Source organism: Azospirillum argentinense, from assembly GCF_000632475.1.
GTDB classification, from domain to species: Bacteria; Pseudomonadota; Alphaproteobacteria; order Azospirillales; family Azospirillaceae; genus Azospirillum; species Azospirillum baldaniorum.
In genome coordinates, this window is sequence record NZ_CP007794.1 from 924,698 (window position 1) to 979,105 (window position 54,408).

Consider the following 54,408-nt stretch of genomic DNA (forward strand, 5'->3'; position numbering starts at 1 on the left):
GGCGGCCATGTCCGCCAATCCCCCGAAGGGGTCGTAGACGCAGCCGTCCAGCGTGCAGCTCAGGGCGTTCATGGTCAGGTCGCGCCGGGCGGCGTCCTCCCGCCAGTCGTCGGTGAATTCGACGCGGGCGTGACGCCCGAAGGTCTCGACGTCTCGACGCAGCGTGGTGATCTCGTAATGGGCCTTCCCCACCACGGCGGTGATGGTGCCGTGCTCGATCCCGGTGGGAATGGCGCCGATGCCTGCGGCCTTCAGCAGCGCCATCACCCGTTCCGGCGGGGCGTGGGTGGCGATGTCGATGTCCTTGACCTTGCGGCCCAGCCACGCGTCGCGCACGCAACCGCCGACGAAGCGGGCGTCCGCCCCTCCGGCGGCCAGGGCGTCGAACACGGCGCGCGTCTCGGGGGCGGTCATCCAGGGCTGGGGAGCGATGCGGGCGTTGACGGTCATGGCGGCAGGCTAGCCCGCAAGGCATTCAATTGCCAGAGACGCTCAATTGCCAGACGCCCCGCCGCCAACCACCCTCCCGTCTTCGACATGGGCCGGGGTGTAGGGCGTGTGCGGCGGCACCCCGCTGGTCATGGCGACCGAGCCCAGGGTCACCGCCATCGCCGCCACCCCGGCGAAGACCAGCCAGGGCCAGGGCGCCGTCGCCCACCACGGCGCCGGGCTGTGCGCCTCCTCCGCCTCGCGGCGGCGGCGCTCGACCACCAGCACATACAGGGCGTAACCGACCGTGGGCAGGACCAGGGGCAGGATGACCGTCAGGAAAATCCGCAGCACCGCGCCGCCCGCCCTACGATGATCCGCCGGCGGGCACGTCGCCCAGGCGATCGCTTCCCAGGCCGTCGCACCCCAGCCCCTCGCCCAGCCCCTCGGCACGGAGGACATCGCAGAGATTGACCAGCATCCCCGCCGTCGCCCCCCAGATGAAGCGCTGCTGGTAGGGGAAGGCGTAGAAATAGCGTTGCGCACCCTGGAATTCGCGGCTGTGGCGCTGCGGGTTGGTCGGGTCGAGGATGGCGGCCAGCGGCACCTCGAACACCTCCGCCACCTCGGTCGGGTCGGGAGTCACCTGGAAAGGCGGGCGCACCAGCCCGACCACCGGTGTCACCCGGAAGCCGGTGCGCGTCACGTAGGTGTCGAGCCGACCCAGCACCTCGATGTGGTCGCGCCCCAGTCCGATCTCCTCCTCGGTCTCGCGCAGGGCGGTGTCCTCCGGGTCGCGGTCGTCGCTCTCCATCCGCCCGCCGGGGAAGCTGATCTGCCCGGCATGGGCCGTCAGGTTGGCGGTGCGCTGGGTGAAGATGACCGTCAGCTCCTCCGGACGATCGACCAGCGGCACCAGGACGGCGGCCTCCCGCAGCTTACCCTGGGAAGGCTCGAAACCGGGATTCAGATCGTGGTCGCCGCGCACCTTGACCGGGCGCAGGTCGGCGGCGGCGCTTCCCGGAAAGCGCTTGCGGACCTCGTCGAGACTCACCCGCCAGGCAGCCTGCCCAGCGCGAAGAAGACCTTCTTGCTCCATACCCCCACCTCAGCCTCACCATCATGGCCGCGCGTATCGGCCCGGTCCACCATTTCGTAGTAGACCGGCCGGAGAATTCGCGCTTCGAGCCCGTTTCTTATGAGGATATAGGGCGTCGGTTCGCCATTTTCAGGATTGTGGACGACCCTGATCGGATGATCCGGCCCAGATTCGACCCATTCGTCTAAATTTGTGCGGAACGACAGGACCTGTTCGTCTCCATGTCCACTTGCGGCCATTTCCACGGCGACGAACGGCGTGTCCTCGACCACGATCCGCCCGCGCTCGACCGGGGTGACGAGCCAGAAGTCGCCGGACTCGTCCCGCCGCAGGACCGTGGCGAACAGCTTGACCAGCTCGATCCGCCGGATCGGGTCGCCCTCGTGGAACCACGTGCCGTCGCGGGCGATGCGGATGTCGAACCGCTGCTCCCTTGCGGCCAGGGGGAGAGGGAGGGGCAGGCTTTCGCCGCTCTCTCCACCTGTCACCTCACCTGGGCGCGTTTCATTTGGGCGCTTGTCATTCGCCCCGTCATTGCCGACCTTCATCGCTAGCCTTCTCATCTTTTTCGGGCCTGAGGGGCACAGAGGGAACTGGCCGCGCAACGTAATTTCGCCATACTCGTCACATAGGTCCGGACTGGCGGATTTGCCACGATGGCCGTTTCGACCCCCAGTGGTCATGATTGGGCGGTCATGATTGCCCACCAGAGTGAATGGTCTTAAACGGGAGCAGAGACGTGAGCGCAACCGATGCCGTCAATCCGGGGGCCAATCCGGGCCAGAACTTTCCCGCCGCCGAGAACCCGCACCAGCTCATGGCGGAGATCGAGGCGCTGGGCGGCCGGCTGACCCACGTCCGCGACCGCATCGGCCGGATCATCTTCGGCCAGCAGGAGGTCATCGACCTCACGCTGATCACGCTCCTGGCCGGCGGCCACGTGCTGCTGATCGGCGTGCCGGGCCTCGCCAAGACGCGGCTGGTCGAGACGCTGGGCACCGTGCTGGGCCTCGCCGAGAAGCGCATCCAGTGCACGCCCGACCTGATGCCCGCCGACATCCTGGGGTCGGAGGTGCTGGAGGAGAACGAGCAGGGCCGCCGCTCCTTCCGCTTCATTCCCGGGCCGGTGTTCAGCCAGCTGCTGATGGCCGACGAGATCAACCGCGCCAGCCCGCGCACCCAGTCCGCCCTGCTCCAGGCGATGCAGGAGCGGCGCGTGTCGGTCGCCGGCCACTACCACGCCCTGCCCCAACCCTTCCACGTCCTGGCCACCCAGAACCCGCTGGAGCAGGAAGGCACCTACCCGCTGCCGGAAGCCCAACTCGACCGCTTCCTGATGCAGATCGACGTCGATTACCCGGACCGCGACGCCGAGCGGCGGATGATGATCGCCACCACCGGCTCACTGGACGAGCAGGCGGTGACGGTGCTCTCCCCCGCCGACCTCCAGGTGGCGCAACGGCTGGTCCGCCGCGTGCCGGTCAGTGAGGGCGTCGTTGACGGCATCCTCGACCTCGTGCGGCGGGGCCGTCCGGAGGCGACCGACCTGCCGGAGGTGCAGCGCCACGTCGCCTGGGGTCCCGGCCCGCGCGCCAGCCAGGCGCTGATGCTCGCCGCCCGCGCCCGCGCGGTGCTGGACGGGCGGCTGGCGCCGTCGCTGGACGACGTGGTGGCCCTGGCGAAGCCCGTGCTGCGCCACCGCATGGCGCTGAACTTCGCGGCGCGGGCGGACGGGATCACGCTGGACGATATCATCAACCGCCTCTGCGCCCCGTTGTCGTAAGGACCCGCCGATGGCCAGTCCCACCCTTGGCGCCACCACCCTGCGGGCGCAGCAGCGCGCGGAGGGGCTGGCCGCCACCCTGCCGCCGCTGCTGGTCGCGGCGGAGCGCGTCGCCTCCACGGTGGCGCAGGGCGTTCACGGACGGCGCCGCGTCGGGCTGGGCGAGACCTTCTGGCAGTTCCGCCGCTACCAGCCCGGCGACTCGCCGCAGATGATCGACTGGCGGCAGTCCGGCAAGACCCAGCCCGTCTATGTGCGCGAGAACGAGTGGGAGGCCGCGCAGACCGTCTGGCTGTGGCGCGACCGCTCGCCTTCCATGGACTACCGCTCGGTCAACGGCCTGCCGACCAAGCGGGAGCGCGCCGACCTGCTGACCCTCGCCGCCGCGGTTCTGCTGGTGCGCGGCGGCGAGCGGGTGGGCCTGCTGAACTCCGGCCAGCGCCCGGACCATGGCAAGTTCGCCCTGAACCGCATGGCCGGTCAGATGACCGACCCGCGCAACGCCCATTCCCCCGACGCGCTGCCGCAGCCCGAACCGCTGCCCCGCCACGCCCAGGTGGTGCTGGTGGGCGATCTGCTGTCGCCGCTGCCGGAGATCCACGCCACCGTGTCGGCCCTGACCGGACGCGGTGTGCGTGGCCATCTGCTGCAAATCCTCGACCCGGCGGAGGAGACCCTGCCCTACGAGGGCCGCGTCGAGTTCGAAGGCTTCGAAGGCGAGGAGGAATTGCTGGTGCCGCGGGTCGAGGCGGTGCGCGAGACCTACCTGGAGCGGCTGCGCGCCCACCAGGACGGCCTGGACGCGCTCGCCCGCACCGCCGGCTGGACCTACGCCGTCCACCGCACCGACCGGCCGCCCCAGACCGCCCTGCTCGGGCTGTGGGGCGCCCTGGCGCGCGAGGCGGTTTAGGTGGGACGGCGCGTTGCCCCCACCCTCCCGCTTCGCGGGTCCCTCCCTCCCCCGCTCACGCAGGGGAGGGTCAAATCTCCCTCCCCTGCGAAGCGGGGGAGGGTTAGGGAGGGGGCAATCGCTTCGCCCTCCATTCTCCATCCTCCAACAGCGTAGACGCCGATGCTGGGTTTCGGACCGATCGCCTTTGCCGTTCCGTGGGTGCTGGCCGCCCTGGCCGTCCTGCCGGTGCTGTGGTGGCTGCTGCGCGTCACGCCGCCGGCCCCGCGGGTGGTGCGCTTCCCCGCCATCCGGCTGCTGCGCGACCTGACGGCGCGGGAGGAAACTCCGGCCCGCACCCCGCTGTGGCTGCTGATCCTGCGCCTGATCGTCGCCGCACTGCTGATCCTGGCGCTGGCCGGGCCGCTGCTGAACCCGCGCGCCGCCCTGCCGGGCAGCGGGCCGCTTCTGTTGCTGGTCGACAACGGCTGGGCGTCGGGCCGCGACTGGACGGGCCGCCGCGCCGCCATGGAGGAGCTGGTGTCGCAGGCGGAGCGGCAGAACCGCCCGGTCGTCCTGCTGCCGACCGCCCGGCCCGCCGGGGGCGAGGCGGTAAAGGCCAGCCCGCCCCTGCCCGCCTCGGAGGCCCGCCGTCTGATCCAGGCGTTGGAGCCGCACCCCTGGTCGACCGACCGCGCCGGCGCGTTGGAGGCGGTGCGCGGTCTCGCCGCGCGCGGCTCCGCCCACACCGTCTGGCTGTCGGACGGCATCGGCGACCGCACCGCCCGCGGCCTCGCCGAGACGCTGCAGCGCATGGGCTCCCTGGAGATCCTCGACGATTCCGCGGAGAAACCACCTCACCTGCTGCTTCCCCCGTCGTCGGAGGGCGCCGGTCTGACGGCCCGCGTGGTGCGCGCCGACGCCTCGCGTCCGGAAAGCGTCACCGTGCGCCTGTCCGGCGCCGACGGCCGCCTGTTGACCCGCCAACCTGTCGCTTTCGACACCGGGCAGCTCACCCGCGAGGTGCGCTTCGAGGTGCCGGCGGAGCTGCGCAACGACGCCGCCAGCCTGCGCGTGGAGAACGACACCACCGCCGGGGCCACCGTCCTGCTCGACGAACGCTGGCGCCGCCGCCCGGTCGGGCTGGCCTCGGGCCGCGCCAACGGCGAGAACCAGCCGCTGCTCTCCGACCTGCATTATCTGGAACGGGCGCTGGCCCCCTACAACGAGGTGCGGCGCGGCGAGCCGGACGAGCTTCTCAAGCGCGACCTCGCCGTGCTGGTCCTGTCGGACATCGGCGCCCTGACCGGGCAGGAAGCCCAGACCATCGAGGACTGGGTGCGCAAAGGCGGTGTGCTGCTGCGCTTCGCCGGGCCGCGGCTGGCCCAGAATCCCGACCGTCTGGTCCCGGTGCGCCTGCGGCTGGGCGACCGCGCGTTGGGCGGCGCCCTGTCCTGGTCGGAGCCGGCGAAGCTCCAGCCCTTCGACGGACGCAGCCCGTTCGCCGGCCTGCACATCCCCGACGACGTCGCCGTGTCGCGGCAGGTGCTGGCCGAACCGGCTCTGGACCTCGCCGACCGCACCTGGGCGCGGCTCCAGGACGGCACGCCCCTGGTCACCTCGGAAAAGCGCGGAGACGGCTACATCGTGCTCGTCCACACCACCGCCAGCCCGGAATGGTCCAACCTGCCGATGTCCGGCCTGTTCGTCGACATGCTGCGCCGTCTGGTGACGTTGAGCGGCGGCGTCGCCGGGGGCGCCCATGGCAGCACGCTGGAGCCGCTGGAGGTTCTGGACGGCTTCGGCCGGCTGGTGCCGCCGCCGGCCGCCGCCTTCCCCATCGCCGGGGACGCCGGGGCCGACGTGCTCGGCCCACGCCACCCGCCGGGCTTCTACGGCACCGAGGAGGCCCGCCGCGCCCTCAACCTGACCGCCACGCTGACGCGGATCGAGCCGTTGGGCGCCATGCCCGGCGGGGTCGCCCGCGGCCCCTACGGCACGCGGGGCGAGGTGGCGCTGAAGCCGGCGCTGCTCGGCATCGCCCTGTCGCTTGCCATGATCGACCTGCTGATCGCCCTGATGCTGCGCGGCCTGCTCGGCGGCTGGCGCTTCGGCGGCAAGAGGCGCCGCGCCGGGGCCGCCGCCGCGATCCTGCTGACGCTGGGCGCGGCGCTCCCCATGGCCGCAGCGCCCTGGCAGTCCGCCCGCGCCGACGACGCGCAATCGACCAAGGTGACGGCGGAGACCTACCTGGCCTATGTGCGCACCGGGAACGGCGCGGTGGACGACACCTCGCGCGCCGGTCTGGAAAGCCTCGTGGACGTGCTGACCCGCCGCACCGCGGTGGAGGCCGCCGGGGCGGTGGGCGTCGACCCGGAAACCGACGAGTTGGCCTTCTACCCCCTGCTCTACTGGCCGGTGTCCGGCGGGCAGCGCGCATTGAGCGACCACGCCCGCGCCCGGCTGAACGAGTACATGCGCAACGGCGGCACCATCCTGTTCGACACGCGCGACCAGTCGGCGGGTGCCGTCGGCGGCAACCAGGCGCTCCAGGGCATGGTGCAAGGGCTGGACATCCCGCCGCTGGCTCTGGTGCCGCCCGACCACGTGCTGACCAAGTCCTTCTATCTGCTAAACGATTTCCCCGGCCGCTACAACGGCGGCAATCTGTGGATCGAGGCGCGCGAGGGCCGCGCCAACGATGGCGTCTCCCCGGTCCTGATCGGCGGCAACGACTGGGCCGCCGCCTGGGCGGCGAACCGCAACGGCCAGCCGCTCTACGCCGTCGTGCCCGGCGGGGAGCGGCAGCGCGAGATGGCCTACCGCTTCGGCGTCAACCTCGTCATGTACGCGCTGACCGGCAACTACAAGGCCGATCAGGTCCATGTGCCCGCGATCCTTGAGAGGCTCGGCCAGTGACCCTGCTTGACGGAACCTCCATCGCTCTGGCGCCGCTGCTGCCCTGGGTCTTCCTGGTGCCGCTGTTCGTGGCGGCGCTGGCGATCCTGGCCCTGGCCGTCTTCCGCCGGGCGCGCGGCGTCTGGCTGCGCGCGCTGGCGGTGGCGGTGCTCGCGCTTGCGCTGATCAACCCGTCGCTGGTGCAGGAGAAGCGGGAGCCGATCAAGGACGTGGCCGTCGTCGTGCTCGACGCCTCGCCCAGCCAGAACATCGGCGACCGCCGCGCCCGCGCCGAGGCCGAGCTGGAGCGCCTGACCGAGCGTCTGAAGGCCTTCGACGATCTGGAGCTGCGCTTGGTCCGCGCCGGGGACGCGGAATCCGGCGCCTCCGCCATCAACGAGACGCATCTGTTCGACGCGCTGAACCGCGCCATGGCCGACGTGCCGCGCCGCCGCATGGCCGGGGCGGTGCTGATCACCGACGGGCAGGTCCACGACGTCCCGGAAAACCTCGCCCGGCTGGCCGAGATCGGCCCGGTGCACACGCTGCTGACCGGCAACCGCGACGAGGGCGACCGTCGTCTGGCCATCGTCCAGGCGCCGGCCTACGGCCTCGTCGGCAAGCCGGTGGAGCTGACCATCCGGGTAGACGACATGCCACGCCGCCAGTCGGCCGATGCGGCGGTGACGCTGCGCCAGGACGGCGGGCCGCCGCGCACCGTCCGCGTGCCCGTCGGCCAGGACTTCCACATGGAGCTGCCGGTGAACCATGGCGGCCAGAACGTGCTGGAGATGGAGGTCGAAGCGGCGCGGCAGGAGCTGACGCTCGCCAACAACCGCACCGCCGTGGTGGTGAACGGAGTGCGCGACCGCCTGCGCGTCCTGCTGGTGTCCGGCGAGCCGCACGCCGGCGAACGGACGTGGCGCAACCTGCTGAAGGCCGACCCGTCGGTCGATCTCGTCCATTTCACCATCCTGCGCCCACCGGAGAAGCAGGACGGCACGCCGATCCGCGAGCTGTCGCTGATCGCCTTCCCGATCCGCGAGCTGTTCGAGATCAAGCTGGACGAGTTCGACCTGATCATTTTTGACCGCTACCGCCGGCGCGGCGTGCTGCCCCAGATGTATCTGGAGAACATCGCCGAGTATGTGCAGAAGGGCGGCGCCCTGCTTGAGGCGTCCGGCCAGGGCTACGCTACCCCGCTGTCGCTGTTCCGCACGCCGCTGGGCCAAGTGATGCCGGCGGAGCCGACCGGGCAGGCCATCGACCGCCCCTTCAAGCCGACCGTGACGGAGGTCGGCCGCCGCCATCCGGTGACCGCCGGCCTGCCCGGCGACCGCCCGGACGGCGAACCGAGCTGGGGCCGCTGGTTCCACCAGGTGGAGGTCGTGCCGGGCAACGGCGCGGTGGTGATGAACGGCGCCGACGACCGGCCGCTGCTGATCCTCGACCGCGTCGGCAAGGGCCGGGTGGCGCAGCTGGCGTCCGACCAGATGTGGCTGTGGAGCCGCGGCTTCGAGGGCGGCGGTCCGCAGGCCGAGCTTCTGCGCCGCCTCGCCCACTGGCTGATGAAGGAGCCGGAACTGGAGGAGAACGACCTGCGCGCCCATGTGGACGGCAACCGCATCACGGTGGAACGCCGCTCGCTGGAGCCCGACCCGCGCAGCATCACCCTCACCACCCCCTCCGACGAGACCCGGACGCTGGAGATGACCGAGGACCGCACCGGCCGCGCCAGCGCCACCGTGGTCGCGGGGGAGCCGGGCATCTACCGCATCACTGACGGCGAGCGCACGGCGCTGGCCGTGGTGGGCGCCGTCAACCCACCGGAACTGGCCGACGTGCGCTCCACCGGCGACCGCCTGTCGGGCGTCGCCGAGGAGACCGGCGGCGGTGTGCATTGGATTTCCGACACGGAAGGCGGCGTGCGCCCCGGCATCGACGTGCGCCGCACCCTCCCCGACCGGACGCAGACCGGCAACGATTGGATCGGCCTGCGCGCCAACGGCGATTTTACGGTGACGGGGGTGTCCGAGGTGCCCTTGCTGCCGGTGGGCGCTGTGCTGGCGCTGGCGCTGGGCGCGCTGTTGATGGCTTGGCGTCGTGAGGGGCGGTAAGGGTCAACGAAGCTGTTGCAATCGGGTTGGGTTTCCGCTTATGGTCCCGACCCTTCCGGCGCTGATCGCGCCGTTCGGTTGGGGCGTCGCCAAGCGGTAAGGCAGCGGTTTTTGGTACCGCCATTCCCAGGTTCGAATCCTGGCGCCCCAGCCAACCTAACCCACTGTTTTTGTTCTCGTTTTTGGTTTGGTTGGGGTCCTTTTCCGTGTGCACCAGACTGCGCACACATGGTAATCGAACCCGTTGGAAATCCTCGCTTTCCAATTTTGTACGAAAGTTTCCGGTGCACACTATGTGCGCACGGAGGAGCCCGATTTGGACTTGTTTGGTTCTAAGGGGCGACGTTGAGCGAATCCGGCGTTCAGCTGCACTGCGGGCGAATCAACATCCCCTCGTCAGCATCCGGGCCGGCCTCGCCGTGCACCAGCCGGCGACGGTCTTCGATGACCGACACGACGAGTTGACGATTCCCGACCAGCGTGCTCGTGGTATGGATGTTTGGGGCTCCGAACTCGACCGTAAGCCAATGGACGCTTCAGGTTGCCCGACCGTTTTGCGCCCCATTGTCCGGCACGGGGTTGGGGGCGACGGAGAGGCCCAGGCACCAGCCAAGGTAAAAGCGAAGATCCTCGTAGAAGGCCTCCGGCGTGTAAAGTTGCAAGCCTGGGCTGTCGATCAGTTCGGAGCCCGCCTGAATTCCCCAAGCCAGTAGCATCCAACTCCCTGCTACCCACGCCGTGAGCTGAGCTAACACCGGAATGGTGCTCGCATCCCAACGGCGAAGAACGACTCTGCTGCCCAACAGCGCGATCAAAAAGCCTGGCACCGCGCTCGTCACCACGATCGGCCAACCCCATCCATAAGAGTGGCCGATGAAGACAATCCATACGCACGCTAAGCCCGTCGCCGGAAGAGCCAGCCGGCGAGACGTGCCCGAGACGAACCAGGCGGCCGTGACCGCTGCCGGAATCGAAGCCCACTCGCAAGCGCTGTCGATCGCTCGTGCCAAACTGGCTTTCTTAGCCTCGTCACCGGCGTGTTCAGCGCCGATATACGCAATCATCGCTTCGTGGATGCACACGACGACAATCCCAAAGGCCAGCGACACCAGAACGCCAAGCAGCATTCCACCGGATGGTGCGTGCGCCAAATGCCATCGCCCGGCCTTGAGCCGTTCCATCAGCGGTTCGACGAAGAAGGCGAAGAGCGTACCAATGAACAGTGCGGAAAACAGTTCTGCGGCCCCGAAATGGCCACGCATCAGCACGAACCCTTGCCAGAGCAACTCCGGGGCGAAAGCGCAAACCGAAACCCACAGCGTGTAGACCGTATAGGCCAAAGCACGAGCGAATGGCACGGATTGCCTCCATCAAACGGCCACGCCGACGTGACGTTGGTTCCCGTCCAGTTTCGCCCGCCAAGGCCTCCCCTATACGGGCTGCGCCAAACTCACCAATGGAGCCGTGCGACGGCAGAAGTCGACCAGATTAGGCTGTGCCGTAACAAAAGCGCGCAACGGCGTATCGATCTCGTACCAGTAAATGTTGGGCAGAAAGCCCATCAGCGCCGTGTCGACGCTGTGTGGAGTATCGCCGAACAGGAAGGGCCGGTCCGCCAAGGCGCCAGCGATGGCGTTCAGATCAGCGAGACCGCGGCTGTAGACTTGGTCACGATCATAACGGCCGATACCCTGGAAACAGTAGCGCTTCAGGTTGTATTCCCGTGCCGCCTCTAGAAGTGCTTCAGAGAGGTCTGAATGCGTGTTGAGCAGTTGGCTCCGAAACAAGGGCCAAAAACGATCATCGGACCACCGCGAGAAGGACATTACCCAATACAGATTATCGAGCGTGCGCCGGATCATATGGTCGATGCGTCGTTCGGCCTCACTAAGATCGTCATCAATCGACAAGCGATGTTGAGTGATCAGGTATGCTATGATGAGATCACTGTCTCCAATCACGGTGCTACCATCCAAGATGTACGGCAGTTGCCCGCGAGGGGCGTCACGGGCGTCGATGATATGCTTTTGCTGATAGGGCAATCCACATAGGCGCATAAACGCCACAACCTTGAGGCCGTAGGGATTGTTGTCCGCCAAGCCATAAAGGTGGGGGTAGGTGTACAGCGTGATCATAGCCGGCTCCGTCCACTTGCAGCCCGGCTGGGGCCACGATCCGGCACCAGAGGGGATCGGCGACGGCCACATCCCCTTCGGCCCGCTATTCAGCTTGGCATGGAGTAGCAACCATTGAATATCCGATCATTAGGACAGGGGCCACATTGAGCGGAGCGAGATGAGAAGCAACCAGCCGATAGGTCGAGGCGACACCCAGCGCCGGAGGGGCGGACAACACTCCTCCCCAGCCGGCTGGCGAACTGCGTCACCATCATCACCATGCAGGTACAGCAGCTCCAGGCCGGCGGGTGAGTGCCCTGATGGGATCGGGGTTGTCGCCCCGCCCCCTGCCCTACGGGCGGGTCGGTGGCGTTGGATGGGCGTCGGTCCAGAGCTGGATGAAGCAACAGCACCGAGTTACCGCAGACCTAAGTCCTTGACATCATTCCCACTCGATGGTGCCGGGCGGCTTCGAGGTGATGTCGTAGACGACACGGTTGACGCCGCGGACTTCGTTCACGATGCGGTTCGACACGCGGGCCAGGAAATCGTGCGGGAACGGGTACCAGTCGGCGGTCATGCCGTCGGTGGAGGTCACCGCGCGCAGGGCCAGCACATGGTCGTAGGTCCGCCCGTCGCCCATCACGCCCACGGTGCGCACCGGCAGCAGCACCGCGAAGGCCTGCCAGATCGCGTCGTAGAGGCCGGCGTTGCGGATCTCCTCCAGATAGACCGTGTCGGCCTTGCGCAGGATGTCCAGCTTCTCCGGGGTGATCTCGCCGGGAACGCGGATGGCGAGGCCCGGGCCGGGGAACGGGTGGCGGCCGATGAAGGCAGCCGGCAGGCCGAGTTCGCGGCCGAGAGCGCGGACTTCGTCCTTGAACAGCTCGCGCAGCGGCTCCACCAGCTTCAGCTTCATGCGCTCCGGCAGGCCGCCGACGTTGTGGTGCGACTTGATGGTGACCGACGGGCCGCCGGTGAAGGACACGCTCTCGATCACATCGGGGTACAGCGTGCCTTGGGCCAGGAACTGCGCGCCGCCGACCCTGGCGCTCTCCTCGTCGAACACCTCGATGAACAGACCGCCGATGATCTTGCGCTTCTGCTCCGGGTCGGTGACGCCGGCCAGCTTGCCCAGGAACAGCTCCGACGCGTTCCGGTGAACCAGCGGGATGTTGTAGTGGTCGCGGAACAGCGTCACCACCTCCTCCGCCTCGCCGGCGCGCATCAGGCCGGTGTCGACGAAGATGCAGGTGAGCTGGTCGCCGATGGCCTCGTGGATCAGCACGGCGGCCACCGAGGAATCGACGCCGCCCGACAAGCCGCAGATCACCTTGCCGGTGCCGACCTGGGCGCGGATCTTCTCGATGGCCTGCTGCTTGAAGGCGGCCATGGTCCAGTCGCCCTTCAGGCCCGCGACGCGGTGCACGAAGTTCGACAGGAGCTGCGCGCCATGCGGGGTGTGCACGACCTCCGGGTGGAACTGCACGCCGTAGAACTGGCGGGCGTCGTCGGCGATGGCGGCGAAGGGCGCACCGTCGCTGACCGCCACGGCCTGGAAACCGTCCGGCAGGGCGGTGACGCGATCGCCGTGGCTCATCCACACCTGCTCGCGCGAGCCGACCGCCCACAGGCCGTCGAACAGCGCGCAGGTCTGCTTCACCTCGATGAAGGCGCGCCCGAACTCGCGGTGGTCGGAGCCCGACACGGTGCCGCCGAGCTGGTGGCACATCGTCTGCTGGCCGTAGCAGATGCCCAGGACCGGAACGCCCAGCGTGAAGACCACCTCCGGTGCGCGCGGGCCGTTCTCTTCGGTGACGGAGGCCGGGCTGCCCGACAGGATGATCGCCTTCGGCGCGTAGTCGCGAATCCGCTCCTCGCTCATGCTGAACGGATGGATTTCGCAATAGACGCCGGCTTCACGGACGCGGCGGGCGATGAGCTGGGTCACCTGCGACCCGAAATCGAGGATGAGAACGCGCTCGGCGGACATGGACGACAACCTGATGCGGGGGGACAAGCCCCTGACTACCGCATTTCAGGCCCCGCGGACAAGCGTGCAAGCGGGGCGAGGTCGCGCCAGCCATAGGCGATCTCCACCAACTCCGCTCCGGCGAAGCGGATGGGCCGCTCCGCCACGCGGACACCGCCCAACCGCTCGTAGAACCAGCGCGCCGGGTTGTCGCGCAGGCACCACACCACGGCGGTGCGCTTGCCGCCCTCCTGGAGCCGTTCGGCCATGGTCGCCATCAGGCGGCGGCCCAGCCCCTGCCCCTGCGCCTCGTCCAGCAGATAGAGGGCGTAGAATTCCCCCTCGTACCCCTCGACGGGAATGCGGCGCCCGCCGTAGGTGGCGAATCCCACCACCGAGTCCATGCCATCCACCACGACCAGGGCGCCCTGCCCCGGCCCGTGCGCCTGGACGGCGTTGTGCCAGCGCATCGCCGCGGCGGCTTCCGACAGGTTGACGAGATAGGTGTCGGGGACGAGGCCTGGATAGGTGGATTGCCACGTGGCGACATGGACCTTGGCGATGCCCACCGCGTCCGACGGGCGCGCGTCGCGAATCACCAGCGCTTCATCCATGGGACATCTCCGGACCCGTTTCCCACCCCAATGGAAACTGGGAGCCGGGCCGGAGCATGTCCAGTCAGCCAAAAGAGCCGGGACGACGGCGGAAGGTCCGCAGCAGACGCGACCTTCGGGTTACGGGGCCGGGAGCGCCGGAACGCCCGCCTGCCACTGGTCCCAGTGGGAAACGATGTGGTCGGTCATGCGCGCGCCGACCAACGCCACATTCTCCACCGTCTCGGCGAAGCCGCCGGCGGTCTCGCCCGGCTTCGGGTCGAGATGCTCCAGCGTGGTTTCCTTGGGGTTGCCCTGGTCGAAGTTCACCGCGCCACGCAGACTCATCACCCGGTCGGAGCCCAGCGTGCGCTTGATGACCAGAGTGATCGCCGCGGCCTCCATCTCGGTGATGACGTAGTCGTCGGCGCCGTAGAGCTTGGCGATGTACTGCGCCTGCTCGGACATGCCGGGGCCATGGAAGAAGGTGTCGCCGGTCATGTGCGTGCCGGTGCCGACGAAGGGCGCGCGCCGGGCGGCGTCCTGCGGGTAGCGCTGGCGGTAGGCGCGGGCGCTGTCGGAGTCCTTCAGCGGCGTGTCGCCGGTCAGCTTCATGGCCCAGGAGACCAGGGCGGGGTTCAGCTGGAACAGGCGAACGGACTCGTAACCCTTGCGCGGCATGAAGGTCGGCTCGCCCGGCTTGCCCTCCTCCGGCGCCCAGCGGTGGCCCAGGTCGTAATCCACAAGCCAGGTCGCCCAGTTGACTTCGGCGATGGTGCCGCGCGACGGCGGCGTGCCGGCCACGCCGGAGATGATGAAGTAGGCCTGCGACAGGTCGAGCTGCGGGTTCAGCAGGATCGCCTGCATGGACGCGGAGGAACTGACCTTCCCCATGCCCAGAACCGCGCCGCAGACGCCGTCGGCGTTGCAGTAGACCGGGTTCAGCGCACCCTTGACGGCGATCGGCTCGGCGGACTGCCAGTAGCGCTCGTACCAGTTCTGGAACTCGCCGGCGCGGTCGCCGGTGTTCTTGCCGATCTCGAACATGGCGCCGACGAACACCTTGACCTTGACCGGCTCAGCCGCTTCGGCGGAGGTGCCCAGCCCCAGCAGGAAAAGGGCGGACAGGGCGGCGCTCCGCCAGCGGGACGTGTTCCACATCATTGCGCTCCAACATGCGGGGAAAGGTCGCACCCTAACCGCAAACCTTGCGCTCTGACCCACACGAAATCAGCAGAGCCCCACGCGCGTCGCCGCATGAGAACGGCCCCCACTCCACGTCTGTCCGGGCCGCAGCCCGCCCCCTTGCTGATCCCCTCACTTCCGCTTCCCAACAAACGATCTCCATCCGTTCATTCTCACACAACACCACCGTCGGCCTGCAGATAAAACTCCATCAATTTGATAACACTCTCATTGCCATATCACTTCAACTTCGTTCAATAAGAGGCCATTCAACCGTAAATCTATGCGCACCACATATTCTGGTATACTTAGACTTCTAATTATCTTTAATGAAACGTTAATCGACACCGGCAACTATAGAGGGCGCAAAAAGTACTGTGGGCGAAGATCGAGAGGCGGACCAATGGCCAGCGGCGCGATCAACACTTCCCTTCCCTTGTCCGCTACGGGATATTGGAAACCCATACAGTCCGGCACCGGCTCTCCCGAACATCCGGTTTCAAACGCGGGAAGCAGCAAGAGCGCGGATGCCGTGTCCGTGAGCAAGCTCGGGCAGGCGTTGAGCGGAGTTGCCGCCGATGTGTTCAAGCAACTCGACTCCAAGGCCCGTGGGATGCTGGAAGGGCTCGTCAACGCGGGCAAGATCAGCGCCGACGACGCGGTGACCGGACTGAAATCGCTGGCGACCAAGGCGACCTTCAACCGCTACGTCTCCGAACGCCCCCGCGACGAGGAGGACAAGCAACGGCTCGCCGACTCGGAAGCCGCCTGGCAGAAACTGCAGGCTTATGGCAGCCGGATGTCCGGTGCGCTGTCCGAGGTCGGGCGCAAGACTCAGGAGATTCAGGAGGCCCACCAGCGCGGCGAAATCTCGATGGACGAAATGAACGAACGCCTGAAACCGGTCCAGGACGCGTTCAAGAGCGACATCGCGGCGACCCGTGGCGCCTATGGAAGGCCGACCGATCAGACGGCCATTCTCAGCGACGCCAGCGGATTCACGAAAAACATGCAGGGCTTCAAATCCGCGCTGGCATCCATGGGTGCGGACACTGGCTTCGCGGATCTGTACGCGCCGGATGGCGAGGCCGCCGAGCAGAAGCTTCAGGAACTCGGCTTCGACCGGACCGTTTTCGGCAACGCGTTCCAGAAATTCGCGGAAACCGTCGACATTCCCGGCATTGAGCCCAAATCCGCTGCCCCCTCGCCGCCGCCCGTCCCGGAAAATCAGGCCGTCACGGACAAGCCCTCGGACTCCGGCCTCACGCACAAACTGGCCGATGCCCTGAAAGGCAACGCCCTCACCATGTTCAACGAAGCGCTGGGCGACGAGGACCGCCGGAAACTGGACGACGCCGTGCGCGCCGGCACCCTGACCGGTGAAGACGTGGCAAAGGGCTTGACGACGCGCCTGAAACGCATCGGCTTCGCACAGTCCGGCGTCGATGTCGCCACCGTCGATCTCGATTCGGAGGCCGCCAATCGCGCGCTCAGCGGAGCGCTGCTCCTTCAGCGCGGCCAGCGCCAGGCCGACACGCCGGCGCAGCCGGACAATTCCCCGATCCGCGTCGATAAGCCGTCGGCATCACCATCCCCGGCAACCGGAAGGGATGCTCAGGCCAGCGCCTATTTCCTCACCATCGAGGATGGTGGCGATGATGCGGCGAAGAAGATCGCCGATCTCGGCATCAGCCTGAATCCGTTCGCCGCCTTCGGCGACACCGTCCGCCGCCTGATCGGCGGGGGAATCTTCGATTACCGGTAGTCCCACGTGCGCCACGCCGCGTCATGGCTGGCGCCTCGTGGTGTCTTGTCACTCGGGCTGTTCCCCGTCTGCCGCTTCCACCGGCTCCTCTTCCGCCTTGCGCACCATCACGGCGGCGAAGAAGCCGTCGGTGTCGTGGCGGGCCGGGGTCAGGCGCAGATATGGCCCCTCGGCGGGCGGGGTGCCCGCGCCCTCCTCCGCCCAGACCTCGGCGACCGGCAGCACGGTGAAGTCGGGGTGGGTCTCCAGGAACGCGGCGACCTGCTTCTCGTTCTCCTCCGGCAGCAGGGAGCAGGTGGCGTAGACCAGCCGCCCGCCGGGCTTCACCAGACGGGCCGCGCTGTCCAGGATGTTCGCCTGGAGCGGAACCAGTTCCGCCAGGCCAGGGCCGAGCTGGCGCCAGCGGCTGTCGGGGTTGCGCCGCCAGGTGCCGGTGCCGCTGCACGGCGCGTCCACCAGCACGCGGTCGAACTTGCGCTTGTGCCGCTTCACCCAGGGGTCGCGCTCGCTGGACAGCGGGTGCGCCTCGATGTTGTGCAGGCCGGCGCGGCGGAACCGCTCGGCGGCGCGTTTCAGGCGCCCGGCCAGCACGTCGCAGGCGACGACGCGGCCCTTGTTCTTCATCAGCGCGGCGATGGCCAGCGTCTTGCCGCCGGCCCCGGCGCAGAAGTCCACCACCTGCTGCCCCGGCTTCGGCGCGACCGCGATCGCCACGAGCTGCGAGCCCTCGTCCTGGATCTCGACCAGACCGTCCTTGAAGGCGTCCACGGCGCCCAGCGGTGGGCGGCCCTGGACGCGCAGGCCCAGCGGGGACCACTGCGTCGGCGTCGCCGTGATCTGGGCGCGGGCCAGCGCCTTGATCGCGCTCTCACGGTTGGCCTTCACCGGGTTGATGCGCAGGTCGAGGGGCGCGGAGTCCAGCAGCGTCCGCATCTCCACCGCGAAGCGGTCGCCCATGGCGGCGCGCATCGGCTCCTCGGCCCAGGGCGGGCATTCCACGGCCACGCTCTCCGGCATCTGCGGATGCTCCAGCGTGTGGGTGTCCAGCTCGTTGGCGAGCTTCGCCTCCTCCGGCGCCAGCGGGTCCGGGGCGAATTTGGTGGCGCCGAACAGCGCCTTGACCGTCGCGGCGGCCTTGCCCTCGGCCAGGATCTCGTTGGCGAGCGCGCGGGCGCGCGGGGTCAGCGGGTGGCCCTGACGCTCCAGCCACCAGCACAGCCGGGCATGCCGCCGCAGGATCGCGTAGGCCGTCTGCGCCACCGCGGTGCGGTCTTTCGACCCGATGTAGCGGCGGGCGCGGAAATAGGCGCTCATCACCGCGTCGGCGGGGCGCGGGGTTTCGTCGATCTCGGTCAGCAGGTCGATGACCGCCTGAAGGCGGGCGGCGGGGGTCATGGGATGGTCCTCGGATAGATTCCCTGCTCGATAACCCGAGCGGGGGGCGCTTGTCATCCCCCGCGCACGCGCGGCAGCCCTTCGAGTCGCCGTCCCAGGGCGCGCGCCCTGTGACAAGACGGCCCGATCGAAACCATCCGCACGAAGAGCGGTTGACCGCAATCCCATGAATGAGGCAAAAAAGGGGTAGTTGTTCTTGCCCTGGCTCTCTTGCGGGCGGCAAGTCCAGCGCTCCCTCTTCTTCGGCGTCTTCTTGAAATCTGGTGCGAGGTCCGCGATGACGGCTGCGGTCGGCAGTGTCATGGCGCGTGCGTTGGCGCGCGTCTCCACCCTTCTTGCGTTCGGCCTGCTGGCGGGCTGTGCGGGCGACGCGGCGACCGGATCGGGACCGGGCGGCGGCGTCACCGCGGCGTCCTGGCGGCCGGGCATGGAGAAGGTCTCCGCGGATTTCCGCGGACTGCCGGGCTGGATCGACGACGACCACGCGCAGGCTCTGCCCGCCCTTCAGCGCACCTGCCGCTGGGTGGCGTCGCAGCCCGCCGGCAAGCCGCTCGGCCCCAACCCCGCCGCCGGCACCACGTCGGACTGGCGTCCGATCTGCGAGGCGTTGCGCGGCCTGCCCGACGCCCAGCCGGAAACCGCCCGCCGCTTCTTCGAGGATCACTTCACCCCCGTCGCCCTGTCCGAGGGGCAGGAGGGGCTGTTCACCGGCTATTACGAGGTCGAGTTGCGCGGAAGCTGGACCCGGACCGAGCGCTACAACGTCCCCCTCTACAAGGCGCCCAAGCGGACCAAGCGCGGCCTGCCCAGCCGCGCCCGCATCACCGACGGCGCGCTGAAGGGCAAGGGACTGGAAATCCTGTGGGTGGATGATCCCATCGACGCCTTCTTCCTGGAAATCCAGGGGTCCGGCCGGGTGCGGATGACCGACGGGTCGGTGGTGGCTCTGGGCTATGGCGGGCAGAACGGCCACCGCTATGTCCCCATCGGGCGGCACCTGATCGACATCGGCTACGCCACGCCGGAGCAGGTGACCATGCCGCTGATCCGCCGCTGGCTGACCGAGCATCCCGGAGAGGCCAAGCGGGTGATGAACCTGAACCCGTCCTACGTCTTCTTCCAGCTCCGCCCCGACGTCGGCGCGCGCGGCGCGCGCAACATGGAATTGACGGCGGGCCGCAGCCTCGCCGTGGACCCCGGCTACGTCCCGCTCGGCGTGCCGCTGTGGCTGGACGTCCGCGAAGCGCCGGTGCCGCAGGGCGAGATCAAGCGCCTCGTCGTCGCCCAGGACACCGGCGGCGCCATCAAGGGTGCGGTGCGCGGCGACCTGTTCTGGGGCCATGGGGCAGAGGCCGCGGAGGGCGCCGGGGTGATGAAGGCCAAGGGCCGCTACACGATGCTGGCGCCGCGCACCACCTCCTTCACGCTGGCGCAACGCCGCTGAGGTCTGGTCGCCGATGCTGGTACGATTGCCGGAGTTGCCCAACCGCGCGGCCGCCCTCACCGCGCTGGAGGACATCTTCTTCCTGTCCACGCTGCGCAAGGACTTCGCCTCGGCGGAGGAGCGTGCGGCCTTCTTCCGCACCTGGACGGGCTGGTATGTGGAGCGGGCGCCGGACGACCTGTGGTTCGCCTTGGCCGAGGACGGCACCGTCATCGGCTATCTGACCGGCTGCAAGGACAGTGCCGGGGCGCTGGACCTCGCCGGCATCATCCCGAAATACGAGGTCTTCGCCGACCGCTTCGCCGCCTTTCCCGCCCATCTCCACATCAACGTCCGGCCCGGCTTCCGCGATCATGGGATCGGGCGGGCGCTGGTGGACCGCTTCGCCGAGGACTGCCGCGCCGATGGCCTGCCCGGCCTGCATCTGGTGACCGGGGTCTTCGCGCGGAACGTCGCCTTCTACCAGCGCGCCGGCTTCACCGCGGCGACCCAGCGGGGGGCGCTTCTGTTCCTCGGCCGGCGCTTGGATTGAGCACCGTTTAGAAAGCGGGCGGACAACCGTCGGCCTTGAGCACCCGTTGCGTGGACGCCGGGTTGTTGGCCAGCTTCGCCGCCGGACGGATGGGCCGCCGCACCAGCTCGCCGCCGCAGTTCGGACAATGTCCCTTCAGCACCCCATCCCGGCAGTCACCACAGAAGGTGCATTCGAAGGAACAGATGTAGGCATCGCGGGAGTCCGGGGGCAAATCCCGGTCGCAGCATTCGCAGTTGGGCCGCAGCGCAAGCATGATGGGGATCGCCTATCCGTGGTTCTGCGATGATAGCAACGGCGTAGCAGCGGGAGAACAGGCGGTGGCGCAATGCAAATGCGCTTGGAATCCCTCTCCCGCCCCGGGAGAGGGTGGCGCCGCAGGCGCCGGGTGAGGGTTGCGCGAGAATCACGATGCTTTTCCTTGCCGGTACCCTCACCCTTCCCACGCTTCGCGCGGGCCCCTTCCCTCTCCCGGGGCGGGAGAGGGAGTGTTTCAGAATCCGAACGGCCTTCCCAACGCGGCGCCCCGCGCCTTAAGGTCCGCAGCAGCATCGACGACCGCCCGCCCTGGAAAGCCTGTCCCGCATGATCCGCCCGCCGCGCCTGATCGAAAGCCCGCAGAATCAGCAGTTCAAGTTGTGGGAGTCACTGCTGGAGAGCCGTGGCCTGAAGAAACAGGGCAAGTTCCTGCTCGCGGGGCTGAAGACAGTGCCGGAGGCGCTGGCCCGCTGGCCGGAGCGCTTCTCCACACTGCTCGTCACCGATCCGGCGCAGACCGAGGGCTGGCGCCTGCCCGCGGGGCTGGAGATCGTCCAGCTCGCCCCCACCCTGTTCCGCACCCTGGACGCCTCAGGCACCGGTTTTCCCCTGCTCGTCGGCACGGTGCCGGACACGCCGTTGATCGACCTGTCGCGACCGCCGCAAGGGCTGGAGCTGATCTGCGCGCTCGGCGATCCCAACAACCTCGGCGCCCTGCTGCGCAGCGCCGCCGCCTTCGGCGCCCGGCGAGTGATCCTGCTCGATGGCGCGGCGCACCCCTATCACCCCAAGTGCCTGCGCGCCGCGTCGAATGCCCAGTTCGAGTTGACCCTGCTGCGCGGCGGCCGATGGGAGGATGTGAACCGGGCCGCCGGGCCGCTGGTCGCCCTGGACGCCGGTGGCGCCGACATGGCGGCCTACCGCTGGCCGCGCGACGTCCGTCTGGTCCTTGGCGAGGAAGGCCAGGGCATTCCCGCCGCCCTGCCCGTCCAGCGCCTGTCCATCCCGACCACGGGGGCCGTGGAATCCCTTAACGCCACCGTCGCGGCCAGCGTGGCGCTGTTCAGCCACTTCGCCGCCAACCGCTGACCGAGAAACGCTGAAACGCGGACATGAAAAAGGCGAGGGGAACGCCCCCTCGCCTTCTCGAACCTCACTCCAAGGAGCGCCCGATCAGCCCTGGCGGTAGTTCGGCGACTCGTTGGTGATGGTGATGTCGTGGACGTGGCTCTCGCGCAGGCCGGCGTTGGTGATGCGGACGAATTCGCACTTCGTCTGCATCTCGGCGATGGACTGGCTGCCGGTGTAGCCCATGGCCGCGCGCAGACCGCCGACGAGCTGGTGGATGACCGCCGACACTGGGCCCTTGTAGGGCACGCGGCCTTCGACGCCTTCCGGCACCAGCTTCATGGTCGAGACTTCCTGCTGGAAGTAGCGGTCCGCCGAGCCGCGGGCCATGGCGCCCACCGAGCCCATGCCGCGGTAGCTCTTGTAGGAGCGGCCCTGGTACAGGATGACCTCGCCGGGGCTCTCGTCGGTGCCGGCGAACAGGCTGCCCAGCATCGCCACGCTGGCGCCCGCCGCGATGGCCTTGGCGAGATCGCCCGAGAACTTGATGCCGCCGTCGGCGATCACCGGGATGCCCATCTTCTCGCAGGCCTCGACCACGTCCATGATGGCGGTGAGCTGCGGAACGCCGACGCCCGCGACGATGCGGGTGGTGCAGATGGAGCCGGGGCCGATGCCGACCTTCACGGCGTCCGCCCCGGCATCGACCAGCGCCTTCGCCGCCTCGGCGGTCGCCACATTGCCGGCGATCACCTGGGTGTAGTTGGACATGTTGCGCGCGGCGCGCACCTGATCCAGCACCTTCAGCGAATGGCCGTGGGCGGTGTCGACCACCAGAACGTCGACGCCGGCGTCGAACAGCGCCTCGGCACGGCGCAGACCGTCCGAGCCGGTGCCGGTGGCGGCGGCGACGCGCAGGCGGCCCTGGGCGTCCTTGCAGGCGTTGGGATAGGCCTGGGCCTTCTCCATGTCCTTGACCGTGACGAGGCCGATGCAGCGATGGGCCTCGTCCACCACCAGCAACTTCTCGATGCGGTGCTGGTGCAGCAGGCGCTTGGCCTCGTCCTGGCTGACGCCCTCGCGCACCGACACCACGTCCTTGGTCATCAATTCGCTGACCGGCTGGTTCGGGTTGGTGGCGAAGCGGACGTCGCGGTTGGTCAGGATGCCGACCAGCTTGCCGCTGCCGCGGGAGTCGTGGCTTTCCACCACCGGGATGCCGGAGATGCGGTAGTCGGCCATGAGCTGGAGCGCGTCGGCCAGCGTCTGGCCCGGCGTGATGGTGATCGGGTTGACCACCATGCCGGACTCGTACCGCTTGACCTTGCGGACTTCTTCGGCCTGCTGCTCGATGGTCAGGTTGCGGTGGACCACGCCGATGCCGCCGGCCTGGGCCATGGCGATGGCGAGGCTGCTTTCGGTCACCGTGTCCATCGCGGAGGACATCAGGGGGATGCCCAGTTCGATGGTCTTGGTCAGGCGCGTCCGGGTGTCCACCTCGTTCGGCAGGACCGAACTTTCGGCCGGAACCAAGAGGACGTCGTCGAAGGTCAGAGCTTCGCGGATCGTGGACGAGCGGGCCATCGGCGGTCTCCCGGGAGATAAAAAGGGGCCGGAAAAAAATTTGGCGCACTATACACAAGACCGTGGGCTTGTGAAGGCGCCTGAACCACAAACTGTCGTGTGCCGGGCCTCATCCGCGCAAGCCAGCCATGACCTGCGCGAACGGACCGCAGCCGGAGGTGGACCTAGTCGTTCATGTTGGCCCCACGGAAACCGGTGGCGACCACATAGGTTTCGGAGGATTCCGCGCGGCTGGCCGGCGGCTTGGCGTGGCGCACCGTGGCGAAATCGCGCTTCAGCCGCTCCAGCAGGGACTTCTCCGCCCCGCCCTGGAACAGCTTGGCGACGAACGCCCCGCCGGGGGCCAGCACCTCCTCCGCGAAGTCGTAGGCGGCCTCGGCCAGCGCCATGATGCGCAGATGGTCGGTGGACTGGTGCCCGATGGTCGGGGCGGCCATGTCGCTCAGCACCACGTCGGCGGGGCCGCCGAGCGCTTCCTTCAGCCGCTCGGCGGCACCCTCCTCCAGGAAGTCGGCCTGCATGGTGGTGGCGCCGGGCACAGGGTCCATGGGCAGGATGTCCAGCCCGACGACCTTCCAGCCCTCGCGCCCGGACTGCACCTTGTCCACCGCCACCTGCGTCCAGCCGCCGGGGGCGGCGCCGAGGTCGACCACGCGCTTGCCCGGCCCCAGCAGATGGAACTTCTCGTCGAGCTGAAGCAGCTTGAAGGCGGCGCGGGAGCGGAAGCCGCGCTTCGTCGCCTCGTGCACGTAGGGGTCGTTCAGATGCCGCTCCAGCCAGCGGGCCGAGGAGGTGGTGCGCTTGGCCGCGGACTTCACGCGGACGGTGGCGCGGCGCCCACCCGGCGTCGAGGAGGACGGAGGCTTTCCAACCATGGTCTCACATTTCCTTAATAGATTTGCCGCGCCGACCCGATCAGCTCCACGAGGATGCCCTCGCGCAAGCCGCGGTCGGCGATGCGCAGGCGCTCCACCGGCCAACAGTCGCACAGCGCGTCCAGCACCGCGCATCCGGCGATCACCAGATCCGCGCGGTCCTGTCCGATGCAGGGATGCCGCGCCCGCCCGTCGAAGTCCAGCGCGACGAGACGTTCGATGACCACGCGGGCGTGGTCGATGCGCAGAAAGCTCCCATCCACCGCCCGCCGGTCGTAGCGGCAGAGGCCGAGATGCACCCCGGCCAGCGTCGTCACCGTGCCGGAGGTGCCGAGCATCTGCACCTGCCCGGCGAGCACCCGTTCCCGGATGCCGTTGCGCGCCTCGAAGGAGGCGATGGCCGACGCCACCTCCTCCACCATGCGCCGGTACATGCCGCGATCGGCGTTCGCGCCGCCGAACTGCTCGGTCAGGCCGATGACGCCGCATTGGATGGAGGTCTGGTCGAGGATGCGCGGGGGCCGTCCCCGCTCGACCGCCAGCCACATCAGCTCGGTCGAGCCGCCGCCGATGTCGAACACCACCGCATAGGGGACGTTCGGATCGAGCAGGGACGCGCAGCCGGCGAGCGCGAGACGCCCTTCTTCCTGGCTGGAGATGATCTCGATGGCGATGCCGGTCTCCCGCTCCACCGCATCGACGAACTCGCTGCAGTTCCGGGCGCGGCGACAGGCTTCGGTCGCCACGGCGCGCGCCGCGGTGACGCCGCGCCGCTCGATCTTGGACCCGCAGATCTTCAAGGCGGCAAGGGTGCGTTCCATCGCCGAATCGGACAACTGGTCGTTCCGCGTCAGCCCTTCGCCCAGCCGGACGATCCGCGAAAAAGCGTCGATGACACGGAAGCCCCCGGGAATCGGTCGGGCGATGAGGAGGCGGCAATTGTTGGTGCCAAGGTCGAGGGCCGCGAAGACCGGGCGCGCAGGGGCCGACGAACGCAACCGTCCGGTGTCGTTCTGCCGTTCACTGTGCACCTGAAGGTCCACGTCTCCTCCCCGCCATGCTTAAGGGAGTCATCTTAACCCGGTTTCACGTCCCAGCGAAAGCCCACGATTGGCATTGAATTGTATCCGCACGCCCACACCGGTGGCTTGGACTCGAAAAAAGAGCTATACAAGCATCATCCGCTTTGCTAAAAGGGCGGCCCACGACGGGATGCGGCACAGCGCCGCCTCGGCGACGGTCTGGGGGATCGTCTAGCGGTAGGACAGCGGACTCTGACTCCGCCAGCCTAGGTTCGAATCCTAGTCCCCCAACCAACTCCAAAACCTTGAAAATCAATCACATAAGCCCGCCGTCCCGGTGGGCTTTTCTGTTTCGGCGTGTTGCAACACGCTTCCGACCCAAACCAAGGAAAATCAACGTTTTACAGGCGTTGCAATAAATTCCATGCGACACACATGCAACACGGCGCTGGGGGTCTCCAATACGGGGCGACTCGGTAAAGATAACAGAGTTCTTCAGGCATCCCTGCCTGGGCTTCCCCTGAAGCAGTGGACACCGGGTTATGCGGCCTGTCGCTCGGCCTGCTCAGGGGTGATGTAGCCAATCGCCGAGTGCAGGCGTTGGCGATTGTAGTAGCCTTCAATGTAGCCGAACAGGTCCCGCTTGGTGTCCTCACGGGTCGCGTACCGGTGATGGTGGACGAGCTCCGATTTCAGGCTCCCGAAGAAGCTTTCCATCGGCGCGTTGTCCCAGCAGTTCCCCTTGCGGCTCATCGACGGGGTAATGCCGTGGCTTTTCAAGGCCTTGCGGTAGGCCGCCGAGGCGTATTGGCATCCGCGGTCGGAAGGGTGCAGAAGGCCGGGGGCCGGCCGCTGGCGCTGGAGGGCCATAGTGAGCGCCGCCAGCGGCAATTCGGTGCGCAGATGACCGTTCAGGTGATCCAGAAGTTTGACGCCTATGAGCGCGGGCTCATCCAGGCTGTCCCTCCGTTCCGTCTTCCGCAGACCTTCGCTGAAGCCCTCCGCCTTGCTGCGGACAGCAAGGAGGCGCGGGTTGCCGCTGAGTCCGCCCGTCAGGTGGCTGAACAGAAGGTCATTGAGGTCGAGGCGGAGATTGATGCTTTCCACTTATGGGAACAGGGATGAACAACCTCACAAGCGCCGTCTCCGCGATGGACCTACCATACGCCCGCTCGCGTGTGATACCGTGCATCGCCAACGTGTGATACCAACGTGTATTACCGTGGCCGTTGGGCGCGGTCAAAAAGTCAGAAAAATCAATGCTTTGGGAGCTGTCAGGAAAGATGGCGGAGGGGATGTCCGGCAACATTTGTTGTAAAACAAAGCATTAAGAAGCACTTCCAAAACGTACCCATCATCATACCCATCAACTGAACGTCAAATGGTCGTGGATGGTGGTGGACATTCTCGCACTACAATCCGAAGGAGCCCGCCACTGGCGGACCCCTTCAGCGTAACATGGCCGGTCAGGCCTGCCCAGCTACCGCCGGCACATGCATGCAGCAAAGCACCGCGCGCCGGCCAGTCCGCTCCTTCCACCCGATCAGGGCGTGCTGGTAAACCAGCGGTGCCGCGGACAGGCCGGAGATGACGACGCGGTTCAGCACCGGCACGCCACCTTCCATCGCCTCCAGGTACTCCGCGGCGAACCCCTCAGCCAAGACGTGGTGCGGATCGTCTTGATCGGGCCGCCCGGCCATCTGCCGCGCCCAGCCCCGACCGAAGAAGTTCCGCGTCGGGGCGCCCAGGTAGCGGAAGCGCAGCGGATCAGCGGCGCCGTCCGACGCGAGGAAGGTGCATCGCTCCAACAGGCCGGCGCGCTCCAGGTAGGCGAACAGCCCAGGCGACAGGGCGCCCTGCCGGCGGCACTCCATCATCACGGCGGCCTGCCAATCCACCGCGGCGCCCATCGGCAGGCGCTGCAGGTGAAGCCCTCCGGCGGGGTGCTGGGCGCCCCTGCCGTTGGTGAGAAAGTGCACGGCGCCCATCACGCCGCTTCCTTCGCGAAGGCCACCACCATGGCGGCGTAGATCGTGCGGGCCTGCTCCAGGTCGATCCCGCCCGCCGTGGCTCCGGCCTCCAACATGGCCAGCGTCGGAGCGGTGGGCATGCACAGCGCCTTCTCCGCGGCGCCGTCGAAGGCGGCCACCCCCGCGCTGAAGCTCTCCGTCTCGTTGGTCGGCTCAGCCATCACCGACCCCAGTTCCGGCACTGCGCGCAGCGCATCATGCACGAGTCCGAATAGCAGCGCGTTCTCTTCGTTCGTCGCCACGGCAACAGCCGGCGGACGACGGAGCTTGCCCAGCGCGGCGTCAAACCCTTCCGAGTGTCCTGCCCACAGCAGCAGGGCCTTGGCGGCCATGGCAACGGTCGGCTCGCCCTGGTAGGTTGCGATCTGCCGGGCGAGCGTCGCGGAGGCTGCGGCGCCTTCGGGCGTTGAATCCTCTTCCAGTGCCAGCCAGCGGCGGACGTCGGCAATGAACTGGCCGCGGTCGGCGCTGTCCTCCTGCTGCTCAACCAGCCGAGTCAGCAGGTCTCGGAGGCGGGTGAGTGCCTCAACCTCAATGTCGGTCCCGCCGATGCCGGTGTGCGGGCAGGCGAGCCGGTCCAGTACAGCCACCGCATCCGCCAAGGTGGAGGGTTCGGTGGAGAGGATGGCGAAGATCAGCTTGCCCCATTCGCCGGACAGCAGAGCGCGCTCGGCTTCGGCGTCGGGATGCTCGCTGCCCTGCAGATTGTTTTGCGCCTCGATCAGAGTCGCGGCGCGGGCGGCGGCATCGGTGAAGGTCAGGCCGATGCCGGGGATCATCGTGGAAGCGTTTCCGCCGGTCGCCTTGCTGGCCGGACCTTCCTCCCGCTGCACCGCCTCCAGCGCCGCCTGGACCAGCACGCCGCGCACCCGTTGGAACAGATCCTTGGTGGCGCGATCCATGTTCGGCCCGATAGCCGGGCAGAGCGCGGTATCGATCACCGCCACGCTGTCGGCGGGCGTGCGGGGGATGGAGCCCAGAACCGCCCGGCCCAGCACCTCCCACTGTTCGGTGATCTCGTCCGAGCGGGCGTCCGCCTCGGGCGTGTCGGGCAGCGCGTCCTGCTCCTTCACCAGCGCGGCGATTCGCGCGGCGGCGTCCCGGAACGGGATGCCCAGCATCGGGACGATGGTGGACGGGCCAGGGCAGGGCCAGCGGGTGCCGGAGCTGACGACGTTGGAGCCGCTGGACGTCACGGTGTGGTCGCTGTTGTTGGTGGACGTGGAATGCCGGCCGGCGCCGGGCAAAAGGGTAGTATCGTCGGAATCAGCCATGATCCGTCCTCCAGTCAGGTCGGGTTTTGGTCAGGCCGGGCGGAGTGTTGCCGCACCCCGTTCGGCCGCTTCTCTTGCCCAACAATCACAACACTGTTAACATAACCCGTCAACCAAAATCACAACAGGGTTGTGACGGTGCTACCTGTCCAATGCAAGATGGCCCGCGTCGCTACGGGCCTCGGAGTGAGGGAGTTGGCCGAAGCGGCCAATGTCTCGACGCAAACCATTTCGAGGTTTGAGCGTGGGGAAGAGTTGAAGCCTGCCACCCTCGCAGCAATCCGCGCCGCCCTGGAGACCGCCGGGGTCGAGTTTATCCCGGAGAACGGGAGCGGTGCAGGCGTTCGATTGCGGAAACATAGAACATGAACGGCTTTCGAAAAGAGATATCCATACAGTGTCATCGCAACAATATTGAACAACACCGCAACCAAGGAAATAAAAATGAAACTCTATAAGTACTTTGGAGACGAAAGATCTGATTTTTTCAATCATCGTCTAATCCGCTTCACTCAGCCAACCGCTTTAAACGACCCTTTTGAAGCGCTTCCTTCTTTCAATGGAGCGCTAGATGAAGATGTAATTTCTGATATCAAATACGGAAGGGTGGGTAATAAGACAAAGAAAGCTATAGCAACTTCTGATGAATCCGTAACAGATTCCAGAGTAAGAGAGTTGAGGAGAAAGCTGAAGAGAATGAGCAATCGCGAGAGAGCGCAGTTTGCGGAAAGAATGTCCGCAAGTTACCAGCATGAAGGATGGGAGGCTAGGTTTAAAGGAAAGGTTTCAGAATACACTAAAACTATAGGAATGCTATGCCTTTCCGAAAAAAGAGAAAACCTACTGATGTGGTCTCATTACGCAAACTGCCATCGCGGCTTTGTCGTGGAGTTTAACGGAGACCATCAATTCTTCAAGCGCGGCACGGAGAATGAATATTATAACATTAAAAAGGTATTGTATTCCAAAGAACGTCCCTCAAGAAGCTTTTTTAACATGACCTATTTTGACGTTCTGTTTACGAAAAGCATAGATTGGTCATACGAATGTGAATGGAGGATGATTGCACCGCTCGCCCATGCCGATAAAGAGCCAAACCAAGACAATCCTCTATTATATCTGTTTAAGGTGCCTGCCGACTGCATCACGGGAGTTGTTATTGGCGCACGGTCAGCTCAAATTCTTTCTGACATCATTGTTCGTTCAATACAAAGCGACGCGGAACTATCCCACGTGTCCGTAAACCGTGCAAGGGTACACGAAACTGATTTTGCAGTATCAATCGAATAATTTCCTTTAACTCACAATCCATGGAATGAGACCGACGCTTTATCCGCCATGGAAGGGAAGAGTTTACGATCTCGTTGATCCTTCCGTGTGTTTCTGTCCTCAGAAGTGTCGCACAGCGTGTTGATGGTTGCGCCACTCACCTCGCCCCTCCCCGCAGACCGCACCCACCGTCCGCCAGAGCGCAACCCACCGCCCATGAAATAGCCCGCTGCGGGAGACCCGGCGGGCTTCTTCATGTTGGGTACCAGCAGCCCGGCCCCACCCGATGCGGCCGATCAGAGCCCCAGGAACCTCTTTGCCGTCGCAGACGCGATATCGCTGATGACCTTGATTGCCACGTCATAGGCCGGCTTCCCGAGCTTGCTCAACATCGCCCGAAGGCGCGCAGCCGCCGCCGCAGTACGCTCATTCTCCTGCGCCACGTCTTTGATGACCGCGGGCACCTCGGCAGCATCCTCCGCGCTGAGGCCCGCCTGCAGGAGGCGGATGAGGGTCTCCATCTCGGATCGGCGTTGCTGTAGCTGAGGAGCGTCCGGCGGAGTGTCGAGGTAGCGCAGCACAGCCACCGCAAGGCGCAGCAGCTCGGCGCGGGCTTCCGGATCGAGAGGCGATGCATCGACCTTGGCGCAAGCCCGACGCAATGCGTCGATCTCCTCCCCATAGCTGAGCGGCATGCCGGGCGCGGCATACCAATGCACAGCCTCGGCCAACCGGCGCGCAGCCTCGTCAACCTCGCTGATGAATTCGGAACATGCGTCGCTCAATGCCATATCCGCCCCCAGGCAAGAACCATAAGGAAGACAAACCGGCGCGCTGCATGGCCGTCAAGCCTGAGCTTCGCTACACACGTTGCAACGCCCTCGGAAGCCCACCCAACTCGCCCAAGTCGGAAGGACCAGAGATTGCCCCTCCGCCTCAGGCCGCATCCACGCCCCACCGGAGCGCGATCTATCGGGTAGCGGCTGACAGGGTGTCGGTTCAAGCGACACCCCCAGCGCAGAAGGAGGCGGAACACCGCCCCTCCCCGCCCGGCTGTCGAGCTGCGTTCCGATCATCACAATGCAGGGACAGAAGCTCCAGTCCGGCGGGTGAGTGCCCCGAGGGGATCGGGGTGCGGCGCCGGCCTTCCCTGCTGTACAGGCTGGCCGGCGGCGGCAGTGGGCGTTTATCGGTCCAAAGCTGGGTGGGCAGCCTGAAACCTCTAAGATCGCAGTGGTTTGTCGAGGCCCGTTGGCTGAAATGTGCAATTATGAACCCAACCGAAACCACCTTACTGACAGCATGGCGATCTAACTACCTCAATCGCCTATAGCCTCATCTTCATCATCAATAAAATAACTCATTCCATATTTTTTCCTTGATTCGTATAACTCGTCGACAACTTTATCCAATTCCTTCCCAAGATCTATAAGGCGCTGCGACTCCTGATGAGCCCTATCTATATCTCCTATTGCTTTTCTATACTTACGTCTTTTTGCTGTTATTCCTATTTTTTCTTGCAATTCCTCCTTTTTCTTCTCAAGATTTTTTATCTTATAATATCCAGCGTAAGCCTCAAATGCCCTGTACCCTTTAGGCATGTTGTCGCTTACCGGATTTGACTTCATGTGATGATCTCTAAAATTAATATACTCCTCAACATCAACCATAAAAGAACTGACTTCAGGCGCGACAAGGCTTTCGTCGTCGCCGGTATATTTATCAATAGATGTTATTTTAACATCATCAATAGTTTCGTTTTTAACCTTCACATTAAGAAACTCACGAGCGCGCTCTAAAAATCTATATCTTGTATAGATATAAAACCTCTGTGAAGATTTGTTCATGAATTCCCGCACAAGCTCTAATCTTGGCCCAATCTTTTCACCCTTAACTTCTCTCCACCAATCCTCTTTGACGTCATCCGTAACAAATATAACAGGTCGCTGCACGACAGCAGAATGATCAATCATTTGCTGCCACAGAATGTAGTCTCCAATCCTCTGCTGAAGAGGTAAATCTTCTTTCTCCTTAAAGTCTATATAGCCGGGCGGGATCTTTGCCTCGCAACTTTTTTTGCCGTCATCTAAAACTTCTTTTATTTTTTCTTCTGAATAAGGAAGTCCTGTTGCGTTGCTAAATGCTTCAACAATAAATTGGAACACATCCTGATAATGCTCTTCTTGCGGGCTAGATTTCTCCATAACGTCTATATCGCTAATAATGCTGTTAAACTTGTTGTCTATGAACATTACCGCTTCAGAGACAGTCATAACGGGGTGATGCTTAAATCCATCAATGCTTTTCTTTAGGGATTTTTGAGCTTCACCGCGAGCCGCTTCTATTGCGTTTCGAAGTGGTTGATATATCTTTTTATTACCAATAATAACACCAGCACGGTTCCTGTGAAATTCTAGAGCAACTTGATGAGGCAGCCAAATGCGCCCATCAAGGCTCCTTATGACATTTATTAAGTCATCTGAAGTACTTTTCTTATCCCTAAACAACGAAAGGAGTGCGTTTGTATCGAAAACAAATAAACAGTTACCCCATAGCTGCTTCAACTCCCCTTCCGAAAGGTCAAAATACTCTTCAAAACCATCCCGCATCGCGATCTCCGGTCACAATAAGCACGCCATCTCAACGCCACGGGAATGCACCCGCAGGTCATGGATACCCTCGACGCTATCCTTGGCACTTTGCAGCTCGCGGAAGCGGCGATCTTTCGCTCCGAGATACAATGCACAGGAAATGTGCTTGCCTCAAGCACCGGCAGTTCAGATACCTCCCTCCGGCCGCTCGTCCGTGCCGTAGAGGCTCGGGCCGGTCGCCCGCCCGAACCTCCCCTCTACCCCTTCACCCTCTCCGCCAGGAGCCGGGACTCGTTCGCCTTCCGCCAGATCTCCACCGCCTCGACATCGAGCAGCCCATCGTCCCGCACCGGCATTCCCCGCTTCACCCAGCGCGTGAGCGTCGGGTTGGACACGCCGATGTGCGCGGCATACTGCAGGCGGGTCTCCAAGAGGGCGCGCACGTCCTCGTCGCGCATCAGCTTCACCGCACCCGGCGCGTTCAGCGCCTGCAGCTTGCCCATGAACGCGGCAAGGTCTTTGTCCTGCCCGAGTTGCTGCAGGGCACCCAGCGCCGCCGGAACATCCTGCGCACCGGACATGGTGGCGTTGCGGATGGCGTCCCACGCCGACTTCTGGTCCTTCGCCCGCTTCTCGGTCAGGGTGGCTATATCAGCCTGCAGGGCGAGCTTGGAGAGGGCGCGCAACTCCCCGCCAAGGGCGCGGTAGCTGTCCGTCAACGTGTCAATGGCGGCGCCGGATTCCCTCGCCCGCCCCTCGAAGATCCCCAGCACGTCGCCGAAGGTGTCGATTTCCTTCGCCGACTTCTTGGTCTCATCGCTGAGCGCGAACAGCGCGAACAGCGCGCCGGCCGCGACGGAAGCGATTGCCACGACGGTACCGATGGCAATCCCCGCCGGGCCGAAGGCAGAAGCAATCTGCGGACCTTGCTGCGCCAGCATCACGAAGGCGGACGTGCCCATCTGCGCCTGAACCGCCACATCCTGGAGCTGGAGCCCCAGGTTGCCCATAGCACCCTTCATGCGCCCCGCCCCCGCGGCGGCGACGGTGCTGGCGGTTCCGGAATCCTGCAGCCGGCGGGATAGCTCGGCGTGCCGCTCAGCGGTCAGTTCCGCAATGCGAATGTCGCTCATCGGTCACCTGCGAAGGTGGGCGGCGCCACGGCGCCGGAGGTAGGAGCGGCCTCGCCCAATTGACCCCATGACACCGACCCCAGTCGGTCGCGCGGAGGGATTGAGCTTTCCGTTGTTGGGCTGGCCGTGTCGCCCTCGAGATCGCCGCGCATTCTGTGCAGCGCCCCTTAGCTCGCGGGGGCGCCGGGGTTCCTGACCGCGCCGCGGTGGTCGATGGCGCCATAGCCGAAATCGATGGAGGCACGGACCTTGACCGCTTGCGTGTCGAAGTCGGACTCGGTGAGGATCTGCGGCCCTTCTGCATCGCCGACATAGCCGAATACGATTGAGGGGCAGAGCGACGGATCGGCGAACAGGTGCCACGCGGTGCCTTCGATGTTCGCATCCACCACCAGCTCCATCAGCCCGGCCCAGGGGTTCACGGCACTGGACTGGTTCGCGACGATGGCGGCCAGGAGCTGGCGCCCGGCCAACTCGCCGTCCGGTCCGACCACAAGGAAGCGCGGGGCGAGGTTGAGCGGGATATCGTCGAGGCTCTTCTGCTTCCGCAGCAGCGCCACGGCCTTCCCAACGCTCTCCACGTTGATCGCCGCGCCGGCGGCGAGGTTGCCGTGAGCAGCGTGGAACAGGGCCTTTCCGTCGGCGAGGACCGGGTTGCTGTTCAGGAGCCCGTAGACCATGCGGTTTTCATCCGCGGCGGTGCGGACGCCGATCATCATGGCGTAATCACCCAGCGCACCCAGGTCGTCGTTCACGAGCGTCTGCCGGCTCAGGATGATGCCGCTGGCGTATTCCTTCGCCGACACGGTTTCCCGGTTCTCGCTCATCGTGCCGTAGTTCAGCTCGCTGACCTCCGCCATGGGCTTGAGGCTCGGGAAGTCGCCCACACGCAGGAACTTCGCCGGCTTGAAGTCGTTGAAGCCGCGCCGGGCCGCCCACAGCCGATAGGTCGGCGACGCCGCGGCGTACTGCGCGAGCAACACCTTGTTCGCCGCGCTTTCCAGCAAGAGCGGAAAGTCGCTGGTGGTGTGGACGCGCTTCATCAGCTCCTTGGTGTTCAGCCGGTTCACGTTCTCGCCGCGCGCGGCCAGCAGCTCGCCGATCATGCCCATGGCCGAGCAGCCCATATATTCCCGCGCCCGCTCGCCCGGCTTGACCAGGCCGGGCGCCAAGCGCGCGGCCAGGGCCTCGGCCATGAACGCCCGCGTCGTCACGGGGTCATCGTAGCTGTCGTACATCTGGACGTGCGGGTTGATGTTGCGCTGGTTCGACGGTTTGGCGGCGACGTGATCGACCACCATCTCGTTGAAGCGCTGGATCGTCATCGTCGGGTCCGCCGCGGCGCGCTGGACCATGTCGGGCGGAAGCGCGAGCTGCGGGCAGGTCGCCCGCGAAAGAATGTGGTCGAGCAGCTCCGCACGAGTGTCCGTGGCGGGAGCGGGCTGGTGCTGCGGCGCCGGCGCCGGGGTGGTCTGGGTGCTCATGATGGTTCCCTCTGCACTACGGGTGCGCGCCGCAGGATCGGCGCCGATTGCGACGATGGAGATTTCGACGGGTTGCCAGCGCCGCGCGATGAACAGCGGCTCGGCGATGTCGTCGGAGGGACCCGCGGCCCATTCCTGCACGAAGTAGCCCAGCGAGACTTGACGGATCGAACCCTGCTGAACCTGCTGAAACGCCAGCTCGCCCGCGTCGGTCGTATCGAAGGTCAGCATGGCGCGGAGTTCTCCACCGGCCTTCCGCGCGCTGAGAACCGAACCGACAACGGCATCGGTGGATGGCCGATGGTCGCGAAGGACGGACGCGCCGGTGAACCGGGAGAGATCCACCCCGGCAACGTCGAGGCGCTCCCTCCAAGCGCCCCAAGTCGCATCCGGCCGCATGCCCACGCGCCGCACGTCGGCGCCGGATGAAGCGGTTACCTCCACCTCGCGCCGGTCGGCGTTCAAGGTGGACGGCGCCAGCGACGCGGCCCGCGTGCTGACGGCGCTGGCCGGGTCGTTACTCGGCGTCGTCATTGTCGTCGCCCTCCAGCCGCTCGACGCGGGCCAGGACCTTGCGGGCGATGTCGCCGACGTTCCCAGCGCAGGCGCCACGTAAATAACAGCAACCTCTTCGGAGTTGAGGACCAATGGGCGTTGTCATTGGGCGAACAGTTCGCTAACGAACAACTTCATTAGATAGATGTCCAACCGCAGAGCCGCGCCCCGGTGAGGTTGTGCGCCAGGATCTGCTCCGCCGTGCCCTCGCTCAGCTTGTCGGCGCGGCTGACATAGATCGGGCGCCACGCCGCGCAGCCCTCAGTCGCGGGACCAGCCGTCGCGCAGCCGCTCAGCAGCACCGCCAGTGCGGCGCACAGCATCCTCGATCTCATGGCGAACCTCGGCGTTGTGAAGGGCATCGGTGGCCGACTCGGCGGCGGCGTCCCGCCGGCCGGCCTGGCGCTGGGCAGCACCCCAGGCGGCGACCGCCGCCAGCACGGCGCCGGCGGCGATCATGACGGGCACCAGGCGCACCCACCAGCCCGAGACGATGGAGACGAGACCAGCCCACATCACGCGGACTCCCGGCTGGCCACCCAGCGCTGGTAGGCCAACACGCCGGCGACGATCACCAGGAAAGCGGCGATCGCCAAGCCCAGCGCGCCGCCCGGTAGCAGGGCGAGGAGGCCGCGGAGCTGGGCGCCCAGGACCGTACGCATCCGGTGAGTGACGCAGGTGCGGATCGAAACGGTCAGCGTCCCGTTCGGTGGATTTGGATCAGTTCCTTGAGGTTCTCGACACCATCCTCGCTCAGGGCATAGAACCACTGCTCGCCTGGGCCGAACACGGTCAGGCAACCGTCCTCCGGCTCCAACTCGATGGCGATGTCGATCAGCCATTCGACGTCCTCGCCGAGGATCTCGGCGACGCGCTCCATGGTCACGAGGTTGCGGGTTCTGGCCATGGTTCCTCAGATCGCCGTGGTCGTCTCGTGCAGCCGCTTCCATTCCCAGGGCAGCAACTCGTGCAGCTTCGTCTGCGGCAGATCGTTGATGCGGGCCAGGACGTCGGCCAGCCACGCCTGGGGATCGATGTCGTTCATCTTGGCGCTCACGATCAAGCTGTACATGGCGGCAGCGCGCTGCCCGCCTCGATCCGAGCCGCAGAACAGCCATGCCCGTCTGCCCAGAGCGATGCCGCGCAACGCTCGTTCGGCGGCATTGTTGGTCAGGCAGACCCTCCGTCACGCAGGAAGCGGGTGAAGCCTTCCCAGCGGGTCAGCATGTAGTCCATCGCCTTGGCCACCGGCGCGTGCTTCGACATCCCGGCCCGGGCCGCCCGCATCCAGGTCTCCAGTTCCTCGATCCGGGGCTTGGACAGCTCGGTGCGCAGCGCCAGACGGTCGGCCGCCGAACGCCCCAGCGCCTCGCGCTCGATGTCGAACAGCGGGTTGATGCGCTGCACCGCCTCCAGCGCCAGCGGGGAGATCGGCGGCGCTCCCTTGCCGCGCCGCTTGTTGGCGGCGATGTCGGCCAGCTCGAAGAATTTCCGACGCGCGTGCGCCCAACACAGGGCCTCCGCCACGGGCTCCGGCTGGCGGCTCGCGTCGTAGAGGCGGTTGTACCCGGCATAGGCGTCGGCCTGCAGCACCCCCGCCCACCCGGCCAGATGCGCCTCGGGATGCCCACCGCCACGGTCGCGGGAGTAGTGGAACAGCGCCGCCGGCGGCGCCGCGCCCGCGAAGGGGCGATCGTCGCGCACATAGACCCAGATGCGGCCGGTGTCGGTCTTGCCCTTCGCCAGCACCGGCACGGTCGTGTCGTCGCCGTGCAACCGCTTCGCCGCCAGCACATGCGCTGCGAGCCGGTCGAGCAGCGGTTTCAGCACGCCGCAGGCCGCCCCCACCTGGTCGGCCGCGGTGGACAGGCTGATCGCCATGCCCTCCTTGGCGAAGCGTTCGCACTGGCGGTTCAGCGGCTGATGCTGGCCGAACTTCTCGAACAGCAACGTGGCCAGCAGGTTCGGCCCCGCCCAGCCGCGCGGCGTGGTGTGGAACGGTGCCGGGGGCTGGCTGATCGTCTCGCAGTCCCGGCAGGAGAATTTCTCACGCACCGTTTGGATGATCTTCCAGCGTGCTGGGATGCGCTCGGCCGTCTCGGTCACGCTTTCACCCAGCTTGCACAGCCGGGTCGAGCCGCAGCATGGGCACACCGCCGGCGCCGGGATCACGACGCGCTCACGCGGCAGGTGCGCCGGGAACGGCTTGCGCGACGGCGCCTTACGGGTGATGCGGGCCGCGCCGGTCACCTCGGCCGCCCGCTCCACCGCCAGATCGTCCTCGCCGACGCTTGCCTCCGCCTCCTCCAACTGGAATTCGAGCTGGTTGAGCAACCGGGAGGTCCGTTCGGAGCGACGGCCGTCGAGGTCGCGCTGGAGCTTCTCGATCTGGAGCTTCAGGGTGGCGATCAGCGCTTGGTCGCTGGACCGTTCGGCCCGCGCCTGGGCGGCGTCCGCCTCGGCCAACGCAGCTCGGCCATGCGCTTCGATCAGCGCGGCGCGCAGGGCGTCGATGTCGTCGGGCAGGGCGTCCATGGGGCCGGATTGTACCCGGAAACCCGCACCAATCCTCGCTCTTCCCGCCGGAGAGCGGCGGGTTGATTCACTGTGCCGCAGCCTATCCGGCCGAGCGCGGCCTCCAGGTTTGCTGCGGGTTGCGCCAGTCGATGGCGTCGAGCAGATACGCGAACTGGGACGCGGAAATGGCCACGGCTCCGCTGGCCGGGCTGGGCCAGATGAAACGGCCCCGCTCAAGCCTCTTGGCGTAAAGCGACATGCCGAGCCCGTCATGCCACAGGCACTTCACCATGTCGCCGCGACGTCCACGGAAGACGTATAAATCGCCGGCATGAGGATCGCGGCCAAGACCCTCCTGGACCTTCAGCGCCAGCGAGTTCATCCCGCAGCGCATGTCGGTGACCCCGCCGGCCAGCCAGACCCGAACGCCCGAGGGCACCGGGATCATGCCGACCGTCCCGACAGCGCGGCGATCACCGTGCCGACCAGGGCCGGATCGACCGGGCCGGTGATGCGCAAGCGCGCCGTCGCGAACTCGACCTCGATGAGACCGGCTGGTGGGGCTGCGGGCGCCGCTGTCGGCTCCGCCACCTCCTCCGGTGCCGGAGCGTCGGTGGCGACGGTGATCGGCATGAAGGCGGGCAGCCGGGGCTGCTGACCGAAGAACTGGCGGCGCCAGCGGTACAGCAGGCTGACGTCCACGCCAAGGCGCCGGGCAACTTCGGTCGCCTTGACGCCCGGCTGGAACGCCTCTTCGACCAGCCGCAGCTTCTCCTCGTCGCTGAACTGCCGTCGCCGCTCCAGGCCCGTGATCACCTCGACGCGTTGGATAGTCATAGGGACTGCCATAGGGATAGCCATAGGGACAGGCCCCATGATTCAGCTTCCCCGCTCGATCACAAGGTGGCCCTCGGCGGAGGGGTACGCTCCTCCGGCATGGTGGCGATGGCGTAAACCGTGCTGTACGCCTCCGGCAGTTGCTCGAGCGGCACCTTGCCGGAGTCCACGAACGTCGCCACCTCGCGCAGCTTTCGCGCGGTCGCCGGCTTGAAGGGCAGATCCTGCTCCACCATAGCCTCGTACTCGCCGTGGGGCAGCTTCTCCTTGGCCTCGTTCAGTCGTCGGCCGACCTGGACGGTGGCCTCCAGAGCGTTCATCCAGTTGCGCCGGATATCCTCGGCGAACTCTGCGCGGGTGGCCAGTTCGCGCGGCTTGTTCAGCATGGCGAGGCGGGTGTTGCCGAGCTGGCGGGCGTTCATCTTCATCATGGCGTTTTCCCCAATTCGGCAGCGATGTATGTCCAGAGATCGGTGAACAGCGGGCCGGTGCGCGTCCCGGAAATCTCCGCGGTGCCCAGGCCCAGCGTGAAGGTGCGGGGCACTTCTTGAAGGTGCGGGATCTCCACCGGAACCACCGCCCCGAAGTCTTGAATACGCTCGCGCGCTTCCGCCGTGTCGCGGCTTCGGGTGGTCTGGCTGAGGAGGAGGCGCGTCGGCCGGCGCCGCGACCGGATGTAGGGCATCATGCCCTCCATGCTGACCAGGTCCTCCGGGCCGGGACGCACCGGCACCAGGACCAGATCCGCGCAGTCGAACAGGATGGCGGTCGCCTCGGGGAAGAACTCCACCGCCGTCGGCGTGTCGATGATCAGCAGATCGATGCCGGCGATCGGCACTGGAGTCCCAACGATCCGCGGCAAGGGCATCTGACCGGCCTCGATCGGCGTCGCCTCCTGCGGTCGCCGGCTGTGCCAGTAGGTCAGGGAGCCCTGCGGGTCGGTGTCCAGCGTGGCGACCCGCTGACCGGCCACCGCAGCGGCGACAGCCAGGTTGCGCGCGGTGGCGGTCTTCGGGCCGCCGCCCTTACCTTGGGTGACCAGGACCTTTCTCACCGCCCAGCCCTCCCGCCCAAACCGTTCACCGGTGAACGGTTTACCGAATGCACGACGATGTGCTGGATGACCTGCCGTTCGACCACGCATGTGCACCGGCCGACCGGCGAACTATCTAATGGATTGCCGTCCTTCGGCATCTTCATGTCCCTATGCTGAGGGGTGGAGGCCCGCCGCTGTGACTGCAACGCCGCGGCGGGCTGGCTCTCGGTTCTGTGGATGAGGCTGGCGGCGACACGGGGATCGAAGCGCGCCCCAGCGAGAAGAGCGCGCCAAGCCTTCAGCCACTCCCGGCCTGTTCGCATGCGAACGATCCCGCCATGGCTCATGCCCTCCCCCCGGCGACGGCGTGCAACGTCGGTCGCGTTCTGGCCGGGGACATCGCCGGCGGGGCGCCCACACGCACCTCGAGGCTGTAGACGCCGAGCGCGCCCTTCAGCCGATCGGCAAGCCGTGCGTCGATCCAATCCCGCTGAAAAGCGTTGGGAACCCATAGCACCGCCGAGCCACCGTCGAGCTCGATGGCCACGCCCTCGAACCATCGCATTTCGGTCGGCGAGAGGTGGGCGGCCAGCACCGCGGCCAGGGCGCCTTCGCGTGTGCGTGCGGGTGCCGGCGTGCCTGCGCGCGCCAGGTTGATTCCAAGGTTACAAGGATAGGAGGACTCCGGTGTCCTCCGTTGGGCGGGGGTTTTGTCCTCCGTTGCCGGCGCCGGAGTCCTCCGTTCATGGGCACCGAGGACTCCGGAGTCCGGGACACCCGTGTCCTCCGTTGTCGCTTCGCCGACCTCGCGGCGCTCCAGCCAAGCCCGGTTGAACCGAACCTGCGCGGGGCGTCCCTTCGCCGGCCTCCCAACGTCTTCGATCACCCGTTCCTGGCGCAGGGCCGCCCGTGCCCGCACCACGTCGCGCTCACACAGCGACGTGTCGGCGGCCAGGGCCTCGACGCCGACGGCATCCCACACCGTCAGCTCCCCGCTGGCCGCAAAGCCCTGACGGTCGAGGCGATCCAGCATCGCCCACGCCACCACCTTGTCGCGCAGCTTGAGCCGTGGATTGGCGCGGATCGCCGCCTGAAACCGTCCAACGATTCTGCGAAATTCTGCGTTCGCTTCGCTCATGGCGCACCTGTCCCGTCTCCGGCGATCCCCTGACCAGCCGGCGGTTCAGCCGTCATCAAGGCGCACGCATCCGTGGCCGGAAATGACGGCAATCGAGTCGCAATCGAGTCGCGGTTGAAGTATGATGGCGGCGCACACGTCCCCGTTCGCACCGGTGGTCAAGGCCGGGCGCCTGAACGGTTCCTGAGCGCAGTCCTGGGGCGGCCGGTCGCAAGGCCGCCCCAGCTCAGGGCGGTGCCCTTGGTGTCGTCAAAGCGAAAGCCCTCCCGTTCACGGCCACGCCCTGCGCAGCCGTGTTGTTGATGAGGACACAAGTCTTCCCGTACGCCGGCCAGCCGACCGACGTGGGATTCAAGTGCCCTGGACGATGCTGGCCGGACGAGCGGCCGCGATTCGAGGTGATCGACCCCGGTTCATTCCGCGTGCAGATCTTCCCCGTTCACAGCCACGTTGGGACGCGGCTGCGGCAGAAAACCTCTCTGCTCCGCTCATGGGTTGAGCGGTGCACAGACGCAGGAATGATCAGGCGATCAGCCTCCGAGGGAACTGGGGGGAGCGCGTGGCATCGATGGCCCTCCGATCGGTGTCAGGGATGCACCGCGCCCGCACGGGCACGGTATGACGTGGCAGCGCGCGGGCAGCCGGAGACGGCGCCGCGGAGCGCGCAGCGAAGCCAGAGGTAGGAGTCGGATTTCGAATCGTGTGGGGTGCTCGATGCCCAGCCTCGCCCGCAGCTCCGGGAAGGAGGCGGCCGGCGCCGTGCCGGCGCGACCATGTGCAGGCGGGTGATGGCCGTCTTCAGCAAGGCTTCCAACTGGTCGGCCTCGTCGTCGGGCAGATCGGCAAGACCGGTCCGGTCATGGAAGATGGCGCGCACCACCTGATCCAGGCTCGTCCATCGCATCGCGGCGGCCGCCTGGAACTCCGGCCACAGCGCGAGGATTGCCTGCTGACGCCCAGTCAATGCGGCAGCATCGTATGGTGTCCCGGATGCATCGTGGACGAATGGCGCCATCATGCTGGGTCCCTTCGCACCAGAGCATTTCCCTCCGCCGTCTTGCCTACGTCCATCGCCTCTCCCTTCCCCTCAGCCATGGCTGTTGCCCAGCTCACGCCTTGCGAGCGATGCTTCCGAACGCGACAGATGTGAGTTCTTATGCATGCTGCTTCCCCTTCTTCACCGCCACGCGCTTGACGCGGTTACGCTCCACCACTGGCGCCCCGGCTATGCGGGGTGCCCAATGAGTTCCGCAGACATTTCATCTGATATGGCGGTGATTGAATCCGGGGTCTTGCGAGACTGGGCGATCTTTGCAAGACGCTCCAGAGTAACGTTCTCAAATCCTCGACGTCGGGCTGCCTCGACAACTCTCAGCCACTTCTCGCCGGGTATCGAGTTTCGGCGCTTCCAAGCGCGCACGGTCAATCCGGTCTCGCCAACATCGTTGCCCATTGCAACGGCATTCGGCCAGAGATCAATGACGTTGGTGAATGTGTCGAGGTCATCCATGGCCAAAACAGTACATGATGTACTTTCACGCCGCAATACGCTTTGTACCGGACCGTCGCGTCGCGTAACGATACAATTCCGCACATGAAGGATGAAAAGGCCAGAGGCGAACGCCTGAGAGCCATACGAAAGAAGGCTGGATACAGCTCTGCGGAGAAATTTGCAGAGACGCATGGCTTTTCGGCCGCTACAGTGCGTAGCGCCGAGAATGGTAACCGTCCCCTCACGGTTCGCAACGCAAAACTATTCGCCACACAACTTGGCGTTACTTGGCAGTGGCTTTATTTCGGCGACGACAAGCACCCTGAGGCCGAGTATGCCGAGGCTGTTGAATATTTGAAGACACTTCACCCACGGCGCCGCGCTGCAATTCTTCAGATGCTTCGGACTGAGGCGGAGTTGGCCCAGGAAGATCAGCAGCATATTCCCGAATCACGTTGAGCATTCGCTTTCTGACGTGATCGGGAAGGCTTCGCAAGATATGCTCCGCTTCAGCCAACTCACGTCCGCGCACCGGCATCCCCTTTCTCGCTGCACCGCGTTTACATTCGCGTTTGTTTGAACTGCAAGCCCAAATAGGAACGAACCGGCAACAAAATATCCTAACCTTCGGTTGCCGTATACTATCTAGTTGTAGGTGCGGAGATACGGAAAAGCATAGGGTTGCATACCACGGTATGCAGCAACCTCGCACTGCACTGATGAGCTTAGCGGCTTGCGCGCAAACAGTACATTATGTATTGATATTGGCCGATACATAATGTACCGCTCGTTGGGGGCGCTTGTAAAAGCGCGTCTCCCGATGCCGGTTCGAGGAAGGTCCGACCATGCCTCTCCCATTAGACTCTATGAACCGCGCCGACATCACCGCTTTAGCGGGCGGCCTGGACAGACTCGTAGACCGGCTGCACGTCGCTCATGCAGCCGGCCAGATCGATGCGGACGATGTTAGGAACGCCCTCGCCGCCCTGCGCTGTTCGGGCGACGCACAAGATGATGGAGCCGGGGACGCCGGTTCACGCTTCGGGCAAGAAGCCGTCGTCCATCAGCTGATCAAACGACCACGGACAATCCTTCGGAAACGTCGTTTCCGGCAGACCGGTTTCCCGCTCCGCGCCGATCAGCGCATCGCTGTAGGCATCGACGATGGTTTCGTCGAGCATGGCCTTCAGGCTCGGGTTTTTCCGAAGGTGGCGCTCGATCCGGTTGCGCTGCTCCTTGATCGTCAGGCGCCAACCGTTCCCCCGGAGGCCGGGCTGGAAACGCCATTTCAGCAGATGGAGCAACAGCACGGTCAACCGGCTTTCCAGTTGCTGCTGCTCGCTGCGCCCCATGCTTTCGATCTCCTCGGCAAGGTTCTCCAGGTCCAGATCGACGTTGCTGCGCTCCGCCGCCAGCCGCCGAAGCCGGCTGGCCTGATCCTGAGTCCAGGCAAAGAAGTCGCTGTCGTAAAGCCGCGTATCAGGCATGGGCGATCACTCCGCCAAGCCGTGCCGGTTCGCCGGCCACCAGTCGCGGTCAAGCACCTGATCAATCCTGTAGGCGCAGCTTGTCGGAAGACCTTTTACCCAGGCCTGATCGCTGTAGAGCGCCGTCAATTCCGCCACGGCGTCCTCCGTCAGCTCGTCCAAATCGAGCCGATTCAAAGCCGTTGGCGACCGCTTGGCTCGACGCTTCACCGTGTTGCGCCACGCCGTTACCTCGCTGCGCCAGTGCCGCCGTGGATCAATGTCCGGGCAGTGCTCCAGCTTCAACAGGTGGCCGATGATCTGGACAACGAGTCCCTCGATCTTATCCAGGGTGTCATTGCCCATTTCCTCGATTTCCTCTGCGAGGTGTTCCAGGTCCAGATCGACGTTGCTGCGCTCCGCCGCCAGCCGCCGAAGCCGACCGGCCTGGTCCTGCGTCCAGGCAAGGAAGTCGCTGTCGTAGAGCCGTGTATCAGGCATGGGAAGACCCTCCGGTCTCTGAATATGACCCGCGCCAATCCATCTGTCCAACGCACCCGCATCGGCTTGCCGCAGATGTCGGCCATGCCGAGCAAGGTCATCCGTCTCCCGGATATGAGCCACCCGAACAGCGGGGCCAGGGCAGCATGAGCGTCCATTTACCCCGCGTGCTGCTCGGCTTCCAGCCGCGCGAAGGCCTCTTCGTCGTGCAGATCGAAGGCGAGGCCGGCCCGCTGCTGAAAACGCCCGATCCCTCCGCGGCGGTCTCCGCCGTCGGATTGTCCTCCATCTCGTGCCGTACCGCTCCCCACGCCTCCCGGCGCGCCTTGCGCGCCCTGAAATCCTGCGGAGTCGACGTATGATATCCATCACACACAGCATGGCGCGCCCGCCCGCGCCGATCGCCGCCGGATCGGCAACCATCCACCTTCCGGATCGCCACGCCGCCCGCCACTGCGATGCCTGCGCGACCATGGCTCCACCGCCTGCCATCCGGCGCATCCGCGCCGTGCGCAGGGCCGACGGGCGCGTCGCGTATCCGGAGGTGGTCCGGTACCGGCTGTACCGCTGGAACGAGGCGGAGGAGGCTTACCGCGCCGCCGAGCTGGTGGATCTGCCGCCCACGGTGGAGAGCCATCCCGACGAACACATGCGGGAGAGGGCGCGGGCATCGCGCCGGCCCTTCCTACCGGTAACCCTGCCCTATGTCGCCGACGTCCGGGATCTCGTCCTGTACGACCGCCTGAAGGCCCGTGGCGCGCTTGAGCATGGGCATCGAGTCGCGATGGACGATAGCGGCGAGCCGATCGACAAGCACGCCGCGCCGCGAGGCTGAAGCATGAGCGACCTTTCCAGTACGGAATCACAGGAACGGGAACGTTTCGGGGCGTCCGAGGCGGCGCGTGTGTCGGGCCTGTCCCTGCGGACCATACAGCATCGCGCGGCGGAGATTCCCGGTGCTGCTAAGAGTGCGTAACAAAACCGGCTGGGAACGGTTGGTAGGGGCATGGCAGCCCCTCTTGTTTGCGACGCCTTGTGGGCGATCATCGAACCTCTGATCCCGCCGGAGCCGCCCAAGCCGAAAGGCGGACGGCCCCGGCTGTGCGATCGTGCTGCGCTGACCGGCATCCTGTTCGTGCTGCGCACGGGTATTCCTTGGGAGCTTCTGCCGGTGGAGATGGGCTGCGGCTCGGGTATGACCTGCTGGCGGCGTCTGCACGAGTGGCATCGGGCTGGCGTGTGGGAACGGCTGCATCGTGTGCTGCTCGACCGTCTCGGCTATGCCAACGCCATCAACTGGGATCGTGCGGCGGTGGACAGCGCCAGCGTCCCGGCAAAAAGGGGGGTGAGGAGACCGGCCCGAACCCGACGGATCGCGGCAAGCCGGGCTCCAAGCGCCACATCCTCGTCGATGCTAACGGCATCCCGCTCGCCCTGAGGATCTCGCCAGCCAACCGGCACGACAGCAAGCTGCTGGAGGCGCTGGTCGATGCCGTGCCGGCGATCCGCCAGTGTGCGGGCCGGCCCCGGCGGCGACCGGCCAAGCTGCATGCCGACAAGGGCTACGACTTCGCTCACTGCCGGCGGGCGCTGCGCCAACGAGCGATCATTCCGCGGATTGCCCGGCGTGGCGTCGAAAGCAGCGAGCGTCTCGGCCGATATCGATGGGTGGTCGAGCGTACGCTCGCTTGGTTTGCCCGCTTCCGCCGCATCGCCGTCCGCTACGAACGGCGCGCCGACATCTTCACTGCCTTTCACCATATCGCGGCCAGCCTCATCTGCTGGCGCTTCGTCCAGAGATGGTTCTGTTAGGCGCTCTAAGCTCTTCGGGCGCTGGACCTTCGATGCCGAGCGGTTCCGGCGCTGGATACACGATCAGGAGGCAGCATGCCATCGAACCTCTACAAGCGCGGCGCCGTCTGGTGGGCACGCATACAGGCCGGCGGGGCCGAGCATCGACGAAGCTTACGCACGTCTGATCGGAAAGAAGCCCAAAGGCGGCTCAACCAGCTCAAGAAGGAAATCACCGCCGCGGTCCACTTCGGCGAATCACGCCTGACGTGGAAGGCCGCGGTCGTGCGCTACCTCACCGAGGTGGGGCCGGACGCGGTGAAGCCCGGCACCTTGAAGCGCTACACGGTCAGCCTCGGACAGGTCGGCCCGCATCTGGAGGCGCTGTACGTCGATCAGATCACGCGGAAGACCATCTCCACCCTGGTCAGCGCCAGGAGCAAGGGAGGGGCCAGCAACGCCACCATCAACCGGGACCTGACCGCGGTGTCCGCCGTCCTAGGCGCCGCTGTGGAATGGGGAGCGTGCGAGGCGAACCCGGCGCGCGACTACAATCGCCGCCTCACCCGTGAACGGCGCGAGTCCATCCATCCGCCGTCGAGCGCGGACGTGGAGGCCGTCATCACGCGGTGCCCCGGCCTGTTCGCGAGCATGATCCGATTCCTCGCCCAAACCGGCTGCCGGCAGGAGGAGGCCGCCGGCCTGACGTGGGGGCAGGTGAACCTCAAGGCCGGAACGGTGACCTTCCTGAAGACGAAGACCAGCCGGCCGCGCACGATCCGCCTGGAAACGGACACGCTGGCCATGCTGACCGCCCTGCCCCACTTCCTGGGTTCCGACGCGGTGTTCTGGCACGGGAAGGGCGCGCGTTATCTCAACGTGTCGTCACGGTTTCGGGAGATGGTGCGGTCGGCACAAAAGTCGGCACAGCGGGTGGGCACGACGTTCCGGCCCTTCCGGTGCCACGATCTGCGGCACGGCTTCGCCATCCGGGCCTTGCAGAACGGGTGGGACATCTACGCCCTGTCCAAGCACCTGGGGCACAGCAGCGTTAAAACGACGGAGATTTATCTGGGGTACGTCCCGGCGAGGGCCGGCACAAAAACCGGCACATCTATAACGGTTTCTCCTGGGTTGCATCCCCAGGAAACCGCCAAATCAGCCAGCTAAGTATTTGATTTGAAAGGAATGGCGGAGGGGATGGGATTCGAACCCACGATAGGGGTTTGAGCCCCTATAACGGTTTAGCAAACCGCCGCCTTCAGCCTCTCGGCCACCCCTCCTACCGGGTCGGCGCTCTGTGGCGCCGCTGGCGTGGGTGCGTTCTAACGATCCGGATGGGGCCTGTCAACGCTTACTCACCAAAAATGTGATCAAACCGAGAAAGGACAAAATCTGTATAAAATTTTATGTACTTTTTAGAAAATCAGAGGTAGCTTACCACCAGAACGCGATAGCAATCCTTGGTCAGGGGGACGCCATGAGCTTGTCACGCCGCTGCGCCGAAACGCTGATCGATCTGGTCGAGATCAAGCTGAGCTGTCTGGAGATCACCGACCGCGAGGATCTGCGCGAAAAGGAGCTGCTGTTGCGTTGCGTTCAGGAGCTGAAGGCCGAGGTGCGTGGCGAAAGCGGCGCCACGACCGCCTTCGCCACGCCCAAGCGCCGCGGGCGCCGGCCCAAGCATCTGCAGTTCCAGGACTTGCACCTCTGAACCGGCCTACCGGCCTCCGTTGGTCCGTCAGACCGGCACCGCCGGCCCCGGTTCGAGCGGCAGAACGGCCGCCGGAGCGGCATCCCGCGCAATGCGGCGCGGCAAGCGCAGGGTAAAGCCCGTGCCCTGCCCGGTCACCGACCGCACCGCCACCGTGCCGCACAGCACGCCCGTCACCGTGCTGTGCACGATGTGCAGCCCGAGCCCCGAGCCGCCCTCGCCACGCTTGGTCGTGAAGAAGGGGTCGAAGACCTTCGGCAGATGATCCTCGGAAATGCCGGACCCGTCGTCGGAAAAGTCGATAATGACGTGATCGTCACCATCGGACTGGATCGCGATCCGGATGGTTCCCTGCTGATTCTCGCCATAAGCGTGGATCAGCGCGTTAATCACGAGGTTGGTCAGGACTTGGCTCAGCGCGCCGGGAAAGCTGTCCATCTCCAACCCGTCCGGACAATCCACCTCGACCGTCACATGCGTGCGTTTCAACCGCGGTCGCAAGGAAAAGAGCACCTCGTCAACGTAGGTCCGCAGATCGAAGGAGCGCCGCTCGCCGGAGGTCTGGTCCACCGCCACCTGTTTGAAGCTCTGCACCAGCGCCGCTGCCCGGTTCATGTTCGACACCAGCAGGCGGGCGGCCTCCGTCACCGCATCCAGATACTCGGCCAAGTTGGTTTTCTTCAGCGCACCCGAATCGAAACGGACGCGCAGGTCGCGGGCCTGTTCGGCGATGTGGCTGGCGGCGGTGAGGCCGATGCCGATGGGCGTGTTGATCTCGTGCGCCACCCCGGCGACCAATTGGCCGAGCGAGGCCATGGCCTCCGCCTGGATCAGGCTCTCCTGGGCGGCGCGCAGGTCGGCCAGAGCGCGCTCCGCCTCGTCGCGGGCGGCCATCATGGCGGCCTCCGCCGCCTTGCGGTCGTTGATGTCGTAAAGCCAAGTCAGCAGCGCCGGCTCCCCGTCCATCTCGATCTCACCCCAGCTCGACAGCACCCAGACGATCGTTCCGTCGGGCTTGCGGAAGCGCACCTCGGCGTCGCGGAAGGGGCCTTCCCGTTCGAAGCGGTCGATCAGGGCCTGACGGTCCGCCGGATCGGCGTACAGCCGTTCGGCGGGCATCGGCAGCAGGTCGTCGCGCGACCTGCCCAGGATGATCTCGGACTGTGTGTTGCAGAACACCAGCAGGCCGTCGCGGCGCGTGATATTCACGGCGATGGGGCTGGCCTCCAGGATGCGCAGCAGCCGCTCCTTGCCGGCGCGGACCTCCTCCTCCTGACGGCGGCGCTCGGTGATGTCGGTCATGATGCCGACGTAGCGCACCGCCTGCCCGGAGGCGTCCCGGATCGCCCGCCCCTGCGCGGCGATCCACATCCAGCCGCCATCGGCGCGGCGCAGCCGGTAATCATAGGCGTATGCCGCGGTCTCGCCCCGCAGATGGGCATCAATGGTGGTCAGAACGCGCCGCCGGTCGTCGGGATGCAGGCGCACCTCCCAGAAATCGGCGGGCATCTCCGGCGGCTCGGCGTAACCCAGCATGCGCGGAAAGCTGTCGGACCACCAGCAGGTCCCCCGCGGGATGTCGGTGTCCCACACCGCCGCGCCGGTGGCGTCCAGCGCCATTTCCAGACGGTCGGCCAGATCGCGGCGCACCGCGTCGGCCCTCTTCTGCTCCGTCAGATCGTAGAACCAGCTGATGTGGCAGCGCTGCCCTTCGAAGTCGATGACCGTCGAACTCAGCGAGCCCATGCAGGTTTCGCCGTCGCCGCGGCGCAGCAGCACCTCCTGGCCGTGGAAGAGGCCGTCGGCGTAGAGTCGGTCGATGGCGGCCCGGCGATCCCGCGGGTCATGGTAGAGCGGCCACATGCCGTCGCGCTGGAGCTGCTCCCCGCTGACCTTGAAACAGGTCGCAGCGCTGGGGCTGTGGTAGAGGTTGTCACCATCGCGCGTGTTGATGAGGACGCCGATGGGAGCGGTGTCCAGAATGGCGCGCAGCCGGTCTTCCGTCGCGACGGAGGGGGAGGCCGAATCTTGCGCCGGAAGTCTTGCCCCCATGCGCCGCGCCGCCAGCAAACCGGCAAGAAATCCGGCCAGGAGACCGGCGAACAGCGCAAACAGCGCCACCGTCAGCGAATCTGCAATCATTGGGCCTCCCGCCGGCCCCACTTGAAACCGACGAGAGAACAAAATCAACGGTTATGACGCCGCACCATGCCATGGCATGGCGTCACAACCGTTTCCCGATCAGCCCTTCAGCTTGGCCATCAGGATTTCGTTGACCAGGGCCGGGTTGGCCTTGCCTTGGGTCGCCTTCATGACCTGACCGACGAAGAAGCCGAACAGCTTGTCCTTGCCCGACCGGAACTCCGCCACCTTGTCGGCGTTGGCGGCCAACACAGCGTCGATGGACGATTCGATGGCGCCGGTGTCGGTGACCTGACGCAGGCCCTTCTTCTCGACGATGTCGGCGGGCTTCTCGCCGGTCTCGAACATCGCCTCGAACACTTCCTTGGCGATTCGGCCGGAGATGGTGTTGTCGGCGATCAGGTCGATCAGGCCACCGAGGTTCTCCGCCGAGACGGGGCTCTCCTCGATCTCCTTGCCGGCCTTGTTCAGATAGCCGAACAGCTCGCCCGTGACCCAATTGGCGGCCAGCTTCGGGTCGCGGCCCTTGGCGACCGCCTCGTAGAAGTCGGCGCGGGCCTTCTCCGACACCAGCACGTTGGCGTCATAGGGCGACAGCTTGTACTCGCTGATGAAGCGGGCCTTCTTGTCGTCCGGCAGTTCCGGCAGGGTCTTCTTGATGTCCTCGACCCATTCGGCGTCCAACTCCAGCGGCAGCAGGTCCGGATCGGGGAAGTAGCGGTAGTCGTGCGCCTCTTCCTTGGAGCGCATGGAGCGGGTCACGAACTTGGTCGTGTCCCACAGACGCGTCTCCTGGTCGATCTTGCCGCCTTCCTCGATGATCTCGATCTGGCGGCGCGCCTCGTACTCGATCGCCTGCATGACGAAGCGGATCGAGTTGACGTTCTTGATCTCGCAGCGCGTGCCGAAGGGCGCGCCCGGCTTGCGCACCGACACGTTGACGTCGCAGCGCATGGAGCCTTCCTCCATGTTGCCGTCGCAGGTGCCGAGGTAGCGCAGGATGGAGCGCAGCTTGCGCACATAGGCGCCGGCCTCCTCCGCGGTGCGCATGTCCGGCTCCGACACGATCTCCATCAGCGCCACGCCCGACCGGTTCAGGTCGATGTAGGTCTTGGCGGGGTGCTGGTCGTGCAGCGACTTGCCGGCGTCCTGCTCCAGGTGCAGACGCGTGACGCCGACCGTGCGGGAGGAGCCGTCCGGCAGGTCGAGCACGATCTCGCCCTTGCCGACGATGGGCTGCAGATACTGGCTGATCTGATAGCCCTGCGGCAGGTCGGCGTAGAAGTAGTTCTTGCGGTCGAACACCGAGTGCAGGTTGATCTGCGCCTTCAGCCCCAGGCCGGTGCGCACCGCCTGCTCGATGCAATGCTCGTTGATGACGGGCAGCATGCCGGGAAAGGCGGCGTCGACGAAGCTGACCTGGCTGTTCGGCTCCGCGCCGAAGGCGGTGGCGGCGCCGGAGAACAGCTTGGCGTTCGAGATGACCTGGGCGTGGACCTCCAGCCCGATCACGATTTCCCAATCGCCCGTTTCGCCCTGAATGTACGACATCGGTCTCTTCTCTCGTCCGGCTCAGGCCATGAACGGCGGGGTGGCGGTGACGGCGGCGGCCTTCTCAATGACCTGACCGACGCGCAGGACGGTCTCCTCATCGAAGGGCCGGCCCAGGAGCTGGAGACCCAGCGGCAGCCCGTCCGACCCGACGCCCGCCGGAACCGACATGCCCGGCAGGCCGGCCAGCGAAGCCGGGACCGTGAACACGTCGTTCAGGTACATCTGGATCGGATCGTCCATCTTCTCGCCGATGGCGAAGGCGGTGCTCGGCGCGGTCGGCGTCAGGATGACGTCGCACGTCTTGAACGCCTCGTCGAAGTCCCACTTGATGCGCGTGCGCACCTGACGGGCCTTGTTGTAGTAGGCGTCGTAATAGCCCGCCGACAGCACGTAGGTGCCGATCAGGATGCGGCGGCGGACCTCCTTGCCGAAGCCGGCGCCGCGGGTGTTCTCGTACATGTCCTTCAGGCTGGCGCCCTCGACCCGCAGGCCGTAGCGCAGGCCGTCGTAGCGCGCGAGGTTCGACGACGCCTCGGCCGGGGCGACGATGTAGTAGGTGGCCAGCGCGTACTTGGTGTGCGGCAGGCTGATCTCCACCGGCTCGGCGCCGGCCTGCTTCAGCCATTCGATGCCCTGGTCCCAGATCGCGGCGATCTCGGCGGGCATACCCTCGACCCGGTATTCCTTGGGAATGCCGACCTTCAGGCCACGGATGTCGCCGGTCAGCGCGGCGCGGAAGTCCGGCACCGCCATGTCGACCGAGGTCGAATCCTTCGGATCGAAGCCGCACATCGAGCGCAGCATGATCGCCGCGTCCTCGACCGTGCGGGTCATCGGCCCGGCCTGATCCAGCGAGGAAGCGAAGGCGACCACGCCCCAGCGCGAGCAGCGGCCGTAGGTCGGCTTGATGCCGACGATGCCGGTGAAGGCGGCGGGCTGGCGGATCGAGCCGCCGGTGTCCGTGCCGGTGGCGCCCAGCGCGGCGCGCGCGGCCACCGCCGCGGCGGAGCCGCCCGACGAGCCGCCGGGAACGAGCTGGCGCGACCAGTTGCCGACCTCGCCCGGGCTCCACGGGCTGATCACGTTGCCGTGGTGGGAGGTGATGTTGGCCGAGCCCATGGCGAACTCGTCCAGGTTCACCTTGCCCAGCATGACGGCGCCGTCGCGCCACAGGTTGCTGGTGACGGTGGACTCATACTCAGGCTTGAAGCCGTCGAGGATGTGGCTGGCCGCGGTGGTCGGCACGCCCTTGGTGCAGAACAGGTCCTTCACCGCGATGGGCAGGCCCTCCATCGGGCCGGCCTCGCCCTTCGCCCGGCGGGCGTCGGACGCCTTGGCCATCGCCAGCGCCTGCTCCGGCGTCTCGGTGATGAAGGCGTTCAGGGGACGGATCGTCTCCACCGCCTTGACGTGGGCCTCGGTCAGTTCGACCGCGGTGAACTCCTTCTTGGCGAGGCCGTCGAGGGCCGCCGCCATGGTCAGATGCGTAAGACCGGTCATCACTCGACCACCTTCGGAACGACGTAGAAGCCTTCGGCCGTCTCCGGGCCGTTGGAGAGGACGGCGTCGCGGTAACCGCCATCGGTCACCTCGTCCTTGCGGCGGCGCAGGGTTTGCGCGGCCACGCTGGTCATCGGCGGCACGTCCTGCGTGTCGACCTCGCCCAACTGTTCGACGAAGGTCAGGATTTGGCTCAGCTCACCCGCCAGGTGATCCAGTTCATCGTCCGGCACCTTGATGCGGGCCAGATGCGCGATCTTGGCCACGGTGGCCTTGTCGAGCGACATGCCTTCCACTCTCTTCCGAAACGTCTGGAAAAACGGCTTGGAAGCTATCACCCGAATTCTATTACCGCAATGATTCAGGGATATCCCTTCCACCGGCGCCCGCCTCCGCACCGGTGACCGGATGGCTCCGGGAGACGGAGGCACGGCAAAAGGTTTCCGCAACCGACACCGCATGGTGCGGTGTCCGATTCCCTGTTAGATTGACCAACATACAAATCAAATTCGTGCCGAAGCCATTTTATCGCACCCAACCCGGCAGGCCCCCAATGACGGCATCACTGACGCTGGCGAAACGCCTTTTCCTCGGCTTCGGCATCGGCGTGGCGGGTTTCGCCGCCGTCGCGCTGTTCAACAACATTGCCATGACGCGGCTGAGCGACCTGCAGCAGGAGGGAATGCGGCGGGTCGCCGACGCCACGACGCTGACCGAACTCGCCGGCTATGACGGGCGCCTCTACAAGATCGTGGCCGACGCGCAGATCAACGGCTACGCCCCGCAACACGACGAGCAGTGGAAGGCCGTCCGCGGGAACGCCGAACTCTACATCCGCAAGACCGCTGAGGTGATGGACACGCCGGAGGAGCGCCGTTGGGCGGATGAGGCCGAGCGGCATTTCCGGGCCGCCGTGGGCATCTTCGAGACGGAGATGCTGCCCATCCTGCGCAGCGGCCCCGCCGACGCGCGGACCCGCGCCATGGACGACCGGATCGACCGCGAGCTGGCCGCCATGTCCGAGCTTTACGAGAAGATCAAGGACTCCACCGCCCGCGAGGCCAGGGAAGCGGACAAGGAGTATGACGACACCGCCGAACGCTACGGCATGATCGGGGTGTCGATCTCGCTGGCGATGACGGCGATCCTGCTGCTGACCGCGCTGCTCACCACCCGCTCGGTGGCCGGACCGGTGCGCGCCATGACCGAGGCCATGCGCCGGCTTGCCGACGGTGATCTCTCCATCGCCATTCCCGCACAGAACCGGCGCGACGAGATCGGCGCGATGGCCGGCGCCATGCTGGTCTTCAAGGACAGCCTCCAGCGCAACCGCGCCATGGAGGAGGAAGCCCGGCAGGC

The 54,408-nt window shown here is 66.1% G+C and carries 56 protein-coding genes, 3 tRNA genes and 1 pseudogene (2 of these 60 only partly in view); 20 read left to right on the forward strand and 40 right to left on the reverse strand.

The window, feature by feature from the left end:
* The 4 genes in view from ABAZ39_RS18335 to ABAZ39_RS18350 are tightly spaced (at most 42 nt apart) and all read right to left on the reverse strand, a layout consistent with a single transcriptional unit that may run on beyond the window.
* Nucleotides 1–450 carry the start of a CCA tRNA nucleotidyltransferase gene (locus ABAZ39_RS18335; RefSeq protein WP_040134288.1) on the reverse strand. 789 nt of this gene lie to the left of the window's left edge, so 450 of the gene's 1,239 nt are visible here — the first part of the coding sequence; it begins with the start codon at nucleotides 448–450; its stop codon lies off the left edge, out of view.
* A 42-nt stretch (nucleotides 451–492) separates the two neighbouring features.
* Nucleotides 493–783, reverse strand: a complete 291-nt coding sequence (locus tag ABAZ39_RS18340) for a DUF6111 family protein (protein ID WP_040134289.1) — start codon at nucleotides 781–783, stop codon at nucleotides 493–495.
* Between the two features lie 13 nt (nucleotides 784–796).
* On the reverse strand, nucleotides 797–1,483 hold the full coding sequence (locus ABAZ39_RS18345) for a CoA pyrophosphatase (RefSeq protein WP_040134290.1): 687 nt from the start codon (nucleotides 1,481–1,483) through the stop codon (nucleotides 797–799).
* Nucleotides 1,480–2,076: a DUF1285 domain-containing protein gene (locus tag ABAZ39_RS18350; protein ID WP_081863143.1), complete on the reverse strand. Its 597-nt coding sequence runs from the start codon at nucleotides 2,074–2,076 to the stop codon at nucleotides 1,480–1,482. Before ABAZ39_RS18350 ends, ABAZ39_RS18345 begins: the two co-directional genes overlap by 4 nt.
* A gap of 191 nt (nucleotides 2,077–2,267) precedes the next feature.
* Between ABAZ39_RS18350 and ABAZ39_RS18355 the strand changes: the two genes are divergently transcribed.
* The 5 genes from ABAZ39_RS18355 (at nucleotide 2,268) to ABAZ39_RS18375 (ending at nucleotide 9,369) form a co-directional block, all read left to right on the forward strand.
* Nucleotides 2,268–3,311: an AAA family ATPase gene (locus ABAZ39_RS18355; RefSeq protein ID WP_014198438.1), complete on the forward strand. Its 1,044-nt coding sequence runs from the start codon at nucleotides 2,268–2,270 to the stop codon at nucleotides 3,309–3,311.
* A gap of 10 nt (nucleotides 3,312–3,321) precedes the next feature.
* Nucleotides 3,322–4,221, forward strand: coding sequence for a DUF58 domain-containing protein (locus ABAZ39_RS18360; protein ID WP_014198437.1), 900 nt, complete (start codon nucleotides 3,322–3,324; stop codon nucleotides 4,219–4,221).
* A 162-nt stretch (nucleotides 4,222–4,383) separates the two neighbouring features.
* The gene (locus tag ABAZ39_RS18365; RefSeq protein WP_040134291.1) at nucleotides 4,384–7,119 is read left to right on the forward strand and encodes a DUF4159 domain-containing protein; all 2,736 of its coding nucleotides are present in this window, start codon (nucleotides 4,384–4,386) and stop codon (nucleotides 7,117–7,119) included.
* Nucleotides 7,116–9,215: a glutamine amidotransferase gene (locus ABAZ39_RS18370; RefSeq protein WP_040134292.1), complete on the forward strand. Its 2,100-nt coding sequence runs from the start codon at nucleotides 7,116–7,118 to the stop codon at nucleotides 9,213–9,215. The genes ABAZ39_RS18365 and ABAZ39_RS18370 overlap by 4 nt, the downstream gene beginning before the upstream one ends.
* Before the next feature lie 79 nt (nucleotides 9,216–9,294).
* Nucleotides 9,295–9,369: transfer RNA gene (locus ABAZ39_RS18375), tRNA-Gln, on the forward strand.
* 382 nt (nucleotides 9,370–9,751) lie between these two features.
* On the opposite strand, the gene ABAZ39_RS18380 is transcribed toward ABAZ39_RS18375, so the two are convergent.
* The 5 genes from ABAZ39_RS18380 to ABAZ39_RS18400 form a co-directional block, all read right to left on the reverse strand.
* A complete protein-coding gene (locus ABAZ39_RS18380; protein ID WP_081863145.1) occupies nucleotides 9,752–10,573 on the reverse strand; it encodes a hypothetical protein in 822 nt (273 codons plus the stop codon).
* Between the two features lie 72 nt (nucleotides 10,574–10,645).
* Nucleotides 10,646–11,350, reverse strand: coding sequence for a glutathione S-transferase C-terminal domain-containing protein (locus ABAZ39_RS18385; RefSeq protein WP_040134294.1), 705 nt, complete (start codon nucleotides 11,348–11,350; stop codon nucleotides 10,646–10,648).
* 424 nt (nucleotides 11,351–11,774) lie between these two features.
* Nucleotides 11,775–13,325, reverse strand: coding sequence for a glutamine-hydrolyzing GMP synthase (gene guaA / locus ABAZ39_RS18390; protein ID WP_040134295.1), 1,551 nt, complete (start codon nucleotides 13,323–13,325; stop codon nucleotides 11,775–11,777).
* Nucleotides 13,326–13,360: 35 nt separating this feature from the next.
* Entirely contained in the window at nucleotides 13,361–13,918 is a 558-nt protein-coding gene (locus ABAZ39_RS18395; RefSeq protein ID WP_040134296.1) for a GNAT family N-acetyltransferase, read from the reverse strand.
* 120 nt (nucleotides 13,919–14,038) lie between these two features.
* Entirely contained in the window at nucleotides 14,039–15,058 is a 1,020-nt protein-coding gene (locus tag ABAZ39_RS18400) for a purine-nucleoside phosphorylase (protein WP_040134297.1), read from the reverse strand.
* A 562-nt stretch (nucleotides 15,059–15,620) separates the two neighbouring features.
* Here ABAZ39_RS18400 and ABAZ39_RS37030 point away from each other — a divergent pair.
* Nucleotides 15,621–16,847 carry a hypothetical protein gene (locus ABAZ39_RS37030; RefSeq protein ID WP_247881719.1) on the forward strand — a complete coding sequence of 409 codons (1,227 nt, stop codon included), beginning with the start codon at nucleotides 15,621–15,623 and terminating at the stop codon, nucleotides 16,845–16,847.
* Nucleotides 16,848–16,895: 48 nt separating this feature from the next.
* Here the strand turns inward: ABAZ39_RS37030 and ABAZ39_RS18410 are convergent, their stop codons facing one another.
* On the reverse strand, nucleotides 16,896–18,242 hold the full coding sequence (locus ABAZ39_RS18410; RefSeq protein WP_040134299.1) for an RsmB/NOP family class I SAM-dependent RNA methyltransferase: 1,347 nt from the start codon (nucleotides 18,240–18,242) through the stop codon (nucleotides 16,896–16,898).
* Nucleotides 18,243–18,519: 277 nt separating this feature from the next.
* Here ABAZ39_RS18410 and mltA point away from each other — a divergent pair, with 277 nt between their 5' ends.
* Both mltA and ABAZ39_RS18420 read left to right on the forward strand, forming a co-directional pair.
* Nucleotides 18,520–19,686, forward strand: a complete 1,167-nt coding sequence (gene mltA, locus ABAZ39_RS18415) for a murein transglycosylase A (RefSeq protein WP_040134300.1) — start codon at nucleotides 18,520–18,522, stop codon at nucleotides 19,684–19,686.
* 13 nt (nucleotides 19,687–19,699) lie between these two features.
* Nucleotides 19,700–20,218, forward strand: a complete 519-nt coding sequence (locus ABAZ39_RS18420) for a GNAT family N-acetyltransferase (protein ID WP_040134301.1) — start codon at nucleotides 19,700–19,702, stop codon at nucleotides 20,216–20,218.
* 7 nt (nucleotides 20,219–20,225) lie between these two features.
* On the opposite strand, the gene ABAZ39_RS18425 is transcribed toward ABAZ39_RS18420, so the two are convergent.
* Entirely contained in the window at nucleotides 20,226–20,474 is a 249-nt protein-coding gene (locus ABAZ39_RS18425; RefSeq protein ID WP_040134302.1) for a DUF1272 domain-containing protein, read from the reverse strand.
* A 329-nt stretch (nucleotides 20,475–20,803) separates the two neighbouring features.
* On the opposite strand from ABAZ39_RS18425, the gene ABAZ39_RS18430 reads away from it, so the two are divergent.
* A complete protein-coding gene (locus tag ABAZ39_RS18430; RefSeq protein ID WP_040134303.1) occupies nucleotides 20,804–21,565 on the forward strand; it encodes a TrmH family RNA methyltransferase in 762 nt (253 codons plus the stop codon).
* 84 nt (nucleotides 21,566–21,649) lie between these two features.
* On the opposite strand, the gene guaB is transcribed toward ABAZ39_RS18430, so the two are convergent.
* The 3 genes from guaB to ABAZ39_RS18445 form a co-directional block, all read right to left on the reverse strand.
* Entirely contained in the window at nucleotides 21,650–23,128 is a 1,479-nt protein-coding gene (gene guaB / locus ABAZ39_RS18435; RefSeq protein ID WP_014197435.1) for an IMP dehydrogenase, read from the reverse strand.
* A gap of 164 nt (nucleotides 23,129–23,292) precedes the next feature.
* Complete coding sequence (locus ABAZ39_RS18440; RefSeq protein WP_040134304.1) at nucleotides 23,293–24,003, reverse strand: RlmE family RNA methyltransferase; 711 nt, start codon at nucleotides 24,001–24,003, stop codon at nucleotides 23,293–23,295.
* 14 nt (nucleotides 24,004–24,017) lie between these two features.
* Nucleotides 24,018–25,046, reverse strand: a complete 1,029-nt coding sequence (locus ABAZ39_RS18445) for a Ppx/GppA phosphatase family protein (RefSeq protein ID WP_040134305.1) — start codon at nucleotides 25,044–25,046, stop codon at nucleotides 24,018–24,020.
* 199 nt (nucleotides 25,047–25,245) lie between these two features.
* Here ABAZ39_RS18445 and ABAZ39_RS18450 point away from each other — a divergent pair.
* Nucleotides 25,246–25,319 (forward strand) — tRNA-Gln (locus tag ABAZ39_RS18450).
* Between the two features lie 246 nt (nucleotides 25,320–25,565).
* Here the strand turns inward: ABAZ39_RS18450 and ABAZ39_RS37035 are convergent.
* From ABAZ39_RS37035 to ABAZ39_RS18465, 3 genes and pseudogenes are all read right to left on the reverse strand, one after another.
* Nucleotides 25,566–25,928, reverse strand: a pseudogene (locus ABAZ39_RS37035) (IS3 family transposase); the annotation flags it as partial.
* Nucleotides 25,929–26,491: 563 nt separating this feature from the next.
* Nucleotides 26,492–27,013, reverse strand: coding sequence for a hypothetical protein (locus ABAZ39_RS18460; RefSeq protein ID WP_040134306.1), 522 nt, complete (start codon nucleotides 27,011–27,013; stop codon nucleotides 26,492–26,494).
* Nucleotides 27,013–28,329 (reverse strand): hypothetical protein, encoded by a 1,317-nt coding sequence (locus tag ABAZ39_RS18465; protein WP_144243589.1) that lies wholly within the window; start codon nucleotides 28,327–28,329, stop codon nucleotides 27,013–27,015. The genes ABAZ39_RS18460 and ABAZ39_RS18465 overlap by 1 nt, the downstream gene beginning before the upstream one ends.
* 159 nt (nucleotides 28,330–28,488) lie before the next feature.
* On the opposite strand from ABAZ39_RS18465, the gene ABAZ39_RS34425 reads away from it, so the two are divergent.
* Nucleotides 28,489–28,698 carry a helix-turn-helix domain-containing protein gene (locus ABAZ39_RS34425; protein ID WP_081863146.1) on the forward strand — a complete coding sequence of 70 codons (210 nt, stop codon included), beginning with the start codon at nucleotides 28,489–28,491 and terminating at the stop codon, nucleotides 28,696–28,698.
* 75 nt (nucleotides 28,699–28,773) lie between these two features.
* The gene (locus tag ABAZ39_RS34430; RefSeq protein WP_081863147.1) at nucleotides 28,774–29,619 is read left to right on the forward strand and encodes a DUF2971 domain-containing protein; all 846 of its coding nucleotides are present in this window, start codon (nucleotides 28,774–28,776) and stop codon (nucleotides 29,617–29,619) included.
* Between the two features lie 275 nt (nucleotides 29,620–29,894).
* On the opposite strand, the gene ABAZ39_RS18470 is transcribed toward ABAZ39_RS34430, so the two are convergent.
* The 4 genes from ABAZ39_RS18470 to ABAZ39_RS18480 all read right to left on the reverse strand — a co-directional run bounded on the left by ABAZ39_RS18470 (nucleotide 29,895) and on the right by ABAZ39_RS18480 (nucleotide 35,271).
* Nucleotides 29,895–30,389 carry a DUF2321 domain-containing protein gene (locus tag ABAZ39_RS18470; RefSeq protein WP_144243590.1) on the reverse strand — a complete coding sequence of 165 codons (495 nt, stop codon included), beginning with the start codon at nucleotides 30,387–30,389 and terminating at the stop codon, nucleotides 29,895–29,897.
* Nucleotides 30,390–30,917: 528 nt separating this feature from the next.
* Nucleotides 30,918–32,207, reverse strand: coding sequence for a PIN domain-containing protein (locus tag ABAZ39_RS35715; protein WP_144243591.1), 1,290 nt, complete (start codon nucleotides 32,205–32,207; stop codon nucleotides 30,918–30,920).
* A 239-nt stretch (nucleotides 32,208–32,446) separates the two neighbouring features.
* Entirely contained in the window at nucleotides 32,447–33,322 is an 876-nt protein-coding gene (locus ABAZ39_RS18475; protein WP_040134309.1) for a phage tail length tape measure family protein, read from the reverse strand.
* Between the two features lie 167 nt (nucleotides 33,323–33,489).
* The gene (locus tag ABAZ39_RS18480; protein WP_247881656.1) at nucleotides 33,490–35,271 is read right to left on the reverse strand and encodes a prohead protease/major capsid protein fusion protein; all 1,782 of its coding nucleotides are present in this window, start codon (nucleotides 35,269–35,271) and stop codon (nucleotides 33,490–33,492) included.
* A 1-nt stretch (nucleotide 35,272) separates the two neighbouring features.
* Here ABAZ39_RS18480 and ABAZ39_RS36435 point away from each other — a divergent pair, with 1 nt between their 5' ends.
* Nucleotides 35,273–35,422, forward strand: coding sequence for a hypothetical protein (locus ABAZ39_RS36435; protein WP_162473412.1), 150 nt, complete (start codon nucleotides 35,273–35,275; stop codon nucleotides 35,420–35,422).
* A gap of 76 nt (nucleotides 35,423–35,498) precedes the next feature.
* Here ABAZ39_RS36435 and ABAZ39_RS34435 read toward each other — a convergent pair whose 3' ends face one another.
* From ABAZ39_RS34435 to ABAZ39_RS35725, 12 genes are all read right to left on the reverse strand, one after another.
* Nucleotides 35,499–35,684 carry a hypothetical protein gene (locus ABAZ39_RS34435; RefSeq protein ID WP_040134311.1) on the reverse strand — a complete coding sequence of 62 codons (186 nt, stop codon included), beginning with the start codon at nucleotides 35,682–35,684 and terminating at the stop codon, nucleotides 35,499–35,501.
* Nucleotides 35,623–35,877, reverse strand: coding sequence for a hypothetical protein (locus tag ABAZ39_RS18490; protein WP_040134312.1), 255 nt, complete (start codon nucleotides 35,875–35,877; stop codon nucleotides 35,623–35,625). Before ABAZ39_RS18490 ends, ABAZ39_RS34435 begins: the two co-directional genes overlap by 62 nt.
* Complete coding sequence (locus ABAZ39_RS36210) at nucleotides 35,877–36,023, reverse strand: hypothetical protein (protein ID WP_160174842.1); 147 nt, start codon at nucleotides 36,021–36,023, stop codon at nucleotides 35,877–35,879. Before ABAZ39_RS36210 ends, ABAZ39_RS18490 begins: the two co-directional genes overlap by 1 nt.
* 32 nt (nucleotides 36,024–36,055) lie before the next feature.
* Nucleotides 36,056–36,268 (reverse strand): hypothetical protein, encoded by a 213-nt coding sequence (locus ABAZ39_RS18495; protein ID WP_038529634.1) that lies wholly within the window; start codon nucleotides 36,266–36,268, stop codon nucleotides 36,056–36,058.
* 6 nt (nucleotides 36,269–36,274) lie between these two features.
* Nucleotides 36,275–37,896 (reverse strand): IS66 family transposase gene (gene tnpC / locus ABAZ39_RS18500; protein ID WP_144243525.1). Its coding sequence is split into 2 segments (ribosomal slippage): nucleotides 36,275–36,543 and nucleotides 36,543–37,896, totalling 1,623 coding nucleotides; the frame shifts between segments, so codons are not numbered across the junction.
* An 82-nt stretch (nucleotides 37,897–37,978) separates the two neighbouring features.
* Nucleotides 37,979–38,326 (reverse strand): IS66 family insertion sequence element accessory protein TnpB, encoded by a 348-nt coding sequence (gene tnpB, locus ABAZ39_RS18505; protein ID WP_012973092.1) that lies wholly within the window; start codon nucleotides 38,324–38,326, stop codon nucleotides 37,979–37,981.
* The gene (gene tnpA / locus ABAZ39_RS18510; protein WP_038529636.1) at nucleotides 38,323–38,715 is read right to left on the reverse strand and encodes an IS66-like element accessory protein TnpA; all 393 of its coding nucleotides are present in this window, start codon (nucleotides 38,713–38,715) and stop codon (nucleotides 38,323–38,325) included. The genes tnpB and tnpA overlap by 4 nt, the downstream gene beginning before the upstream one ends.
* Before the next feature lie 59 nt (nucleotides 38,716–38,774).
* On the reverse strand, nucleotides 38,775–39,146 hold the full coding sequence (locus ABAZ39_RS18515; protein WP_081863148.1) for a DUF3102 domain-containing protein: 372 nt from the start codon (nucleotides 39,144–39,146) through the stop codon (nucleotides 38,775–38,777).
* The gene (locus ABAZ39_RS18520) at nucleotides 39,143–39,769 is read right to left on the reverse strand and encodes a nucleotide-binding protein (protein ID WP_040134313.1); all 627 of its coding nucleotides are present in this window, start codon (nucleotides 39,767–39,769) and stop codon (nucleotides 39,143–39,145) included. The genes ABAZ39_RS18515 and ABAZ39_RS18520 overlap by 4 nt, the downstream gene beginning before the upstream one ends.
* 325 nt (nucleotides 39,770–40,094) lie before the next feature.
* The gene (locus ABAZ39_RS35720) at nucleotides 40,095–40,889 is read right to left on the reverse strand and encodes a DnaA N-terminal domain-containing protein (RefSeq protein ID WP_040134314.1); all 795 of its coding nucleotides are present in this window, start codon (nucleotides 40,887–40,889) and stop codon (nucleotides 40,095–40,097) included.
* 586 nt (nucleotides 40,890–41,475) lie between these two features.
* Complete coding sequence (locus ABAZ39_RS18530) at nucleotides 41,476–41,907, reverse strand: hypothetical protein (RefSeq protein WP_040134315.1); 432 nt, start codon at nucleotides 41,905–41,907, stop codon at nucleotides 41,476–41,478.
* A gap of 207 nt (nucleotides 41,908–42,114) precedes the next feature.
* The gene (locus tag ABAZ39_RS35725) at nucleotides 42,115–42,399 is read right to left on the reverse strand and encodes a hypothetical protein (protein WP_137116129.1); all 285 of its coding nucleotides are present in this window, start codon (nucleotides 42,397–42,399) and stop codon (nucleotides 42,115–42,117) included.
* Between the two features lie 84 nt (nucleotides 42,400–42,483).
* On the opposite strand from ABAZ39_RS35725, the gene ABAZ39_RS34445 reads away from it, so the two are divergent.
* A complete protein-coding gene (locus ABAZ39_RS34445; protein ID WP_081863150.1) occupies nucleotides 42,484–42,840 on the forward strand; it encodes a helix-turn-helix domain-containing protein in 357 nt (118 codons plus the stop codon).
* Between the two features lie 575 nt (nucleotides 42,841–43,415).
* Here the strand turns inward: ABAZ39_RS34445 and ABAZ39_RS18535 are convergent.
* Together ABAZ39_RS18535 and ABAZ39_RS36215 are read right to left on the reverse strand one after the other, a co-directional pair.
* Nucleotides 43,416–43,868 (reverse strand): DUF29 domain-containing protein, encoded by a 453-nt coding sequence (locus tag ABAZ39_RS18535; protein ID WP_040134316.1) that lies wholly within the window; start codon nucleotides 43,866–43,868, stop codon nucleotides 43,416–43,418.
* A 6-nt stretch (nucleotides 43,869–43,874) separates the two neighbouring features.
* Nucleotides 43,875–44,348, reverse strand: coding sequence for a DUF29 domain-containing protein (locus ABAZ39_RS36215; protein WP_040134317.1), 474 nt, complete (start codon nucleotides 44,346–44,348; stop codon nucleotides 43,875–43,877).
* Nucleotides 44,349–44,494: 146 nt separating this feature from the next.
* Between ABAZ39_RS36215 and ABAZ39_RS36220 the strand changes: the two genes are divergently transcribed.
* From ABAZ39_RS36220 to ABAZ39_RS36560, 4 genes are all read left to right on the forward strand, one after another.
* Nucleotides 44,495–44,710 carry a hypothetical protein gene (locus tag ABAZ39_RS36220; RefSeq protein ID WP_160174843.1) on the forward strand — a complete coding sequence of 72 codons (216 nt, stop codon included), beginning with the start codon at nucleotides 44,495–44,497 and terminating at the stop codon, nucleotides 44,708–44,710.
* Nucleotides 44,707–45,183 carry a hypothetical protein gene (locus tag ABAZ39_RS18550; RefSeq protein ID WP_040134319.1) on the forward strand — a complete coding sequence of 159 codons (477 nt, stop codon included), beginning with the start codon at nucleotides 44,707–44,709 and terminating at the stop codon, nucleotides 45,181–45,183. Before ABAZ39_RS36220 ends, ABAZ39_RS18550 begins: the two co-directional genes overlap by 4 nt.
* Before the next feature lie 171 nt (nucleotides 45,184–45,354).
* A protein-coding gene (locus ABAZ39_RS34455; protein ID WP_088123925.1) for an IS5 family transposase occupies nucleotides 45,355–46,160 on the forward strand; the annotation gives its coding sequence in 2 pieces (ribosomal slippage) (nucleotides 45,355–45,682 and nucleotides 45,682–46,160; 807 coding nt in all).
* Between the two features lie 75 nt (nucleotides 46,161–46,235).
* Entirely contained in the window at nucleotides 46,236–47,309 is a 1,074-nt protein-coding gene (locus ABAZ39_RS36560; RefSeq protein ID WP_200885638.1) for a site-specific integrase, read from the forward strand.
* Between the two features lie 19 nt (nucleotides 47,310–47,328).
* Here the strand turns inward: ABAZ39_RS36560 and ABAZ39_RS18565 are convergent.
* A tRNA-Ser gene (locus tag ABAZ39_RS18565) sits at nucleotides 47,329–47,422 on the reverse strand.
* A gap of 197 nt (nucleotides 47,423–47,619) precedes the next feature.
* On the opposite strand from ABAZ39_RS18565, the gene ABAZ39_RS18570 reads away from it, so the two are divergent.
* The gene (locus ABAZ39_RS18570; protein WP_040134320.1) at nucleotides 47,620–47,853 is read left to right on the forward strand and encodes a hypothetical protein; all 234 of its coding nucleotides are present in this window, start codon (nucleotides 47,620–47,622) and stop codon (nucleotides 47,851–47,853) included.
* Nucleotides 47,854–47,880: 27 nt separating this feature from the next.
* On the opposite strand, the gene ABAZ39_RS18575 is transcribed toward ABAZ39_RS18570, so the two are convergent.
* The 4 genes from ABAZ39_RS18575 to gatC form a co-directional block, all read right to left on the reverse strand.
* Complete coding sequence (locus ABAZ39_RS18575; protein WP_040134321.1) at nucleotides 47,881–49,995, reverse strand: PAS domain S-box protein; 2,115 nt, start codon at nucleotides 49,993–49,995, stop codon at nucleotides 47,881–47,883.
* A 99-nt stretch (nucleotides 49,996–50,094) separates the two neighbouring features.
* Nucleotides 50,095–51,546 carry an Asp-tRNA(Asn)/Glu-tRNA(Gln) amidotransferase subunit GatB gene (gene gatB, locus ABAZ39_RS18580; RefSeq protein ID WP_040134322.1) on the reverse strand — a complete coding sequence of 484 codons (1,452 nt, stop codon included), beginning with the start codon at nucleotides 51,544–51,546 and terminating at the stop codon, nucleotides 50,095–50,097.
* A gap of 21 nt (nucleotides 51,547–51,567) precedes the next feature.
* Nucleotides 51,568–53,049 (reverse strand): Asp-tRNA(Asn)/Glu-tRNA(Gln) amidotransferase subunit GatA, encoded by a 1,482-nt coding sequence (gatA, locus tag ABAZ39_RS18585; protein WP_040134323.1) that lies wholly within the window; start codon nucleotides 53,047–53,049, stop codon nucleotides 51,568–51,570.
* On the reverse strand, nucleotides 53,049–53,336 hold the full coding sequence (gene gatC / locus ABAZ39_RS18590) for an Asp-tRNA(Asn)/Glu-tRNA(Gln) amidotransferase subunit GatC (protein ID WP_014198426.1): 288 nt from the start codon (nucleotides 53,334–53,336) through the stop codon (nucleotides 53,049–53,051). The genes gatA and gatC overlap by 1 nt, the downstream gene beginning before the upstream one ends.
* A 266-nt stretch (nucleotides 53,337–53,602) precedes the next feature.
* Between gatC and ABAZ39_RS18595 the strand changes: the two genes are divergently transcribed.
* Nucleotides 53,603–54,408, forward strand: partial view of a methyl-accepting chemotaxis protein gene (locus ABAZ39_RS18595; protein WP_040134324.1) — the start only. The gene runs 871 nt beyond the window's last position; 806 of the gene's 1,677 nt are visible here — the first part of the coding sequence; its start codon is at nucleotides 53,603–53,605; its stop codon lies beyond the right edge, outside the window.

Coding starts and splice junctions, on each gene's coding strand:
- ABAZ39_RS36215 (WP_040134317.1), bottom strand. CDS start 44,348: ATGCCTGATACACGGCTCTACGACAGCGACTTCCTTGCCTGGACGCAG.
- gatA (WP_040134323.1), bottom strand. CDS start 53,049: ATGACCGGTCTTACGCATCTGACCATGGCGGCGGCCCTCGACGGCCTC.
- mltA (WP_040134300.1), top strand. CDS start 18,520: ATGACGGCTGCGGTCGGCAGTGTCATGGCGCGTGCGTTGGCGCGCGTC.
- ABAZ39_RS18530 (WP_040134315.1), bottom strand. CDS start 41,907: ATGATGGCGCCATTCGTCCACGATGCATCCGGGACACCATACGATGCT.
- ABAZ39_RS18385 (WP_040134294.1), bottom strand. CDS start 11,350: ATGATCACGCTGTACACCTACCCCCACCTTTATGGCTTGGCGGACAAC.
- ABAZ39_RS18575 (WP_040134321.1), bottom strand. CDS start 49,995: ATGATTGCAGATTCGCTGACGGTGGCGCTGTTTGCGCTGTTCGCCGGT.
- ABAZ39_RS18440 (WP_040134304.1), bottom strand. CDS start 24,003: ATGGTTGGAAAGCCTCCGTCCTCCTCGACGCCGGGTGGGCGCCGCGCC.
- ABAZ39_RS34425 (WP_081863146.1), top strand. CDS start 28,489: ATGGCCCGCGTCGCTACGGGCCTCGGAGTGAGGGAGTTGGCCGAAGCG.
- gatC (WP_014198426.1), bottom strand. CDS start 53,336: ATGTCGCTCGACAAGGCCACCGTGGCCAAGATCGCGCATCTGGCCCGC.
- ABAZ39_RS18490 (WP_040134312.1), bottom strand. CDS start 35,877: ATGTGGGCTGGTCTCGTCTCCATCGTCTCGGGCTGGTGGGTGCGCCTG.
- tnpB (WP_012973092.1), bottom strand. CDS start 38,326: ATGATCCCGGTGCCCTCGGGCGTTCGGGTCTGGCTGGCCGGCGGGGTC.
- ABAZ39_RS18465 (WP_144243589.1), bottom strand. CDS start 28,329: ATGGCTGATTCCGACGATACTACCCTTTTGCCCGGCGCCGGCCGGCAT.
- ABAZ39_RS18400 (WP_040134297.1), bottom strand. CDS start 15,058: ATGTGGAACACGTCCCGCTGGCGGAGCGCCGCCCTGTCCGCCCTTTTC.
- ABAZ39_RS18470 (WP_144243590.1), bottom strand. CDS start 30,389: ATGGCATTGAGCGACGCATGTTCCGAATTCATCAGCGAGGTTGACGAG.
- ABAZ39_RS36210 (WP_160174842.1), bottom strand. CDS start 36,023: ATGCGTACGGTCCTGGGCGCCCAGCTCCGCGGCCTCCTCGCCCTGCTA.
- tnpA (WP_038529636.1), bottom strand. CDS start 38,715: ATGACTATCCAACGCGTCGAGGTGATCACGGGCCTGGAGCGGCGACGG.
- ABAZ39_RS18495 (WP_038529634.1), bottom strand. CDS start 36,268: ATGGCCAGAACCCGCAACCTCGTGACCATGGAGCGCGTCGCCGAGATC.
- ABAZ39_RS18395 (WP_040134296.1), bottom strand. CDS start 13,918: ATGGATGAAGCGCTGGTGATTCGCGACGCGCGCCCGTCGGACGCGGTG.
- ABAZ39_RS36560 (WP_200885638.1), top strand. CDS start 46,236: ATGCCATCGAACCTCTACAAGCGCGGCGCCGTCTGGTGGGCACGCATA.
- ABAZ39_RS18350 (WP_081863143.1), bottom strand. CDS start 2,076: ATGAAGGTCGGCAATGACGGGGCGAATGACAAGCGCCCAAATGAAACG.
- guaB (WP_014197435.1), bottom strand. CDS start 23,128: ATGGCCCGCTCGTCCACGATCCGCGAAGCTCTGACCTTCGACGACGTC.
- ABAZ39_RS34445 (WP_081863150.1), top strand. CDS start 42,484: ATGAAGGATGAAAAGGCCAGAGGCGAACGCCTGAGAGCCATACGAAAG.
- ABAZ39_RS18460 (WP_040134306.1), bottom strand. CDS start 27,013: ATGGGCGCCGTGCACTTTCTCACCAACGGCAGGGGCGCCCAGCACCCC.
- ABAZ39_RS18425 (WP_040134302.1), bottom strand. CDS start 20,474: ATGCTTGCGCTGCGGCCCAACTGCGAATGCTGCGACCGGGATTTGCCC.
- ABAZ39_RS18515 (WP_081863148.1), bottom strand. CDS start 39,146: ATGATGAAGATGAACGCCCGCCAGCTCGGCAACACCCGCCTCGCCATG.
- ABAZ39_RS35720 (WP_040134314.1), bottom strand. CDS start 40,889: ATGAGCGAAGCGAACGCAGAATTTCGCAGAATCGTTGGACGGTTTCAG.
- ABAZ39_RS18475 (WP_040134309.1), bottom strand. CDS start 33,322: ATGAGCGACATTCGCATTGCGGAACTGACCGCTGAGCGGCACGCCGAG.
- ABAZ39_RS35715 (WP_144243591.1), bottom strand. CDS start 32,207: ATGCGGGATGGTTTTGAAGAGTATTTTGACCTTTCGGAAGGGGAGTTG.
- ABAZ39_RS18420 (WP_040134301.1), top strand. CDS start 19,700: ATGCTGGTACGATTGCCGGAGTTGCCCAACCGCGCGGCCGCCCTCACC.
- ABAZ39_RS18360 (WP_014198437.1), top strand. CDS start 3,322: ATGGCCAGTCCCACCCTTGGCGCCACCACCCTGCGGGCGCAGCAGCGC.
- ABAZ39_RS18410 (WP_040134299.1), bottom strand. CDS start 18,242: ATGACCCCCGCCGCCCGCCTTCAGGCGGTCATCGACCTGCTGACCGAG.
- ABAZ39_RS36220 (WP_160174843.1), top strand. CDS start 44,495: ATGAGCGTCCATTTACCCCGCGTGCTGCTCGGCTTCCAGCCGCGCGAA.
- ABAZ39_RS34435 (WP_040134311.1), bottom strand. CDS start 35,684: ATGCTGTGCGCCGCACTGGCGGTGCTGCTGAGCGGCTGCGCGACGGCT.
- ABAZ39_RS18550 (WP_040134319.1), top strand. CDS start 44,707: ATGATATCCATCACACACAGCATGGCGCGCCCGCCCGCGCCGATCGCC.
- guaA (WP_040134295.1), bottom strand. CDS start 13,325: ATGTCCGCCGAGCGCGTTCTCATCCTCGATTTCGGGTCGCAGGTGACC.
- ABAZ39_RS18430 (WP_040134303.1), top strand. CDS start 20,804: ATGATCCGCCCGCCGCGCCTGATCGAAAGCCCGCAGAATCAGCAGTTC.
- ABAZ39_RS18535 (WP_040134316.1), bottom strand. CDS start 43,868: ATGCCTGATACGCGGCTTTACGACAGCGACTTCTTTGCCTGGACTCAG.
- gatB (WP_040134322.1), bottom strand. CDS start 51,546: ATGTCGTACATTCAGGGCGAAACGGGCGATTGGGAAATCGTGATCGGG.
- ABAZ39_RS35725 (WP_137116129.1), bottom strand. CDS start 42,399: ATGGATGACCTCGACACATTCACCAACGTCATTGATCTCTGGCCGAAT.
- ABAZ39_RS18365 (WP_040134291.1), top strand. CDS start 4,384: ATGCTGGGTTTCGGACCGATCGCCTTTGCCGTTCCGTGGGTGCTGGCC.
- ABAZ39_RS34430 (WP_081863147.1), top strand. CDS start 28,774: ATGAAACTCTATAAGTACTTTGGAGACGAAAGATCTGATTTTTTCAAT.
- ABAZ39_RS18570 (WP_040134320.1), top strand. CDS start 47,620: ATGAGCTTGTCACGCCGCTGCGCCGAAACGCTGATCGATCTGGTCGAG.